The sequence below is a fragment of the Veillonella sp. 27098_8_77 genome (assembly GCF_041431535.1).
In the GTDB taxonomy this organism is placed as follows: Bacteria; Bacillota; Negativicutes; order Veillonellales; family Veillonellaceae; genus Veillonella.
In genome coordinates this window covers 1-57671 of sequence record NZ_JAPVXW010000011.1, presented here as the reverse complement: position 1 = coordinate 57671, position 57671 = coordinate 1, and the positions used below count along the sequence as shown (strand labels likewise).

The following is a 57671-nucleotide window of genomic DNA, read 5'->3' as shown; positions in this document are numbered from 1 at the left end:
GCACCAAAATCTTTACATGCACGTGTTGTTTCAGGCCCCATACCGCCTTTTCCTACAATCAGACGTACACCAGTTTGCTTTACGAATTCATATTCGAATTTTTCCATACGCATAGATGTAGTAGGACCTACGGAAATCATTTCGAATTTATCATCCCCATGGTCACGCACGATTGGACCAGCATGCAAGATGGCACCGTTACGAACATCTACTGGTAATTCACGACCATATTCAACAAGACGACGATGAGCTACATCACGGCATGTTGTGATGTGACCATTTAAGTAAATAATATCCCCTGCTTTAATACCTTCAAGATCAGATGCTTGGATTGGTGTTGTCAAAATATGTTTAGCCATTAGAATGTCACTCCTTTGTGAGATAGAATTTCGTACTTACCGTCTTTACCAAATACCATATGTCCGCGACGATGGTTCCAGCAACCAACGTTAACAGCTACGGAAATTACAGATGGATGACGAGAACCATGTTCGATGTTTACCCCCATAAGGGATTTATCACCGCCCATACCTTGAGGTCCAAGATGTAATGCATTAATACCATCTTCTAGTAATTGTTCCATATATGCTGCTTTTTCGTTTTCAGCCTTAGAGGATACAGGACGCATCAAAGCCTTTTTGGACATAACCGCTGCTGTATCGATAGATGTAGCAATACCAACACCAACCAATAATGGAGGACATGCATTCAAACCATAGCTTGTCATCAAATCTAACACGAATTTAGCAACGCCTTCATAACCTTCACCTGGCATCAATGTTTTACCAGATCCTGGCAAGGAGCAGCCGCCGCCAGCCATGTAAGGGAAGATTTCTACATCATCACGATCAGGAACGATATCCCACATGATATATGGTGCTGTACGGCCAATATTTTTACCTGTATTGAATTCATCGAATGTTTCAACACAGTTATGACGAAGTGGTGCATCTTGTGTAGCTTGGTATGTAGCATTACGCAAAATTTCTTCCAATTCACCAATTAATGGATAGTTAGAACCAACCTTCACCCAGAATTGTAATACCCCTGTATCTTGGCAAGAAGGCCGATTCAATTCGTAAGCAAGATCCATATTTTTATGCATTGTTTCATAAATTGTTTTAGCTAATGGATTTTTTTCATCGGCTGCTAATTCTTTAATCTTAGCTTCCACATCATCAGGTAATTTCTTTGCCATATAAGCAATGAACTTGGCAATGACATTTGTCATCTCTTGTACTTGTTGTTCTTTCGTACTCATCGTAAACCTCCAACAGGACTTCATTATTTAAATGCTAATTAATTCTGTTTAGGAACCTTAGCTCCTTTCGATGATTTCATTGTACTCTTTTTTCAGGATATAACTATCCAATTTACAAGTTCATTTTCGATTGTGAAAGTCTATTAAACTCATACAAAATCCCCCTAATAATCCTCTTTTAGACTATTAATAATATACAATTTTGCCTATATATAAGCAAAAAAAGCACTGCTATCGAAAAGCAGTGCTCTTTCACCATATCTTTTAATAGGATTAACAAATATACAAAATCACCTATACCTAATGATTGTATATCATAATTTTTCCACAACAGATTTAAGTTGTTTCTTCACAGTCTGTAACTTTTGATTGGCCTTATCTAATTCAACCTTATATTGCAAATCATCGTGATAAGGAACGAAGGATTCTAGTATTCTTATAATATCTTGTTCTTGAGTGGAAATAATTTCCTTCCAATCATGTAGCTTAGTCTTGCGCCCCATCTCTTTTGCTTGCTTACGATATTCTGAAGGGGTTGTATGAAAATGCTTTTTAAAGGACACATTAAAGGCTTTGATATCTGCAAATCCACAATCACTAGCTATATGTGCCACACTATCTGTGGAGTTAGCCAATCGAACAGTAGCCTCGCGTAGTCTCAAGCGTAACACATATTCTAAGAAGGAAACACCTAATTGGCGTTTAAAGAACTGAGATGTATAGTTCACATTATAACCACCGATTTGGGCAATATCTTCTAATTCAATCTTTTGCTGATAATTTTTATCTATATAGGTAATCATCTTATCAAAGGTAGCTACCGTCATATCAACAGGCTTACCATGAATCGACTTAACAACATCAATTTCACTATATAAATCACTCGCCAATGACAAATAGTGATGCTCCAGCCCTAAACGATTAGCTGAGCTTTCACCATCAGCCATTATAAGCATCATCATAGCCGCATGATGGCGTAAAGACGTAAAAAATCGATTGTGGCGATTCATTTCATCTGAACGTACTACAAATTGATACATCCCAAAGTTTGGATCAAATTGTTGAAAAAAATCCTTACCTACATGAATAACCAATGCCGTCGTATCCTGCTCTAATGCCAACGTGGCGTGCCCCACTTGAGGGGAAATAATGATAGAGTCGAGAGGTTCCATTGTAAAAACCTCACTATTACAACTCATCTCGATACGGCCCTTTAGCAAAATGAGGATCTCTGTTTCTCCATGCCAGTTGTAATGATAGGTACTAACCTTGTATATATGGCTACTAAAGTCTATGTGATTATGTTTATAGGTATAGTAAAAGTAATCCATAATTACCTCATCATCTAACATAAAAATGCATCCCTAATAAATCCAAGGGATGCATTTATTATGATATATATGTTTAACAACGGTCAACAGCATCTTAAGATTATTTATTGATTGAGTCACATCAATTCCCACGAAAGAGAATTCGATGTGAAGCTCTTATGTAGAAAATTACATAAGAGCTGTAATAGCTGCTGCTAAGCCGAAGAAGATGCCTGGTGCATTGGCCAATGCAACTGGAACATCTCTATGTTCTTTAAACAAGCCATACGCTACCCATAACGTGCAGTTGATAGCTGCTACTAATGGTTGGATCCAATCGCCTGTGCCTGGATGAGCTAGGTTGTTCATAATTTGTGGGAAATAAGATACATACATTGCTACGGCTGTAACTGTTGCAACTTTACCTACGTTTTCCATGAATTTAATACGAGTCATTATATCCTCCAAAATTAGTAACTCAATACGTGTTTGTTATCTGATGAATCATATTCTACTCGTTTTGGTCGATATAACTATCCATATTAAAAGGTAGTTTTTTAGGTAAACTCAGAAAAAATATATCGAATTATCACTATTTTTCTCATTTTGATCAATCTAAAATCTATAGATTCTCCTATAAAAAAGAGCACTACTTATCAACAGTAATGCTCTTCCAATAAATATATGATTTTTAAATATATAGAAAATCACCCAGGTCTAATTTTTCTATATAGTACAAAAATATTTTGCCACTCCCAATAATTACAACTCACTCACAACATCAGCGAGCTTTGCTTTCAATGATTCTAGCTTATGGCTCATGTACTCTAACTCCGCCTTTGCTCTAGCGTCATCTTCATAAGATAAGAAGGAATGCAATAGGTCTAGTACATCTTGATTTTCAGCCGAAATAATTTCCTTCGAATCTTGTACTATCGTTTTACGTCCAATTTCTTTCACTTGCTTCCGATATTCTGTTGGCGTCATATGGAAATGTTTTTTGAAAGCTATATTAAAGGCTTTAATATCTGCAAATCCACAACTACTTGCAATCCTCGCAACAGCTTCATCCGTACTAGTTAATTGTGTCGTAGCATCCCGTAGTCTCAACCGCAACACATACTCCACAAAGGAAATGCCCATTTGCCGTTTAAAGAACTGTGATGTATAAGCCACATTATAGCCACCTATTCTCGCAATATCTTCTAGTTCTAACTTTTGTTGGTAATGTTCGTCGATATACTCAATCATTTTATCAAATGTAGCAGGTTTAATATCACCAGGTCTTGCATTTTCATGAACTTTTTTGACTGAATCAAATTCCCTAAATACATCACCAGCCAAAGCCAAGTAATGATGCTCTATCCACATACGATGAATTGGGTTTTCACCTTTATTCATTAACAACATCGTCATCGCCGCATGATGGCGTAAAGTCGTAAAGAATTCATTACGACGTGTGCTCGCATCAGAACGAATAACAAACTCATACATGCCAAAATCCGGATCATACTGTTGATAAAATTCATTACCGACCTGAACAACAAAGGCAACCACATCCTCTTCAAGAGCGAGTGTTGAATGTCCTACCTGAGGCGAAATAATGACAACATCAAGAGGTTCCATCGTAAAAGTCTCATCATTACAACTCATCTCGACACGACCTTTCAAGAGAATAAAAATCTCGGTCCCTCCGTGCCAATTGTAAGTATAAGTACCAACCCTATATATACTGCTACTAAACTCTATATAATTGTGCTTATAGGTATAATCGAAATAATCCATAGCATCTAACCACTCCATATGCAAAAAAGCATCTCGTTCCAATCAAAGAGATGCTTTAATTATGATATATTCATTTAATTATGGTCAATAATATCTTTATCTTTTAATATCTATTCCGATACATACTGTTCCAAAAATTAGTACAGTCCTGTTCTATTTGCAATGAGCCTATACATATGGTCCAAAAAATTAGAACAGGCCTGTTCTAATTTAAAAAGGGACTCATATACGAGTCCCCATGTAATTTATTATATTGTTGGCAAGAGGCCTAGCAAATATACCTTAAATATATCCCCTTCGTGTACCTCATGTACACCTTGCGGAATGCAGGCTAAGGCATTAACAGTATATAATCCAAGCATACTGCTACTATTAAAGTGACGATTTGCCACGAAACGTGGTTGTCCATCGCCGAATATAACCTTGCCTTGTACGTAGCGATCAAAGGCATTACGTTTAGATAGATCGCAGTCCATTACACAATTAAGTACTGGGGTGGACCAATTTTTAATACCTTTATGTCGACGCAATGTAGGAACAACTAATAGATACCAACCATTAAAGGCTGCACCAGGATTGCCAGATAAGCCAAAGATAAGTTGACCTTTAGGCGTAACGGCTCCATAGGAGGCTGCACCTGGACGCATTTGGATGCGTTCATATAGGGTCTTAGCACCTAATTTTTCATATATAAGAGGCATTGTATCAAATATGCCTACAGATACGCCGCCTGAGCTAATAATAATATCGGCTTGTTCACTGAGTTCAAGAACGCGTGCAATTTCTGAGTCTAATTTATCCGGTGCATCGCTTACATGATAGTGCGTAACGTACCGGAAACCTAAATCATCTAGCAAGCTGCAAATCATCATACGATTAGAATTGTAGATTTTACCAGCCGCCAACGGTTCGCCCGGTTCAATAACTTCATGGCCCGATGTAAGAACGAGAACACGTGGCATTGCATACACAGATACATCCGTATACCCTAAACCAGTTAAAATAGTCTGTACTGTAGAGGTTATTTCTGTCCCCTTTGGTATGACAACGGTCCCTGCGGAACATTCTTCACCACGAGGGATAATATGGCTACCCTTTTGTTGCGTACCTTGTATAGTAATTGTAGTCCCTACTTCGCCAGTTCCTTGCACCTGTTCTTGCATGATAACAGTATCGCATGTACTTGGTACAGGAGCACCGGTCATAATACGTACGGCATGGCCTGTTGCTACAGGTTTATCCCATACGACACCGGCTCCGATAATTCCATCCACAATATATTCATCACGACTAGGTTCGTAGGCTAAGGCATAGCCATCCATAGCAGATTTATGAAAAGCGGGCACATCGGTAGGTGCCAAAACATCTTCGGCCAACACACATCCTTTTGCGTCGCCAACGGCAACGGATTCGATGCTATGATGTTGTTCTCGTAAAGCCTCATTCCACAAACGAAGCGCTTCATCAACAGTAACGGCTATCATCTAAATTCCTCATCATACTTTGTATTCGACATACCAAAGCCGGTATGCATTGATCTAATTCATTAACCTCTATGGTTCCTACACGTTCTATATCATTAGATATAAGCGATTCAGTATACCCTTCTCTGGTTACCTCTACAATAGGAAATATACCTTGAGATCTCGTTTCTAGTATAGCAATATCTACAGGTAATTGCTGTACCAAATCATACAGACTAGATTGTTTTTCAGTGCGAATGCGTATGGCCGTTTCCGTTGGGCCTGCAATGGCTACGGCTGTGGCGCCTACTTTCATAACGAGATCCGTATCAGTTCCTTCATAATCCATGTGAAAGCCATGTTTATCGCTTTTTACAACGCCTACAGAGAACCCAATTCGTTCTAATTCCTTAACGAGTCGCGTTACCACCGTAGTTTTACCAGTCTTACGTTTTTCAGCAACCACGCTGATAAGTGGAACATGACGATTCGCATTAACAGCCTCTGCGCGGGCCCACTTATAATCCTCTACATGATTCACATTGCGTAAATGATGACAGGAATCACCTACATCGATAGTTACCACAGGTCTTACAATATCTAATGCATGATGCAAGGACACATCGTCTCCAGCTAAAGCAGTTTGCAATAATGGAGCAATGGATGGCTTATATATCCCCGCCATCGGCTCATAGCGTCCGCTTTCACCAACAGGCACAATCACATGCCAGTCATCGCCCTCTACTTGATAGAGCCAATCGTAATATAAATTAAAGTCCATAAATGGCATATCTACGGCTAACACCGCATAGGCATGACTCTTGCCTACGGCTAATGTGCTATATAATCCGCCTAATGGACCACTCCGAGGAACTGAATCCCGAACGATAGAAACTTTTTCTTTCTCTTTATTCGACAATGTGTCGATAATATTAGCTTGAATGGCTTGACCTAGACTTTCATCGTCACCAATAGAAATGAGAATATCATTGGCATCATGTTCTAATGCATTGCGCAACGCGTGAGAAATGAGGCTTTCACCATTCGTCCAAGGCAATAAAGCCTTAGGATATCCCATGCGGGAACTTAGGCCACCGGCCAAAATAATTACGCCTAAATTAAGCACCGCGTTTCAACCCTCTTTTTATCCCTTGGTAAATAAACAACAACACAACAATATTAAGAATTCCATCTGGCACCATATAAGATGCATTATAAATCATAGAGTAGATCCATGGATTTTGACCTTGCGGTGCATAACTAGCAAATACAACAGCACCACTTGTTACGGACGCAAACCAGCGAAGCGCAATTGCAACAATAGATCCGCTAACAAGACCTGTCATATTGTCCTTGAAATACCCGCACACACCAATAACACCGTAAGCAACAAGATAGTCTAAGATGATGCTGAGATAATGGATAGATGATTTAAAACCGAGCAAGAAATGAAGTATGCCATATACAACGCCAGCCAAAATACCGCGTGCACCACCCCAGCGATATGCAAAAATCATGAGAGGTACCATGGATGCGGCCTTAATGGACCCGCCTTGTGGCATATGAAAAAGTGTAATAAAAGATAATACTTGTGCAATAGCAATAGCTACACCAGCTTCTGCTATCATGCGTGTCTTGGAATGCTCCATTAAAATAACCTCCTATTAATATAATGTTTATATAATGGGCTGAACATAGAGAAAATGTACAGACAAGCTACCTATAAAATTGTATAATAACTATATGAGTGTTTTTAATATTCGGAATGTATTGAAAATTGAAAACAAATTCAGTATAATGGTACAGGTTCAATTTATTATACCTCAAAGGAGATATAGAAACTATGATTAATACAACTAACATCTTCGATTATGAAGACGTACAACTGATTCCTAATAAATGTATCGTAAACAGCCGCAGCGAATGTGATACTCATGTTAAACTAGGTAATCGTACATTTAACTTGCCTGTAGTTCCTGCAAACATGCAAACTATCATTGATGAAGAGTTAGCTGAAAAACTAGCAGAAAAAGGCTATTTCTATATCATGCATCGTTTCCAACCTGAACGCCGTCTTGACTTTGTAAAACGCATGCAAGAAAAAAACTTATATTCTTCTATTTCCATCGGTGTAAAGGAAGAAGAATTCGCATTAGTTGATGAATTAGCAAAAGCTAATCTTATTCCTGATTATATCACAATCGATATCGCACATGGTCACTCTAATGCTGTTATCGACATGATTCAATACATTAAAAAGAATTTACCAACAACATTTGTTATTGCTGGTAACGTAGGTACTCCAGAAGCAGTTCGTGAACTTGAAAATGCTGGTGCTGATGCTACAAAAGTAGGTATCGGTCCTGGTAAGGTTTGTATCACAAAATTAAAAACGGGCTTTGGTACTGGCGGTTGGCAATTGGCGGCTGTACGTTGGTGTGCAAAAGCAGCTACAAAACCTATCATCGCTGACGGCGGCATTCGCGATCACGGCGACATTGCTAAATCTATTCGCTTTGGTGCTACTATGGTTATGATTGGTTCCTTATTCGCTGGTCACCAAGAATCTCCAGGGGAAGAAAAAATCGTTGACGGCAAAGCTGTAAAAGAATACTTTGGTTCCGCTTCCGAATTCCAAAAAGGGGAACGTAAAAACGTAGAAGGTAAAAAAATCTTCATTCCTTCCAAAGGCTCTATCTTCGATACATTAATCGAAATGGAACAAGATTTACAATCTGCTATCTCCTACGCTGGTGGTACTACTCTACAAGCTATCCGCAAGGTAGACTACGTACTTGTTAAAAACTCCATCTTCAACGGCGACCGCTAATCGGTTACTAACATACTAAGAGGGGCTACGATTCACACGAATCGCAGCCCCTCTTCTTTTTATTTGCAGCATCTAAACGAAGAAACTATTCTTCTACGCCACAATTTTTATTCATTAAATAATATGCATATTTGCCGATACCAGCACTGATAACTAGCAATGCAGTCAATACAATGAATGCAATGGTAAGGCTTGTACCATGAGCAATGAAACCAATTAATGCAGGCCCCATCAAAATGCCCATATAGCCAAGCATAGTAGATGTTGCCACAGCTTGTGTCATAGGAATAACATTTTGTTCCCCCATAGCGGAGAATAGATTTGGTACAACCATGGCTAAAGAGATACCTAGTAATAAGTACGTATACATAGAAGCATGGCCAGGTAAGAACACGATGAGTGCCATAGCAATAGCACCTAGTAAGTAACCACCTACAACAACTTGCTTAGAAGTTACATGTTTACCGATTGTATTGCCAAGAAGGCGACCAATACACATGGTACCATTAAAAAGCATGACGCCCATGACAGCTTCTTGAATAACAATACCTTTATCTTCAAATAAGTAAAGTGCACTCCAGTCCCCTACGGCCCCTTCTACTAAATAGGATACAAAGGACAATAGACCAAAAATGATAGCAATTGGATGAAATGACAATGGGCTTTTAGACTTCTTCATAACCTTTGCATTCGGATCACTACCAAAGGTTAGCATAAATTGGCTAACTACGACCATCGCAACAAAGAGAATGATAAGAAGGCCCCAAATACTTTCATTAACAGGTAAAGATAAGATTTTTAAGAGAACAAGCAATACACCGGCACCCGCAAAACCACCTAGGCTCCAACCACCGTGATAAGCGCCCATTAAATGCTTTTTACTTACCTTTTCCGTTAAAATAGCTTGTAGATTGGCAGAAGCACCACTAAGGCCTACGCCAATACCAAAGAAGAATAAGGCTATTGTGGTTGTCACAATTGTAGAACACATGGTAACAACAGCCAGAGACAACATGCCGATAAAACTAGCCAATAAAACGACTTTCTTACAGCCCAAGCTTTCTACAAGCTTACCGGCTATAGCCATTGATAAACAAGAACCTACACCGAGCAACAAAATCATGGAACCTAATACATCCTCACCGATGCTTAGTTTCGCTTTTAAATATGGCACAAATCCGGCCCATAAGGCGGTGTACATACCAGGGATAAAAAATGCACCAAAAGCACCACGAATATTAGATTTTGAAACGGAAACTTGTTCGCTCATCATGTCCTTTCTGGTTTCTAGAACCGTTCGGCGAAGAAAGGCCCTTTTGTATCCGCTAGACCGCGATAACATGCGTTTCTAGGGGAAACCATTTTAACTACAAGAAAATTATATTGAGAATATAGTAACCCTCTTTACACATAATGTAAAGAGGGTTCTTAAAATTTAAATTTAAATTAAAAATGTAAGTCCCATGACTATAAAAATATCACAAAAGAACCATATCTATGTTTCAGTAGATACGGTTCTATTTATATTAATCATCTATTGTCATATAAACCACAGGATTGGCCTCATTAATCTCATTAAAACACGGACAATCCTTACCGTGATCATTGATGAGTCCACTGGCTTGTAAATGGGAATAGATGGTCACAGGCCCTACAAATTTGAATCCTCTCTTTTTGAGATCTTTACTAATGCGTGTAGATAATTCATTTTTAGCAGGCACCCTTCCCTCTGGATGACCTTCGTAAATAATAGTTTTATAATTGGTGAAAGCCCATATATATTCACAAAAGGATCCAAACTCGTCTTGAATGCGTTGAAACGCCTGCGCATTATTGATAATAGCCTCTATCTTTTTACGGGATTTTAACATTCCCTCTGTACTCATAATACGCTCTATATCTGTTTCCGTATATTGAGCTACCGCATCAACATCAAAATGTTCAAAGCAATGACGTATAACGTCTCGTTTATTCAAAATGGTAAGCCAACTTAAGCCACATTGGAGACTCTCCAAACATAGATGTTCAAATTGACGTTGGTCATCATGAATCGGACGCCCCCACTCATAATCATGATACGCCTGATACAGCGGCGTTGTAGGCCAAGAACAAGTAACTTTCATGAAAGCTCCTTTCCAGAATACGACCAGCTTATGAATAGAAATCACTTTACACATAAAATAATACCTATACTCGCTAAACTTGTAAAGAATACCGTACGGCTGATTTAAAAACATTAATATGTAATCCATCTATTAATATTTTAAATATTTTTAAAACAAAATCATTTAAATTCATTTACAATTCACGAAAAATGTTATATTATTTTAAATATATTTTAAATGTGTTAGACACAAGTTCTTTGTAAAGTGAGTATATATCTATTTTTCATTATATAAGAGAGTATTAAATCAACCGATAGATATATATTCATTTATGAAGAGTCTTTCACAATATAAAAATAAATGACAAATTAAGTAATATAGTTGAGGTGTAAGAGAATGAGAGCGAGAAATAAGATATTATTGTCCGCTGTAATGATGACCATGTTATCATCTACAGTGGCCCTCCCTAGCACGTGGGCGGCAGCAGGCCTCGGTTCTAATGGCAATGTGTTTGCAGTAGGTTCTGAAAGTAAATTTGAAAGCACTGGCGATACGACGGCAACAGGTGTCATTGCATCAAACGGCGGTCAAGTGACTATTGCCTCCTTAGATACACCTGATCAAAACCAATTACCTAAGCGCCATCGCCAACCAGCTTTCATTACAGGCATGCTAGATAATAGTTCCATTCAAGTGGATGGCGGGGTTATGAATGTGAGTACGGCCCCATGGGATGCACCATATCCAGTAGCGTTTGCCTATAATAGTAAAATTAATCTTGGTGTCGATGATGCAGGCACTGTAAAGCACAAAGTGTTCAATATGCAAGGTAATGTGCTCGTTTCTGACAAAACAATGCCTCCATACCAACAACAGCAACCATCTGTGATCAACATCGGTCTAGGCCGGGCTCATAATAGCCCTAACCAATTTACCGGCAAGGCTGTGAATACCTTAGAAGATAAGGGCGGCGAAATCAATATGACCTTTGATGGTGGCATGTGGAGCCACGATAACATGGGTGGCTTGGAAGCATTCCAAATTGATGGAAAAACAGCGCGCAGCAGCATCAATAACCTCAAAGGCACGCGTACACGTGAAGGATTCAGCCGTATTTCTCAAGATTCCCGCAGCGACATTCACGTTAATAACTTGGACGGCCACATCAATGTCATTTACGACATGAGCGCTGGTACTGGTTTGAACTTCGCTAAACCGCCCGCTCAAAAAACAGGCCTTGATGCATCTGATATCGAAGGCGGCAACTTCATCGTAAAATCTGCTACAACAGGATCTGGCGTGCATGGCTATGTAACAGGCGATCAGCTCGATACGTCCTCTGAAAGCAATGTAAATAAGATTCTAGATAACCTAGCGCACAAATTCTATTACGAAAATTATATGAATGGTGAAAGAAATCTTTCTGGTACTGTATCCATCGTTTCTAATGGCATCGTGTCAAGCTTCCAAAAAGCATTAACAACAGATCAAAAAGAAGGTGCTATTACATGGCAAGGCACTAATGGACAAGGTTCCTATGCGACTCCGGCGCCTACCCCTGTAATTCCGGTTACGCCTGTTACCCCAGCGCCTACGCCGGTAACACCAAGTCCTGTAATAACTCCAGGTGCTTACGATACACCGCATATGCGTGGCATTCGCTCTGCTGTAGTTGGCAATATTAACGCATGGCGTACAATGACTAACGATATGAATCGTACAAACCAATTACAACAAGGTGCGCCAACAGGTATTTGGGCACGTATTGGTGGCGGTAGATATAATTATTCTAATGACGGTATCAATACAGCTACTGATTACACAAGCATCCAAGGCGGTTATGATACTAAAACGATCCGTGACTGGACCGTTGGTGGACAAGTTTCTTACCTACGCGGTTCTGAAGATTATGTATTCAATGGTTCTGGCAAGGTGAAATCCTACGCTGTTGGCGCCTATGGTTTGAAAGACCTTGGTAAGGATCAATACGTACAGGTAAATTCTCAAGTAGGTCGTATCTCTAATGAATTTACAGCTCGTAATGAAATCGGCCAAGCTAAATCTGGGGATGTAAAATCCAATGCTTATAGCATCGGCGTTCGCTACGGAAAAACGATAAAATCTGACAATGGTTTCTATGTAGAGCCACAAGCTCAATTAAACTACACACACTTCGGTGGTCGTAACTTTACAGCAGATAATGTTTCCGTTAACCAAGCCGGTGTAAATAGTACATCTGGCAAACTCGGCCTTGAAGTAGGTAAGCAATTCGGCAATGGTAACCTATATACACGCTTAGCGGCAGGTCATGCTTTCACAGGTAATGTGAAAACTACCTATGCTAGTGGTAATTCCGTAAAATTGACCGAACAAGACCTCAAAGGCACTTGGACTGAGCTCGCATTCGGCGGCCGTTATGGTTTCAATACGAATAACAGCGTATATGCGGACGTTACTACCGGTCTATCTGGTGATTACCAATCAGACTGGGGCGTAAACGCTGGATTTACTCATAAATTTTAATTTATATTACATACCGTTATATACGGCCATATAGTTGTACAACCATAGATATCTCCCCCTGTATATCCCTTGCATATCTATGAGAGACGCATCCTAATATATTTTCCCTTTTTATGCAATACTACTCCAATAGGATGCTATTTCCCCCCTCTTATCGTAAGCTGTATGGCCTTATATACATACATTTAGATTCCGTCTAAATGTTTACTAACTTTCTTACTACAATGCAAAACGCCCTCTTCATGAGCGACCTTAGATGGTTGCTGTGAAGGGGGCCTTTTGTTTTGCTAACAGTCATTTTATTAAGAAATATTCGATTACTATGTAAAATATATACCTATAGCTCTATTTTACATTATAATGTATGTAATTATAAAATTTGACAATAAAGGAGGTGATGCTATGTGTACGTATATCCTAATGCATAAAAATATTCCTGTGTTAACAGCAATATTAGATGATACTTTAACAGTAACCAAGATTACTGAAATCATAAATCCAGATCACAAACCATTGAATATGATGGTCATGGACAACCAAGAAATCGCACTTAATAATTTTTTAAGGTATCATGCTATACCAAGCTCTAGACCTAATTTAGAAGATCTACTAGAGGCCTACCACGCATCAGATGCATTAGAATTTTCATTAAAATCATACCAACTTAATCTATCTGACCACTATTGGATGAAACCGATACACTCTAGTTTAGATTGGAATACTATTAATTTTTATGACCATCCTATTGTTGATACACCTCTATTCTTATCTGATTCTGATGATATCGACATCGATTTAATTACACCGAATTCATCTGTAAACGGTTCTCTACGTCAGATGTGGGTGCAACAGAACGAAGGTATTCGCCTATTAAAAGCAGGAAACTTTCTCAATCAACAACCATTTAATGAAGTATTTGTGTCAAAATTATGCAAAGAACTAAACTTTCACCATGTAACATATGAATTAGAAACAATCACATCTGGTGAAATCGTGTCATCCTGCCCACTATTTACGAGCGAAGACATTGAATACATCCCTGCATGGCACATAGCAGCACCACTTAAACGGCGTGATAATAAATACCAAGCGTTCTTAGATCAGTGTACACATTTTTCAATTCCAAATGTAAAAGCCCATTTAGATGCAACGCTTGCTTTAGACTATCTAACACTAAATGACGACCGTCATTATGGTAACTTTGGATTTTTACGGAATTCTACAACACTTGAATTCCTTGGCATGGCACCTATCTTCGATAACGGTAATACCTTATGGTACAACGAAATGACGATTAATCCACATAGACCATTCCATACGTACCCGTCATTACCATTTAAATCGAAACATGATAAGCAAATAAAACATGTAACAACACCACTACCAATTCCGCAGTCATTGTCTAAAACAGCGATGGAATTGATGGATTCCATATATGCAAAAAATCCAAATATTACGGAAGATCGTCTTACTATGATGAAAACATTATTTGCTGAGCGGTTAGACATGCTAAATGCATATCTAATGAAATTAAAGTAATAAAAATTTTAACAGAATAACTCTAGTATCAGAATAAAAGTAGCATTACTAACGTATAGATACAGATGGCATATGCCAAGTGATCTATATTATGTATAGTAATGCTACCTTTTTATCATGTAACTCTTGCCATAAACAAATAACTAGTAAAGCTCCCAAAACATATAATAGGTTTTGAAAATTATATTTCAAAAGAGAGTTTAATTTAACAGAATTTACCTCTGGGCGATTACTGATGAACTCTTTTAGTATATGTTTCCGTTCCCATTAGGGAATTATTTAATTTAACAGGGTATTAACTTTTACACACACATCATATAAGGTGAATTATGATTTCCGTCCCCGTCAGGGGATTATTTAATTTAACATACTACGGAGCCATGAAGAAGCGACTACACTTTATGCGTATGTTTCCGTCCCCGTCAGGGGATTATTTAATTTAACTTCATATCCCTAATATCATTACATATATAACTCAAAAGTATGTTTTCGTCCCCATCTGGGGATTATTTAATTTAACGGTAGAAAAGAAAGCTGATATTCGTGACTTAGCTGACACGTTTATGTTTCCGTCCCCATCAGGGGATTATTTAATTTAACTCTATAGTAGTTATCTTAATGATAATACAATTCCATATATTGAGTTTCCGTCCCCATCAGGGGATTATTTAATTTAACATAACGAAAGGCGGTAGAACATTAAACCGCTTATGGTGTATGAAGTTTCCGTCCCCATCAGGGGATTATTTAATTTAACTACAGAATTATAACAGATGTATCTATTATTGAATGTGACTAGTTTCCGTCCCCATCAGGGGATTATTTAATTTAACTCTATTATATCTTAATGGAGAATCTCCATCAGTATAACTATAGGTTTCCGTCCCCATCAGGGGATTATTTAATTTAACAAGTAGAACAAAACAGCTTTTTCAACAGAAACACTCAAAACAGTTTCCGTCCCCATCAGGGGATTATTTAATTTAACAGACATATTCACATGAAAGGATATACAAAGATGAAAGAAAAAGTTTCCGTCCCCATCAGGGGATTATTTAATTTAACCTTATCCAACTATAGATAAGTATAAGAATAAAAATATCTATGTGTTTCCGTCCCCATCAGGGGATTATTTAATTTAACTATATAGAATGGTCTAAAATGAATGTTATTTTTTGTGATGATTGTTTCCGTCCCCATCAGGGGATTATTTAATTTAACCCTGTATCTGAAACAATAGATGTTATCTAGCCTAAAAATACCATTAACGGCGGAGATCATAAATCAGCCTCAAACAGCACTTTAGTACACTAAAATAACACCTACAAACCGCGCCATTATCACAACGGCGGAGATTTTATTTCACAAGGTTATAATCTAAATATATTATAGCATAAAAAAACAAATTAAATACAATAGTAGAATCATCAATGCCAATACATTAGATATATCTAATAAAGCAAAGATAATTCTACTATTGTTTATTAAATAACTATACTAATCAATGCATTACCACATTACAAAATGATACAATCCTGCTCTTTTCTCTCGCCTATCCCCCATGTATAAATATTAATAATATCATCAAGTATATATACTCGTAGAGAATCCTCTACTGGATTAATAATTCGACTCGCCCGACGCATCATTACATCGTATTGTTTTCTATTGAGCAATGCCTCAAATGCAGATTTCTGAACACGTACGCCATATCGTTCTAAACATTTTACAAGATGATTACGTGTTTTATTATCAACTACGTCATAGATAACTAATACTATAAATTTTTTCATATCAGTGAATCTCCAATGGCGTATACAAATCTACATCTTCGTGCATAATGGCACTGGCAAATTGCTTACATTGCTTGTAAATAGATTCTCGATAGCTTTTACAGTCATCAATATATTGATTTTCAGAGCGAATTTTCTTATTATAAGCAACCAAAAATCCTTTTCGCCCTTCTGTGGTTAGGTAACAGCCCTTATCTGAATTATCAAAATCAGATAATTCCACCATATTGCGGCTCACCATAGAGAGCACCATAGAGTCTATGATTGGTGCTCTCCATTCTTCAATCAAATCTGATGCAAGTGCAGGATGACCTTTTCCTAAACTATGCATAACGCCAACAAACGGATGTAAGCCCGCATTAATTAGCCCTGCAAGAATTTCATTAAACAGCATACTATATCCGAGTCCTAACATCGCATTAAATTCATCACGCGGAGGTTGTTTAGAACGTTTAGAAAAGAAAAATGAAGGCGGTACTATTTTACCTAATGCCTCGAAATAAAGACGGCTAATAATACCTTCATATCCCATAAGTTCAGAAATACGAACACATTCACCAATATGACTACGAACAGATTTTATATTATCAATCTGAGTATCTATATTTATATCTTCATCTAAATTTCGTGCATAACGACGCAATATGGTCAACTGGTTTCGAACCTTTGCACGAATAATTTTACGAGACATCGCTAATCTAAATTCATGATTGTCCAACAAATCAAATTGTTTCTTATGTTTATTAATATCAATGGTATTAGTATTAATTAAAGTACCAAAATATTTTCCATACCCAGATAGCCAAGTAATAGGTACACCGCGTTCAATAAAGTCTGTAACAAGAGAACTTGTTATAGATACTGTATCAAAAACTGTAATATCTTCAATACGTTCTAATGGGACCTCAAATAAAATTTCATTATTACGACCTACTACAACATGACCGCCTTGTCGTTTAATAAATGAACCTGCTTCTGTAACATATAAGGATGACATAACGTCGCCTCCTTTACGCTAGTATAACTGTTCAAATACATATTAATATAACTATAATTAACGTCCAATTAGTTCTATATTAACTAAATAATCACATAACGTACTTACTCAATTACTTCGCTTTGTACTCCGCCCATGCCTAGTGCCGTTTTAATTCCCAAACCAGTAAACTGACTATAATAGGTTAGTAAAGACAATATGCGTTGCATCACTAAATTCCGTTTAAATTGCATTACAATTTGTCCTCGGAATCCTCTGATTTTAATACCTTCTAGTCCATACATCCCCATCCGTAAACTATAATCACGAATAAAAACGGCTGACTCAAGTGCTGCTAATAAATCATCTGAATCCATCATTTCATAAGAGGTAAACTGATTCCATTGACGTAATAAATAGCGATAGATTCGAAATGCTTCAGGAAAAATCATGTACTGTTGATCTACCTTAAAACTAGTAGTAGACAAACATTGTAATTTAGCCTGTGTATATTCCACATCTCCGCTCCAGAACTTGGCCATTAATGCTTCATAAGAGGTTTCCTCTAACACAGTTCTCTTTTGAATATAGATATGACCACGTTTTTGCTTTAAATAGATTTTATCAGGCATCTCAAGTACAGGTCGTAATATTCGATTCACTGCTTCAGCTGTTACAGCAGAAAGTCGCCATATATACTGGCCTCGTTCTTTATCAAAATAAACATACTGGCTGTAAGGACGCAGGCCTGTTTCATGTAATTGACCTGCATATTCCGTCCCTACCAGTTCCATCAACACACCATGTAATACGCTACCGATGGACTGTACAATTCTTATAGATGGATCAGCGGTAATACTCAACTCTATGGACATAATTTCTACATTATCTACCAATACGAAGGCCCCCCATCTCATAATAATGTCCATTCCACTTCACTAGTTTAATAGCACGTGGGGCCATAAATTTATCTTTCCTATCATGACCAGCCTTTTTGAAATTCACGTCTAAAATAGCTCTGATGACCTCAATACCTTTATTAATATCGTCTGTGAAAGCCGCCATAATTACCGTTTTTTGAATAAAACCTGTATTTCCACCAATAAAAGCATTCGCTGGCACTAAAGCTTTAAATACAGAAGAATTAACCTTTGTAAATTTAGAGATTAATAACTCATGTGTAGCATCAAAATCTTGTTGTAAAATTTCTAACACTTGATCTATGCTAGTAATCCCTATTTCCTTTGTCATTGCTGTATCAAGGGTCAACGTAAATGATAATGTTTGATTTGGTAGAATACACTCTCGATTAACCGAAATAGCATGAGTCCCATCTTCATCAACACCGGCATCTTCTTTCTTCAACACTTCTGTTTGAATTATGTTATTAGACATAGCATCTGAAACAGAAATGCCTCTAAAAGCACTGGCTAATATGCCGTTAACTTTCTTTGTTGAATTCTTAAATAATACTTGTATATTACAATCAATTATCCTATTAACTTTACGTAATATGGAATCTATTTCACGTTCGCAATGACGCTTATCGTCTTTAAAATCTCTATATTTTTGTAAAATTTCCTGTAGCTTTTCTTGTACTTCAGCTCTAAACCTAGCATCTCTTCTAAGCATATATGAAACTATAGCGCTATCAATAACACCTTTAATAGAGCTACCAGGAATATATACTCGCCCATCTACTCCGCGAATTTGCGGGATGATATCGTTCAAAGAGTTTTTAAGTCCTTGCTTATAAGCAGTAGCTTTCATAACAGAACGAACAGCTGGCCCCAAAACATCTCGTGTCAATTGAGATTTACCAAGAGCCTGTGTTGCCCAATCATACATTGTACGACCATTGGAACGTACCATCTCATTTTGCATATACGATTCAAACTCCGCCAACTTATTGTGGCGTTCTAAAAAGCAAAACCACTCATAATTATTGAGAAGATACACTTCACCCGTATGGTAATTGTACATATAGTCCTTAGTTGTCAATTTTTCAGGGCCACCAATATTGGTAGGACTCACAATTGTGAGCGATAATTGTGCATGATCTATACGATTACTCATAATCCACCCCAATCCATAAGCCCATACCATTACGATAAACAGGATGCGGTAATGAATCCCCCGTAATAGTAAGCATTTGTCCTACTAATGGCGTCGGACAAACAGAGCCTTCCTTAACAACATAATACGAATTGCGTTTAACTTGTGTGGTACTACCAGCAGTTCCTACGAAGCCACCTCGTTTTTGTAGTTTATAAAAACCTTTTTTTAATATGGGTACCTCTTCACTAGTTGGTACGCAAGCACTAATGCACATCACCTTACCTTGTACATTATGAAGCAGTGTATACAAAGCGCTATCATCACTATAGATACCTTCTTCGGATAACGCAATAGGGTCATCGGCTAATTCAAATTTCCCATAGCCCCCACTGCGTTTACCACCAATACCAACAAGCCCCAAAACTTCAAGAATTCCTTCAAACAATGTACGATGAGCATCATCATGAAAGCCTGCAATAATATAAAGGCCTGCATGAGGCATAAACTGATAATTGCCTACATAATAAGGTAAACTCTTTTCACCACGCATATTAACCTGTGCAGATGTTTGTTTTGCTCCAAATGTGGGCATATGTTTTTGCGATGCATCAGATTCTACATATTCTTTAAACTGTTTCAACTCAGAGGCTCTAATATACTCAATGCGTTTAATTTTCTTGTGTGCCGCTATAGCTGTTTTCACATCATCAAAACTCGTAGCAGGTACATTCCTTGACTCCATTTGTATCATAGGTGCCGGCACATATAGCTTATATTCATCATTATCTATGCAATAAGGAAATAAACTAGATAGCACAATCTGTTGCTCTTCTACAGCTTTAATAAAAGAATGTAATAGTTCAGTATCATGACTAATTTCATGACAGCACGCACCAAACAGTGCATCCGATCCTAATGTAAGGGAGATAGTTTCTAAATTACCCCCTTCAGATGTATCCCCAAAATGCACAGGTGTAAGAAAACGCAGTGGATATAGATAGTAGTTCATAATAACAACCTACTTTCTTAATATCTTTAATAAATCCTGCGTATTAATCGTAGTATTACCTACCGGTTGTATATCATCAATAGAAATATTAACACGACCATACCCACGAGAACCATGTCCACCAAGATAGTCGATACCGAGCAATGCAAGGCCATCCCGCAATATTTCAATATCCTCAGTAACTTCATCTTCATTTTCAATGCTATAAGCTACTTTGAAAGTGAAAGCAGTACCTGCTGGAACACGTTCAATTTGGCGAGGATTTGCACTACCATCGAGACGATTAATAACATTTTCAAACTTAATTTCGCCCATATAGGTATCAGTATCAATATTAGCGAAAAGTCGACGTGTTTCGTCCGTAATAAACAAATCATAGAACTGTAAACGAGCTGGTTGTACAGGATTTACCGAGCCAAACAATCGTTTTATTTGTTCTTTATCTTCTTTAATGTCTTTCATAATATATGTATCACAATAGCTTTTAGCCAATAGTGTACGCAATTTGCCCTTAATAGAGCTACCTGGAATGATTGGCTCTTGAGATACTACATCACGAATAAATGGTGTATCTACGGAACCAATAGGAGCAAAATCATTACTAGCTCCAATATGCATCCCTGTTTCTAATTTAATAGTACCTGTAATTAGCAATTTACCACGTAAAGATTTTAGTTGAGTATTGTTTTCCATGCTCGGCCCCTCCTATTGACGAGTTCTATTTGATTGACGGTGATTTTGATTACGTTGTTCTGCCTGTTGCGTTAATTCTACAGAACGGTATTTATAGAATGCAACTAGAGCTTCTACATATTTGCAAAGCAACTCGAATCGCTTCACATTAGTACCAATACCTTCAATCATACTTAGCAATTGGCTGACATCTATCAATTGTTTTACAGGATATGCCTTTCGACCATAGCCAAGAGACTCTTCAATACGTCCCGCTTGATATAAAAATGAAGTTTTTAGAAAACGTATATCCATTGCTATATCTTTCGGCAATGCATCAAATTCTTTGCTTCTGCGTTGAGCAACACTTAATTTATTTTTTATCGCCAATACGCTAGATAAAATCTTACGTACCTGTGCATATTTCAAAATAAAAGCATTACCATATTTATTTTTGTCTAATTTATTAATCGTATCCTCCGCCTTCTTAACAAGGTCGATACTCCAATTAAATGTTTCTTGTGCCATATAATTATCCTCACTTCTTATCACGCATATAGTAAACGATGAGGTTGCAAGCTGTTAATAATGCTTTACAATCTTCTTCTGTTTGAATCCATTTATGAATCGTTGTCGTAAAATCCTTGTACGCATCATAGGCAGGGTCATTCTTCTTTGGTTCAAGGCGTGCCAATAGATATAGAATACGAGCTGTATTTATATGTTTGCCCTCAACTCTATCATGTAATATGCCTTGCAATAGATCCATTAATTTATAAATAAGACCTTTCCCTAGCTTTAACTTAGATGAGACAGAATTACCAATGCCTGGAATAATGAATAATTGATTCAATGTAAAGATTTTATCTTCAATAACATTTTCAATTAAATCATTCCATTTATATACGTGACGACATATACGTTCTTCACCATTTGTATTTGTTTCAAAGCCAAAAAGGGCAATGCTATCCTTACCTGTATTGTCTTTAGCAGCACTTTCAAGCAATCCTGTTATAGCAGCCATTTGACTAATTGGATATGATGGTGAAAATAACGCTAACCCTGCAGACATAGTAATCTTATCGTCTGTAACAGCTTTTAACTTTTTGCGAATATCAATTGCTAATTCTAACAATTCATCCCACGCACCAACCAAGAATACATCATCACCACCAGAATAGATAACATGAATGTTTCTAGTTGTCACTTGCTTGTTCGGCCAAATTGTAAATGGTGCTACAGCTGTACCAAAACCTTGTACATCACCTTGTACCATTTTATTAACAGCAACCTTAAAGAACATAGCTAAATCACGAGATAAATCGGCGTAACGCGACAATGTACCAAATTTAAATCGATCTGGTCCACTAGAAATAAATCCGCCACTAAAGGCAGCACCAAGATTATCTACATCGGCTCGTAGCACGCCTAAACGCTTGATACCTTTTTCATTATCTAATCCACTAGATGCTGCTAACTCTTCAAACTCATAAACTTGACCATTATCTTTACGTGCTACATAATCGGCTAGCCAAATACGATTGAATACATTATGACCTGTTTTAGCAGTATTTTTAGCGTAGAATCTTACTATGTTATGAGTACTTTCAAATGTTTCTAATGACACTTCAGGAACTACATAAAGATACAATTTTAAATCTTCAATCTCACTACAGGATTTATTAACATATACCTCAATATGAGGAATACTTTCACCAGCCGCACTATCTAAAGGATGCGCCAGTACGAACACGGTTTCTCGGTTATCGACAATTTGTTTACCTAAGCGATATAATCCATCACAAAGAGGACATGCCTCTGTATCTGTGCTTTCACCATAAGGAATCAATTGAGTTGTTGAAGTATGACAAATTGAACATTCCCGTTCGCCATGAAGTACTGTGTTATAGGAACTATTCGGATTAAACAAATCTCTTAAATGATGTTCAGAATATCGTTTTGACTTAGCCTCAGCTACACACTCGCTTACCTTGCGGAATAATGCACTTTGCCCCTCAGATTGAATGAGATCAGACGCAGTTGCCGTTGCCGTACCAAGAGCTAAATATAATTTGGTGCCGAACACAGTTAAGAACCATTCGTTGATGGATTGTTCCATAGATGCGACTGCATCATCAGTAGCCTTTGTATTAGGCGCTAACACATAGAAATGACCGCCCCCATTATAAATAAGATTTGCTCGCGTTAATTGCAATGCATCTAACAACTCATCTACAATTTGTTCCATCAAGATTTCTAAATAGAATGAGCGCCCACGCAATGATTTCAAAGCACCTTTTGAAGGAATCGTATAGATAAAGTTTTGAATGCCAGAAATATCCCCAGATATGAGTTTAAAACTTGGCATATTACGGAACTCTTGCGACTTTTGATAACAATATGTTTTATAGTCTTCAATACCTTGTTCCTCAAAATAATGGACCATACAATGCGCTACAGCAGCAGTTATTTTGGAGTGCATATAAAGAGAAATATCATTTGCCTGATTCGTTGCTGTACTTGATGGCATATAGGAAACAGTATCCTCATAAATTCGCAACAACTCATTGACAGTCATGGTATCAATAGGTTTCTTTTGAAAGTTCTGCTCTAATACATCATATAATTCCTTATATTTATCACTCGATGCACGTATAGATTCGTCATTTTCAGGATAGTTAAAAGGACCTGATGCATCAATGCCACGCAAATAATACTGTAATGGTTGAGTGCTAGTGTGGCCCCCAAACACACGGAAAATGGATTGAAGTGGTAATGCCTTATCAAATCGTTGTGTAGATGAATCATCACCTTCATCAATATCCCGACGATCCACAGCTGCAGCAATATTATCTGCCTCATACACAATGTATGCGTAATCATCATTTTTCAATATAGCAGAACTAAGATCTTTACCATGATGATACTTTAAGCAGTGAATAATATTCTGCTTCAGATCCATATCAGAGAAATAGGGTTCAATAAAGTCTGCCCCACTCTTAGAGTGTGATGTAGAGCCCTGATTAGCCCTATACACGACCTTACCGATATCATGAAGCAATGCACCCTTGATCAGTGCATCCCATTTACCCATCACATCGCCTCCAAACTTTAATTAAGGAATGTAAATTCGATTAACTTCATTATATATTCATTTCTGATTAAAACCAATAGAAAATCCTTAGTATTTATACAAAAAAGCCAGTATATTCACCAAAAAGAATATACTGGCTATATTTTTGCCTTTGTATGAGTTTTTTAGATAGATAACCGGCCCCAAAAGGGGATATTTAATGTACCAAGTTATTAAGCCGCAGGCAAGAAAGGAATCCATCATGAATTTCCGTCCCCATTTGGGGATTATTTTATTTTACTGGTCAAACAAACATCTCTTATATCATTCAAATAACACAGTTTCCGTCCCCATTAGGGGATTACTTAATTTAACACTAAAGCAAAAGCATTACCAATTAGCGTTTAATTGGGTAAATGCGTTTCCGTCCCCATTAGGGGATTATTTAATTTAACGTGTGGAGGTCCCTTTCATACTTTTCTCCTCTTTCCCGCAGTGAGATTTCCGTCCCCATCAGGGGATTATTTAATTTAACCTGAAGGTGAAACTAAAGTAAATGTATTATTCCCTAAGAATGAGTTTCCGTCCCCATCAGGGGATTATTTAATTTAACACCCTTACAGCGGTTAGAGAGGGCATCGCTAATAACCATTATAGTTTCCGTCCCCATCAGGGGATTATTTAATTTAACAGGTTGAAAACTTCTTCGATGATAAGCCACATGTGGTTGAAATCGTTTCCGTCCCCATCAGGGGATTATTTAATTTAACGTCACTGGTATGGTAGTTGGTACCACATCTGTATCGGTATATTAGTTTCCGTCCCCATCTGGGGATTATTTAATATAACTTACTCTCCCCGAAATAAATAGCTTCTCTCACAGAAAAATTGTTTCCGTCCCCTTCAGGGGATTATCTAATTTAACGTGAAGGTCCCTTTCATACTTTTCTCCTCTTCTCCCGCGACGAGTTTCCGTCCCCATCAGGGGATTATTTAATTTAACAACATTTTGGTATGGACGACATTGAGTGCATGGCTTCTGGTTTCCGTCCCCATCAGGGGATTATTTAATTTAACTTTGTTTTATCAAACGAACAAACGCAAAACAAAACAATTTACTGTTTCCGCCCCCATCAGAGGATTATTTAATTTAACATTTTAATCAAGGAGGATATTACCATGACAGTATTAAAAGCAATATTTCCGTCCCCACTAGGGGATTATTTAATTTAACCACATTGCCAATAAACAGTAAACAAAAAGGAGCAAGGGGAGAACGGTTTCCGTCCCCATCAGGGGATTATTTAATTTAACGAATATTTAGACGAAAGTGTAATTAACCAAGATTATGCTAAGTTTCCGTCCCCATCAAGGGATTATTTAATTTAACTCTGTATCTGAAACAACAGATGTTATCTAGCCTAAAAATGCCATTAACGGCGGCGGTTTAATTTTAGAGGATTAATATTTATGTATATTATAGCACAAATTATTTAAGTAAGTCCTATATCATATATAATTAAAACTTACATATAAAAACATATAATCCATAACATGGTAAAAAAACTAGTACTATAATCCCCCATTATTTATTTTGATAATAGGGGTTCTTACTTTTTACGTTATAGTATTCGTTATTATATTAGTATAATATCCATATCCCCACACAGCTTGTAATTAGTGCCACAAGCACAGGCACAGAGGTTCGTTTAAGCAAATCTACAGATTTAATATGCGCCACCCCTGCTACACCGACCATAACAGGGCTAATAGGGCTCAAGAACAGGCCTAGACTAGCCCCATTCTGCATCCCCAGTAAGGTCGTAATCGGATCTAGTCCAAGGTCTGATACGATATCGGGTACTAGAGGTACCAATGTAAATAAAGGTGCTACATTACTACCTGTTACCATACTAAGGCCTAGCATACCGCCACCCATAACGGAGGTAAGACCTATAGAATTAAGAGATAATGTTTGAAGGGCACTAACTAAAGAATCAATAAGACCTAAGCTCACTAAGCCTTGTGCGAAAACCTGCCCCCCTATAATAAGGGTGACTGCATAAGAAAACTGATTCCCCATTCCTTCAAAAAATACAGTAGTACTTTTAAGGACAGTCCTTAAATTACGATGACGAATAAGTTCTGCCAATAAGGCAATCCCAAAGGCAAGCATCATAGCAAGGGTTACATTCATCTTTACGCCTTGTATACCATATTGACTAAAGCCCAATATGAAACATAGTGGCAATAAAGGGAATACCATATATAGCTTAGGTCCAATAGGTGCCTCAGGAATACTTTCACAATCACCTACATCCATAGGCCCATCCAATCGATCTCGATAGCGTTGCCACAAGAAGTGCGCCACCGCCGTTACAACGGCAACTAAGAAATAGAGACGCAGTTGGTACCCTACAAAATAATTAGGCACCGGTATATTGACGGTCTTAGCTATGAGCAATGTCGAAACGGCACCCGGTCCAACATCCATTAAATGTCCTGTAGCAATAACCGCAGCAGCGCCAACCGGACTTACACCTAGTCGCAGCAGCACTGGATAGATGGTGACCATCATAAGTAAGGCAAGGCTCAACGGATTTGGTACACATATGGATAGTCCCATATTGAGTAGAAACATAAGGGCTAGCACTATGTATGGCCGATTAAGACGATACAAGGGCTTTATAAATGTGTGAGCCAGCCTCGTCCCGGCCCCAATATGCTCCATGTATTTTGCATAACCAGCACAGGTCATAATCATGAGTCCTAAATTCACTACATTCTCTGATGTTGTAATCCGCACAATATCCATTGCATCAAAGACCAGAACGCCTGTAGACTGAGATTCATCTAATATAGCATGAATCCAGTTACCTTCATAGGCGATATACATCATGAGGATGCCCATACCTATCAAAATCGGCTGCGGTTGATAGCGCCTCATCAGTAATATACCGGTAACGGCAATAATGACGAGACATATAAGTATATTCATAAATACCTCTCATACAACAATTCTTATATTATATATTTATAGTATACACAAAGCGCAAATGAAAATACACGGCAAAAGCACCATCATCAGATGCGATGATGGTGCTCTATAGTTTTTATATAATAATATTACTTATGCTCTTTCAACCACGCAATAGCATATTCCGCATATACCGCCGATGCAGCAGATAGTACGCTATCGTCCATGGTGAATCGATTATTATGATGATCAAAGGTAGCGCCTACCTCTGGGTTCTGAATACCAATAAAAGCAAAGCAGCCTGGTTTTTCTTGTAGGTACCAAGCAAAGTCTTCCCCTGGCATTACCTTGCGCATTTTGGAAAGTTTTTCTTTGCCTAGTGTATCAATAACAACGCGTTCAGCTAGTTCACTGGCTGCTGCGTCATTAATAGTTGGCGGTACTTTCTTTTCATAAAGCAATTCAGCAGTAGCACCATAAGCTAATGCTGTATGTTCCACCACGCGTCGTATGGATTCTACATAATGATTTTCTTGTACTGGATCAAAGAAACGGATGGTACCACCCATTTGTGCTTCGCCTGGAATAACGTTCCATTCTGAGCCGGAATGAATGTTACCAATAGTGAGAACAAGCGAATCTAGGGCACTCACATTACGAGATACTACGGTTTGTAGGTTCATAACGATGGCACTGGCTACGACAACCGCATCAATAGCTTGATGTGGTTGTGCCCCATGACCTTGTTTGCCTTTTACACGGATTGTAATTTTACTGCTCGCCGCCATACGTGGCCCTTCTTCAACGGAAATGAGACCAGCCGGTAAGTCAATCCATACATGACCACCAAAGATAGCATCGATTTTTTCAAACCAATCGTCAAACTTCATGAAATCAGGAGCGCCCGCACCGGTTTCTTCGGCCGGTTGGAAAGCAAGGTATACGTCACCTTCGATACGGTCTTTCATAGCAGTCAGCATCTTAGCCGCACCGAGTAATATCGCCATATGACCATCATGGCCGCACGCATGCATCTTGCCATCCACATCGGATTTAAAATCAAATGTATTATGCTCTTGTACAGGCAACGCATCGATATCTGCACGAAGGGCAATCGCTTTGCCAGGCTTAGCACCATGAATAATGCCGATGAGACCTGTTCCACGCTCCGTATCTACATGAACCTCTACGCCCATGGACTCTAATTCTTTAGCCAATGTTTTAGTTGTTGCGAACTCTTCATTACTAAGTTCAGGATGTTTATGAAAGTACCTACGCCAATCTTGGACATAGGTTTTATATTGTTCAATTAAATCGCGACTATGCATGGTATCGCCTCCTTAGCTTGCAGCACAGATTAACAAAATATACTGGAAATCCCCATATTTATGGGAATAACAGGGTAAATGTAAAAGAAAACGACAGGCAACGCCATGTCGTTTTCTTTATGCTTCTTATCGATTGCGCAATACTGCTTGTACCGCCAAGGATACAACAGCAGTTGCTACCGCTACAGCTGCTGTAATTTTTGCAGTTGTGCAGAGCTCATCTTTTGTTGGTTTTGCTTTTGCTGCAATGTCTAATGTTTTAGCAACAGCAGGAACCAATACATCATTACGTAAGGATTCTGTATTCATATTTACTCCTCCAATATAGACTATTTATTCTAGGTTATCACGAATAGAATATAAAGTCTACATATTCATCGGATTTTATCTATATATTTATCAATTGTTCATACAAAACGAATAGATGTATCAACCTAAAATTATTTGCTAGCCAATTCACCAATGACATCAGCCAAGATGGTAATTGCTTTTTCTAGTTGTTCTTGAGGGATGTTAAGAGCTGGCAACAAACGAACCTTATTTTTAGCAGATAAACATACTACGCCCTTTTCTAGACATTTAGCGATGACGTCTTTAGGATCTACAGTTGTTTCAATACCAATCATGAGGCCCATACCACTAACGCCAACGACGCCTGGTTTCCCTTCTAAAGCGTGTTTTACGTAATCACCTTTAGCTTTCACAGTAGCCAAAAATTCTGGTGTTAACCGTTCAATGATAGTGCAACCTGCAGCCGCACAGATTGGGTTACCACCAAATGTAGTGGCATGCGCACCTGCAGTTAATACGAATTGCGTTTTTTCATTAAATAAGGTTGCGCCCATAGGCAAGCCACCTGCTAAGCCCTTAGCCGTAGATACGATATCTGGTTCGATACCAAATTGTTCATACGCATATAATGTGCCAGTCCGACCATTACCTGTTTGCACTTCGTCGATAAGCACGAGTTGATCGTGTTCATGCGCGTATTTTGTAACCGCTTGAACGAATTCCTTATCGAGAGGCATAACGCCACCTTCACCTTGAATTGGTTCCATCATGATAGCGCAAACTGCTGGATTAGCAAGGACTTTCAAAGCCGCATCAATATCATTAGCAGGCGTATGAACGAACCCTTCTGTGAATGGGAAGAAGTGTTGATGGAACACATCTTGACCTGTAGCGGATAAGGTTGTTACTGTACGACCATGGAAGCTATTAACGAGCGTAACGATGACATTACGGCCATCGCCGTATTTATCATGGCTATACTTACGAGCGGCCTTGATGGCACATTCGTTAGATTCCGCACCAGAGTTACAGAAGAACACCTTTTTCATGCCCGTCCGTTTACATAATAATTCAGCCAATTTAATTTGTGGTACGGAATAATATAGATTAGAAATATGGTTTAATGCATGTGTTTGTGCAATTACAGCCTTAGACCATTCATCATCGTCTACGCCAAAAGCTGTAACGCCAATGCCAGAACCAAGGTCGATGTATTCTTTTCCTTCTACATCCCATAACAAGGAACCTTTGCCTTTTTCAAAGCAAACGTTAAACCGGCCATACGTATTGGCTATATACTCTTTATCTTGTTGTTCAAAATCTTGTGTCTTACTCATCATATCCTCCAAACGTACGGCCTTGCCGCCGTCTATCTATACGCAATGTAACGATGGCAAATGATGTTACCATCGTTATATCTACTATATTACTTTACAAACATTGTGCCAAGACCTTCATCGGTTAATAGTTCGATGAGGATGGCGTGTGGAATTTCACCATTGATGATGAAAACCTTTTGAGCCCCTGCATTGATGGCCTCTAAGCAACAGTCTACCTTTGGTATCATGCCACCAGCGATGACGCCCTCTTTTTTCAACGCTTCCGCTTCAGCAAGGGTAATCTTGGAAATAAGGGAATTAGGATCGTTTACATCCCGTAGTACCCCATCGATATTCGTCATGGCCACCATGGTTTCCGCGTTGAGCGCACCTGCAATTTTTGCGGCCGCTGTATCAGCATTAACATTATATACATTGCCTTCTGCGTCACATCCGACAGAGGAAATGACAGGAATGTATCCCTTACTAATGACATCGTCGATAACCTTAGGATCAATTTTATCGACTTCGCCCACATAGCCAAGTTCTTCATTTTTCTTGTGTACTTGGATGAGTTCACCGTCTACGCCACAGAGGCCGATAGCACGGCCACCAAAGCCGATGAGGTCTGCTACGAGGCCTTTATTGACCTTGCCGGCGAGCACCATTTGTACTACATTCATCGTTTCTTTGTCGGTAACGCGCAATCCATTGCTAAATTTTGATTCAATATTCATAGCTTCCAATGTGCTATTAATATCTGGACCACCACCGTGAACGAGGACTACTTTCACCCCCACTAATTGGAGTAGTAGCAAATCGTTCATAACGGATTTTTTAAGTTCCGGATCCGTCATGGCATTGCCGCCGTATTTAACAACTACGTATTTATCTGTATATTGTTTGATATATGGAACGGCCGCCGTTAAGATGTGCGCCCGCATTGCATTTGTTACAGTGTTCATAGTGAAAGCCCCGTTTCTTCTGGCAATCCAAGTGCGATGTTCATACATTGTACGGCTGCACCAGAAGCGCCCTTTCCTAAATTATCAAAGATAGCGTGAACGACCATGCGATCATTGTTGCCAGTAACAGAAATGACCATGCCATCCGTATTGCTTAGTTTGTTAGCATTTAACAATTGTTTATTGTCTTCTTCCAAGTTAAGTGGTGCCACCTTGACAATGGTACTATCCTTGTAGAAATCTACGAGTGCAGCATGTACATCTTCAACAGTAACAGGTTTTGCTAATAAACGTGTATGTAGGCCCACACTGACCTCCATGCCGCTATAATAATCGTCTACGATAGGCATGAATATTGGTGCTTCTGTAAGGCCGCATACATGGGTCACTTCTGGCAAATGTTTATGTTGTTGACTAAGGCCATATTGGCGTGGTGCATAGAGGAAATAATCCTTTGGCTCCGATTCGTATTGACCAATCATCTTCTTACCGCCACCGCTATAACCAGTGAGGGATGTAATGGTGAAAGGATAATCTGCTGGGGCAATACCTGCTTTCACAAGAGGCGCAATACACGCAATCATGCCGCTCGCATGACAGCCAGGGTTCGCAATATGTTGTTTCGTTTTAATATCGTTTTTGTAGCTTTCACCAAGTTCAGGAAAGCCATAGGCCCAATCATCAGCCGTTCTAAACGCCGTGGATGTGTCGATAATCTTGCAAGGGTAATCACCGATAGCAGCCACCACCTCTTTGGAGGCCGCATCAGGCAAGCACAAGAACACGATATCCGCGTCCTTAGCGATGCTCGCAATGACATCTATATTTTTACGGTCCTCATCGGAAATGGATAATAATGTAATATCCTTCCGACCGGACAGCCGTTCGTGAATTCTAAGGCCCGTCGTTCCTTCGTGGCCTACGATAAATACCTTATATGGATTCATTCTATAACCTTCTTTACTATACGTGCTAGATGACCTCTCCCGCCATCTGTATTCTAACTATTATTTCATTGGATAGTCGCCAAATGTAGCAACCATAACCGCCTTGATGGTGTGTAAACGGTTTTCTGCTTCTTGGAATGCCAAGGAGTTTGGACCTTCAAATACGTCCTCTGTGACTTCGATACCATTCATGCCGAATCGTTCAAAAATATCTTTACCAACTTGCGTTTCCGTATTGTGGAATGCTGGCAAGCAATGACAGAATTTTGTATTTGGATTACCAGTTAAGGCCATCATATCTGCATTGATTTGGAATGGTTTAAAGAGGTTAATCCGTTCTTCCCACATATCGTAAGTATCGCCCATCGTTACCCATACGCCAGTATAAATTACATCAAGACCTTTCACGCCTTCTGCCACATTATCTGTGCATGTAATCGTAGCGCCAGTTTCCTTCGCTACCTTTAAGCATTCTTCGTAGAATGAACCAGCTGGCCAGAATTGTTTAGGACCAATGAGACGGAAATCCATGCCCATTTTTACAGCACCGCTCATCAAAGCATTACACATATTGGATTGACCATGGCCTACATAGGCATAGGAAATTTCGTTCAATGGCTTGTCGATATTTTCTTGTAATGTTAGGAAATTAGCCAATGTTTGTGTAGGATGATCCATATCGGTTAGGCCATTCCATACAGGCACGCCAGAATATTGTTCCAATGTGTCTACATCCTCTTGGTCAAAGCCACGGAATTCGATGGCATCATACATGGAACCAAGAACACGGGCCGTATCCTTTAAGGATTCTTTTTTGTTCATTTGAGAACCTGTAGGTCCAAGATATGTCGTATGCGCCCCTTGGTCCGCCGCACCTACTTCAAAGGCACACCGTGTTCTCGTAGAATCCTTTTCAAAGATGAGTACGAAATTTTTGCCTTCCATCGTTTTGATTTCTGTGCCCGCTTTTTTATCGGCCTTTAATTTAGCTGCGAGATCTAGGTAATATTTAATCTCTTCTGGCGTATAATCTAGCATTGTTTTAAATGATTTATTATGTAAACTTTTCATGATAACTCCTTCAATCTATATGGTATATATTTATACAATTCTATTTTGTTATTTGTGAAAGCTATTCTTTCGGTCGTAAATATTCTGCAGCGAGTGCAGCCATCATGGTAATACCTGATTCTAAGATTTTTTCATCAATGGTAAATCCTGCATTGTGAAGTGCTGGATTGCCTTCAAAACCGGTTCCTAACCAAAGGAAAGCGCCTTTGATTTTATGCAAATATGCGGAAAAATCTTCTGCCGCCATAGATGGATGTTCTGGATGTACCACGGCATCTTTACCAAGGTATTTTTCTACAATCGATGTAGCATAGTCGATGGCATCTGGGTCATTCGTTGTCGCGCCATGGCCACGTTTATAATCTAAAGTACTCTTTGTTTTGAACATCAAATCCAAAGCTTGTAAGCTTTCACCTAAACGACGTTCAATATAGTCACGTTTCGCTGGTTCGTAAGTACGACAAGTACCTTCGAGATATACATCGCCACAGCCCACATTATAGCGGTCACCACCATTGATTACACCGATGGTGCACACGAGATTTTCCATTGGATTCGTCTCACGGGCCACCATGGATTCTATATTAACAATCCAGTTCGCTGCAGCCATGATAGCATCGATACCATTGTGAGGTTCCGCACCATGCGTGGATTTACCGTGAATATGAACGAGGAAATGATCGGATGCCGCCATGAGATGGCCTTTCTTGAGACCAACCTTACCCACCGGCAATTGAGGCCACACGTGAAGGCCAAAGATTTCGTCTACATCATCTAGGATTCCGCTATCCACAATGCCTTGTGCACCAGGGAATAAAGCCTCTTCTTCAGAAGGTTGGAATACGAGTTTAACGGTACCGTGCAATTGATCTTTTATAGATTGCAATACGGCCGCTGTGCCAAGCAAAATGGATATATGTCCATCATGTCCACAAGCATGCATAACACCTTCATTTTGCGATGCAAATGGCAATCCTGTTTCTTCATGGATTGGCAACGCATCAATATCGGCCCGTAACGCAATAACAGGGCCTGTGTGAGCGCCCTGTATTTCACCGATGACTGCATAATCTGAAACATCATTTACATAAGGAATATGTAATTCATCTAGAATCTTTTGAATGAATAAAGATGTTTCTTTTTCTTGACCAGATAATTCTGGATGACTATGAATATGTCGACGCCATGCTATAACTTGTTCTTTATATTGTGCTGCATATTTTTTTATTAAATCTTGTAATGTATTCATGACGTTAGCTCCTTTATACACAGTATGTATATTTTATACACTATACTTGTATTTTTATAACCTATGTACGTATTATAATACTATTGCTTATATTATTCAAGTTTTATACATATATTTTGTATTTTTATTTGTTATGCTATGCATTAATTTTAATCATAGAACTATAAGCTATAAATTATATGAATTTCTAATTTTTACGAAAAAAGAGCTGTAATAGCATACGCATACTACTACAGCTCCATTTATTTTTCAATGACGGACTCGTCTATCTTTCGTAATATTGTTTCATTTGTGTATAGCCGTTGACAAGGACCTCAATTTCACCAGTTCTAGGATGGAAAATTAGACCGTGAATCGGCACGTCTTTAGGAATCAACGGATTCATACGTAATTCATCTACTGTTTCCTCTACATTTTCAGCAGGATGTGTGAATCCATCTGCCCAATGTTCCATCTCCTTTTTCACCATATGAATGGCCTCAGGTGCAATACCACGAGCTAACATTTTTTCTGTTAAATCTTTAGCCGTAGTTTTAGCCATACCACACTCATGATGACCGATGATAAAGATTTCGTTAACACCTAACTCATAAATGCAAACCAACAAACTACGAACGACACCATCAAAAGGTCCTGTAATACAATTACCTGCAGTCTTAACAATCTTAGCCTCACCACGACCAATATCCATGGAATCCTCTAAGAAATTCACAAGACGCGTATCCATGCACGTTACAATCGCCATCTGACGACTAGGCATCTTACTACATTTTGTATCTACATCAACATATCCTGTATTTTGATCTTCTACATATTCCTTATTATGCTTCAAAATATCATCAAGTAGACTCATATTTCCTCCAGGTAAAAAAGACCTTGTCTAAATTAAAGCAAGGTCTCTATATTTAATACATTCGATATTTTATTATACCATAAAACAAACAGACATTATTGTCCAAGTGAAGCTCATACTAGCACAGTGACTTTACTAGGTCAAGGCCCTCGGCCGAAGACCGTTAAGGTAGCTGGAACGAGCAAGTATGAGCTGAACGCCAAACTTTGGCCCTGCGTAGCCCGAAGGGCGAAGTCAGACCCGGCCGGTGGAGCGAGCAAGTACGGGCTACTCAACATGAATACTCTAGGTCTATACCTCACTAGCGATCCGGAGTCGCCAATGCCTCAATTGCGACACTGCCACCACGAACAACTTCGATGCGATTAACGAACATATCCTTAAACAAGGCAATCATATCATTGTTCTTGGATACTGTTTTCACGCATTGTACAAGTACAGATTTTCGATTGTAGTCAATGACCTTAAGGTCAAAGGTTTCTGCAATGCGGAATATTTCTTGTTTGTCCGATTCTTTACAGTTATTAACCTTGATGAATAATAATTCTTTTTTTGTAATCGGCATATCTGTAAAGTCGATAACCTTAATAACCTCAACACTGCGGTTAAGTTGCTTGATAATTTGTTCGTATGTCAAATCATCGCAAGTGAGTTCAATGGTCATACGTGACATGGTAGGGTCTTCTGTTTCACCTACTGTCAACGTATCAAGGTTATAATTTTTACCCGCGAAGAGGCCAGAAATTTTGGCCAATACGCCGATTTGGTTTTCTACATATGCTGAAATGCAGCGTTTTTCTAAATGTAATTCCATAGCCCCTCCTATTTTTTATCCTTTAATAACATGTCGCTCAACGATTTGCCGGCTGGTACCATTGGCAATACATTTAACTCAGTTGGAATGATGCATTCAATGAGTGTTGGTCCTTTTTTGAAAGCATCTGCCTTTTTAAACGCTCCTTCTAATTCTTCAGCTTTTGTAACACGTATACCTTGTGCGCCATAGGCCTCTGCTAATTTCACAAAGTCTGGTACGTATTCAAATTCACCGTCATCGATCATATCACGAGTGACGATAGCACTTTCATCCATCAACAAATTAGTACATGCATAGCGTTTATCGTAGAATAATTGTTGCCACTGACGTACATTACCAAGATAGCCATTATTGATAACAACCAAGGTCACAGGCAAATGGTAATGCATAGCTGTTGCAAATTCTTGAATATTCATTTGCACACCCCCATCACCACAAATGGCGAATACACGTTTTGTAGGATTACCAAATTGAGCACCAATAGCCGCAGGGAATCCATAGCCCATCGTACCTAAGCCGCCGGATGTCAACAATTGATGATTGCCTTCGATTTCGAGGAATTGTGTAGTCCACAATTGGTTTTGACCTACATCAGTTGCCACCACTGGACGGTCATAATGATTATTAATGTAGTCGATAATATTTTGAGGCGTAAGACCTTCTTCACCAGCTTGCGTAACAGGACGCTCTTCTTTTAATTGTTGCAATTGAGCTGGCCAATCGCCTAGATCGTGAGGTTCAATATATTCTAATAGAGCTTCAATAGCTAATTTTGCATCCGCCACAATTGGAATGTCTACCTTAATATTTTTAGAGATAGATGCAGCATCTACGTCAATATGTACAATCTTGCAGTTTTGTGCAAATGTACTCAATTTGCCGGTAATACGGTCATTGAAACGAGTACCAATGGAGATCATAACATCACAATCGGTAATGGCCACATTCGGTGCATAGCCACCGTGAATGCCTACATTGCCTAAGTACAATGGATGACATGAACTAATAGCCCCTTTCCCCATCAAGGTAGTGACTACAGGAATTCCCGTTTTATCTACCAGCTGTGTCATCAATTCATTAGCACCACTGATGCTAATACCGCCACCTAATAAGAATAAAGGACGTTTAGCCTTAGCAATAACAGAGCAAGCTTTTTTTACCTGACCAATGTGAACTGTCGTGTTTGGCTTATAACCACGAATGTTAACTTCATCAGGATATACATCAGACCCCATCGCTTTTTGGATATTCTTAGGAATATCTACGACAACAGGACCCGGGCGGCCTGTACGAGCAATGTAAAAGGCTTCTTTCAAAATACGACCTAGATCTTTACGGTCACGAACCGTAACAGCATACTTACTTACATTACGAACAATGCCGACCGTATCTACTTCTTGGAATGCGTCATTGCCCATCAATGCTAAATCTACTTGGCCTGTAATACACACCATAGGTACACTATCTGAGTAGGCTGTAGCAATACCAGTAACAAGATTTGTCGCACCTGGACCAGACGTAACCATGCAAACGCCAACCTTGCCAGTGCTGCGTGCATAACCATCAGCAGCATGTGCTAATGCTTGCTCATGGCGAGGTAAGATTACTTTCACCTGATCTTGTTTATATAATTCATCCATTATATCGATGGTTGCTGCGCCAGGATAGTTGAATAAAATATCAACATTCTCCTCTTGCAATGCTTTCACCACGTATGCGGCACCTGAAATCATAGCCATCCTCCTATATATCAACCTACAAATGCTAGTAGATTATATCTGAAAAATTGAATATTGTTATTATTTATGATATACTTTTTAATATATCACATCTTAGTTGATGTGAGTATGAAATAACTCAATAAATCACTAAATTTAGTCGTATTTTCTGAAAGGACTGAATACTATGAAAGAAATTTTAGGTTTCCACTTAAACGGTTGCCCTTATTGCCATAACGCATTCCGTGCAATCGAAGAATTACAAGCAGAAAATCCTGCATATAAAAATATCAAAATCGACTGGGTTGAGGATCAAGATGCACACGAATTATTCAAAACGCATCCATATGAATACTACCCTAACCTTTGGTTCGGTACTGATAAACAATACGAAGCACAACCTGGTGAAAGCTATGACCAAACTAAGGCATACATCAAGGCTGTATTCGATAAAGCGCTTGCATAAAACTATATAACCAATAAAAATGCACCTCTAACATACCATCTAATGTTAGGGGTGCATTTTAGTATAATAAAAGGTTATAGGGTTATAGCTTTTTGGGTACTATAAATTTACTGATTGCCTTATACACAATTAAAATCAATGCAATCTCTAAGGGGAAACAAATAATATTTTTAATAAGACGTCCAACAAATATAGCGGATACAGCTTTATTATAAAATATTGTCAGCCACAGTGTATTCAATAGCAAATGTATGCATACTGTCACAATCGCTTCTGGTAAAAGTAATCGTTTAAATGTAACATTACGACCATGTAAAAAATGTCCATACACATAGCCTACAAGAAATTCAGATACGATAAAGCCGGGAAAGAATACGCCTTGTCCAAATAGAGCCATGCCTATAAAGCAGGCAATAGCAGCCATTATACCAGCTGCCATCGGCCCATAAAGAATGGCAAATATAGCGGTTGATAGAAATCCAAAAGTGATATGTATAAAGGTAGTGTGAATAGCAAATATATAAGATAGTAAAACCGTCAACGCTACAAATATTCCCGTTCTTACAATCATATCAGTTTTCATGAGATATATGGCTCCTTTTTCTATCCTTCCACTCTAAATACATATGACGAACAACCTGAATTGGAGAGTGTAGTAACATCCGCGGGCCACCGTAGCGCATGATTTCACGGATTTTTCCTCGGTACGTCGGCGCATAACAATGTGTTTTACATACGCTACAAAACGTCTTATGCTCCATGTGTGGGCATACATCGATGCGATGCTGTGCATACTGCCATACCTCTTCACAATCTTCGCATAGTTGGCCCTTTGGCGTATGATGTTTATCATGACAATAGATGCCAATGATTTGACGCATCGTTTTGAGTTCTAATTGACGCTTTTCTTCTACTGTCATAATGCCTCCTATTTAACCGACCAAGATACCCATGCAACCGTATCCACTGTCTTATTATGAATTTTACCATCAATAGCACGCGGTTCAATGAGTTGTCTAATTTCTCGCTTCATATCTTCCATGGTGCCCCACTCATTATTGTGGAGACGCATCGTGAAATAATCTACCGCTTTATCAAGGCTCATAACCTCTGTTTCGGGTACAGTTTTATACGTAACTTTCACATTATGACCTATCTCATGAATGGCATCTAAACATGCTTTCATCTTACCAGCCCACGGAAATGAATCTCGTCCGAAGAAATGTTCTGACAACATATCTACCGTTTCATCCATACGTTCACTAAACGCAATCCATAGACATGTATCATGGCTTGCATCATGCATGGCCCGTATATTCTCTACATCAAACATGATAGGACAAAAAATACTATACGCCAAATCAAAGGATTTATCCCAGCCTAATTTCTGCCTAGTTTCTTCAGACCATGGTGCAATATATAGGCTCACATCAAGGCCTTCTTTATCTGCCAGTTGTTTTGCACCATGAATCATGCCATCGGACAAATCAATTCCCGTAGTTTTGTAACCTTCTCTAGCTAATCCAAGTGCATAATCACCAACACCACAACCAATGTCGAGAGCGGTACCACCAGCTGAAGGTAATAGATGTTCGTCCTTTAAAAATGCAAGAAAATCTGTCACCTGTGCCTTACGATCTGCTCGACTATGTAATTCTACAAAAAATTTAGACCGGTTATTCCAAGCCTCTTGTTCATCGCGCCAATCATGGAAATCAACGGATACCTCTTGTATTGTATTATTCATGTTATATCCTCTACTCTGATACTGTATATGCTAATGTAAATATAGTTAGCTCAATATCCATATAGCCCTATTATTCCAAATGGGCGGATTCAGATTTTGTATATGGATACTATATTGTATTGTATATTATTCTCAATAATTTTTGTGTTACTATAGTCACATTTACTAATCTAATCTAATCTAATCTAATCTAATCACATTATGCTATCACAATGATTAGAAAACAATATATTTCATTATTTTCCAATAATCATCAAAAGGACTATACCCACATGCAATACATTGCATAAGGTATAGCCCCTTATAGTTAGATAAATTATTTTTTATCGTCTTGCTTAGTTTCTTCTGTATCTACAGGTTTGCCAAGCTCATTTTGTTTTAAAACTTGTTGTTCTAATTCTTCTACACTAGTTGGTTGTTCAGATTGTTCAGGTTTATCTTGAGGTTTAAATTCAGCAGGTTTTCTGTCGAATGTATCTCTAAGTTTATCTGTACCTTCTTTAGCTAGGTTTTTGATAGCTTCAGGATCTGCACCACTGAATGCTGCAAGAGCATCTTCATTCTTAGGATCAAAGAACGGCGCTTGTTTAAAGCCTAACATAGCAGCTACGAACACCATCGGAATTTGCGCAATAGCACTGTTGTATTCTTTTACTTGGAAATTATAAATTTCACGTTTATTAGAAATGAAAGTTTCATTCGCACTAATCGCTTCCAAGAATTTACCATATTGAGAATCTGCTTTTAATTCTGGAAATTGATTTGCTAGCGCCGTAATATTTTGAACAGCCTTCGCTGTTGCACGTGCCATTTCTAAGAAATTATCAGACACCTTTAATTGAATAGATTTTTCGTAATCACCATATTCATCAACCAAACCAGAATATTGATTGATAATAGCTACCTTCTTCTCATAGGCTACGATAATATTAGCGCGAGCTTCTTTAATTTCTACAGTTAATTTTTGCAATGTATTATATTGCTTAATAAAGAAAATCACCAATGCTAATATCAGCAGAAATATTAATGAACTCATATAATCCTCTCTCCATATCTGTAATACTATAATGAAAACCAAACTAACATGAACAACATGAATAATTTGGTAACATTATACCATATCAAATATATAACTGATATGAAGTTTCATTCATCTCTCTCCTATTAATACATACAAATATCGCTTCAATGTTAACGATAAAAATTATTTCACACATTACTTATATTTATTATAATAGAGAAAAGAAGGAGTTGAAAATATGGAAAAATATATAATAATACTAATCTTTGTATTAGTCGGTATTGCTGTAGTCTTTGCTACATATAACTTATCTATCATTAGATCCATGCCTCCTGAAGAACGTTATAAACTTCTTTATTTTACAGATGATCAAGTCTCTATAGGCATTGGATTAGTAAGAAGAACCTATAAATTAAAAGATATTCGCGAAGTGCGTTTCTCCAAAGGAAAAAAATTCCGCAGCATGGGAAGCTGGGCGGGCAGAATGAAGATTTGCAAAATAAATGGTAAAACAAGCCGTTGGATAGAATTTGATGGTACTGTCTATTACAAAAAGATGGTATATATAACAAGTGAAGAAATCATTGATAAATCAATAGAATTACTCATGAAGGAATTTAGATCCAGAGGAATTCAGTGTAATAAATATAGATAGTAAATTATGTCTCTCTAAACTATGGATTTACCTTTAACGATATATACAAAAAGGCTTCTCGACATTTCGAGAAGCCTTTTATTTGGTGCACCTAGCAGGATTCGAACCTGCGCACCCGGTTCCGGAGACCGGCGCTCTATCCCCTGAGCTATAGGCGCATGTGTACTAAAGAATTATACCATATTACAGCATGCTTCGATAGTATAAAGTATATTAGCACATGGACATATAATATACGCCACTATCATTAGCTAATCGAAGAACTAATAATAGAGGCGTATATTTTACATATTATTTTTAATGACCTGCAAGAGTGCATCGCAGCTACGACTTACATCGTCATAGGTTTCGTCAAAATTTCCCGTATACCAAGGATCCTTTACATCTCGGCTTTCACCAACAAAGGTCATAGCCTTATGCACCTTATGCGCTACATCATCACCGATAATACGATACAAGTTCCGTGCATTATTTTCATCCATGATGATGAGGTAATCAAATCTATGGTAATCATCCATGGTCACTTGGCGGGCCTTACGAGGAGCATAAGGAATCCCCATTTCATCTAATTTTTGTTTAGTTCCATAATGGGTATCATTTCCTATCTCCTCACGAGATGTGGCCGCAGATTCTATATAAATAGAATTAGCCAGACCTGCCTTGTTAACGATATGCTTCATATAAAACTCTGCCATGGTAGAACGACAAATATTGCCGTGACAGATAAATAAAACATTAACCATTATATCTCCTTTAACACCACACCAAGCGCCGAGTTATTAACGTACAAAGTTCGTAGATACATTTTTCTCTGTATCTGGATATGGCACACCTTGCTCCTTAGCTACCGCAAAACTACGCATCATCCAGATCATATTACGAGCCAAGTTACGCATGGTTTGCATACCTTCTACATCTTGCTTAGCATCTTCAGCCACTAGGCCGTGGCTAATATTCCAATATGTAGAACCCGCAATCGGCATTTGAGAAATACCAAAATATTTATTAAGTACATCAAAAGATGCCGTTGTACCGCCGCGGCGAGCTACCGCAATGGATGCACCCGGTTTAAAGGCAAATGGATTTGGTGTTATATTTTCTGCACTGAAAAATACACGATCTAAAAAGGATAAAATTCGTCCACTTGGATGCGCATAGTATACAGGAGTTGCAAAAATAAATCCATCCGCATCCTTCGCTTTTTCTACAAATGCATTTACATCATCATCCTTGAATACACATTCGCCATGTTCAAAACAATAGCCACATTGGATACAATCACGAATAGGTTTATTTCCAAGTTGAATGACCTCAGTATCTACATTAGCATCATGGAATACCTTTTGCACTTCTTGAACTGCTTGCATAGTTGTGCCATTCACATGACTACTACCATTTACAATTAAAACTTTCATATTGTAGTCTCCTAATTCTTACTTAAAAAGTTGTATAAACACTAGTTATTTTATCTTAGCATAGGAAAATGAATTTGTTAAATCAATAAATCCACTTGTTATATAGCATTAATTATGACACAATATAGTCATAATTATTATATTCTATTAGGAGATAACATTATGCCAAGAATAATACCGATGAAAGACTTACGTAATACGAATGAAATCATGGATATGTGCAAGGAATCTAACGACCCTGTTTTCGTTACAAAAAATGGTTACGGTGAACTTGTTGTTATGAGTATGGAAGCATACGAATCACTAACACGCTCTAACGAAATCGACAAAGCCATAACACAATATGAATCAGATATAGCTAATCATGTGCAAGGAAAAGATGCACGAACCCTCTTTTCAGAATTAAAGGAGGAGTATCTTGAACACCTATAAAGTCACAATTTTCCCTTCTGCAGAATCTGACCTCCATAATATATTCATGTACATTCTAGATAAGCTTGTATCACCAAATACTGCATTGGAAATATATAATGATTTACTTCAAATGATTTTGAGTCTTGAAACCTATCCAACACGTGGTAGTTTACGAAAAGTCGGTCAATATCGGAACTAAGGATACCGACAACTCTTTTATAAAAATTACACTATTGTTTATTCAGTCAAGGACAAGGAAAAAGAAGTACACATTATCGCCGTAAAATATAGCCCTAGTAATTTCTAATATATAATTACTGATATCCTTTGTAGATAAGAAAAACATCGACTAGTTACATCTAGTCGATGTTTCTCTCTCCACAGCAAAATAATAACTAATTAATAAAATCTTACTCATCTTTTGAAATAGGGTATTCCCATATTTCTATCAATTTGTTCACCAATTGATTAGTCCTTGCTAATATTTCTTTTTCACCCCATTGATTATATTTAATTAGACTATGACTAATTTTGATTGGAGTATGCCTATAACCTATATTATTGCCTTGCTTATCCTTGCAATCTAATTTATCAACAAAACATTTATTCTGATATTCTGAATTGTAACCAGTAAGTGTTAGATTACCAATCGTATGCAAGTATTTTTCATGTACTTGTTTATATTCACTACCTAAATTTTGTTTCCAAGCTTTAGATAAATTTTGAGGCATAATATGTTCAATTGTATATTCATTAGTATTTACATGTTCCTTCCCTATACTATTTTCAATTTTATCTAATAGCATCTTAGTTCTAGTCGAATTCAATGAATATATTTTTAAGGTTTTAAGTGTCTCCTTAATTTCTCTATTATCAGGCACTCTTTGTGGCCAAGTTAACTCTTCTAAATTCTTTTTAAACGATTCCACCTTATTAGTTTCATATAAACTCTTCAACATTGAAATACAAACTGGTCCAGCCGTATTTGTTGGTAATGCACAAATTGTCCTACGCATCCAATAAGATTCAATGATTCTTAAAATTACCAATAAATCTTCATCTGTTATCAGATTATTATCTCTGTCTGCAAGAAGTTTTAAAATCACAGAAGTAATTTTCAACTGACCTGTACGTCTTACATCATATAATGCCCTTTGAATTTTATCGCCTGTTTCAGATGCATCCAGCCATACTTTATAATATTTCGAATATTTATATATTTCTTTTACCAATTCTTCTGTAACTATTACAGAACTAGAACTATTTAATGTCGTGATTTTTTCACTTTTATATTTGTAATAATAATTTTTGAAAATATCATAATAATCCCCTGTTAAAGTTTTTTGTAATACAGAAGTCATATAGTAGTTAATAAACTTTTCAAATTGAGTTGTATCCCCAAATTGCATATCAAGTTCTATTTCCATAGGATGCCAATAATTATTATAAAGTGATTCCTGTTTATCTGAGTTTACTGTCATCAATAGAAAATTTCTAATTTTATCTGCCACAGAAAGAGGAAGACCTGTACTATTTACTGTCTCAAAAACCAATTGAGCATTATCTTCTGGTAAAATACATATATCTACTAACCGCAATTTCTTTATCCCATTATATATAACTTGTGGATCTACATTCTGCTTACAAAACTCTTCCAATATAACTTTATAATTATCAAAAATTTTACTCTTATCAATATCATCCGGTTTTTCTCTATTATTAATTAACTTTTTCCAGGCATAAGAATCTTCCTTATTTAACTTAACTTTATAATAAAGATCGCCAGATTCATCTTCATTCAACAAATATTTTCGAGAGATTTTATCAAGATTAGTTGCTGCTTTTTTATACTCCTCTAAATTATTCTTAAATTTTAAAGCTGTATAATCACCCAACGCTAACAATAAAATCGAAATAGTTGTAAGTCGCTGTTGACCATCAATCACTAAATATTCTTTAACGGCTGATGCATGCATTGAACTATCTTTTGCAAGATATAATACAGAACCAATAAAATGACAAGGTCGTCCATCATCATTTGCAACTTTTATTATGTCATCCAATAACTTTAAACAATTTTCTTTTTTCCAACTATATTTACGTTGATAAATAGGAACAGAGAATTGTGCCTCCGTACTTAAAAATTTTGTTAGTTCATAATCCAAAGCCTTCATAATATTTCCCCTTTATTATATATATTTTCCCTTTATTACATATACTTCCCTCAATATGCAATATAACATTTCATTTATTGTACTCCAAAACACGAAAAAATTCATCTTATTTACATTATATATATTAGCTACGACCAAACTTCTTATCTATAAAATCAACAAAAAAAGGAATGAGTTCAATAATATACCAAACTCATTCCATCAAATGTAGCTTATAACTTAATTCTATCTATACAAGAAAATTAAGATAGAACTTATAGTGCAATTCTATTTATTCAATTAGAAATTATGTCGTACCCCCGCATCAATACGCCATGTATTGTCTATAGTAGCACCAAAGTTTTTCGTAAATGTGCCATATAGGTATGTACTAGGACGAACGCTCCAGGAGCCACCGATTTCAGCATCAAGCCAAGTATCTTTCAAATCAAGTTCTGTTTTTACTGTTGGATTGCCTGGTGCGGAATAGGTTGTATTCATCTTACCGGAGAATTCATGAGCCAATGCGAGTTTTGCAAAGATGTTGGATTTTTCTGTTTCTTTACCAATACCAAAACCTAATCTGCCCACAGCAGAGTTAACACCGTCAGCTTTCACATGCATGGATCCACCGCCGGCAATATTGGCATCATAGGATACGCCATTCAAACGTCCTACGATAAATTCTACGCTTGGGTCAATATAGAAGCCATTTTGTTTCTTAATGCGCTTACCGTATTCAGCACTCAAGGATGTGCCAAATGTGTGGTAATCACCGTTCACACGTTGTCCACCTACGGAGTAGAGTTTGTAATTATTGGATAAGCGGTTACCACGAGCGATGATATCTAGATAACGACCATCATCATGTTGTTTTGTGCCATATAGCGCAATGCCACCGATTTTACCATCCCCACTGCCAACGGCGTAGGAATTGCTAGATGTACTGTAATCTAGGGCACCACCAAAGATCCAGCCATTCGATGCCTTATGGTCATAACCAACTTGAACGCCATTATAGGTCATACGAGCATCAGCACCATCTGTAATCTTTGATTTACCACCAATATATTTAGCCCACACGCCTTGATCCGTATTAGCTAAACGAAGGTCACCTAAACGACGTTGTAAATCATTTGTATTATTACGCCATGCCATAGCCGTAGATGCAAGAGCAGATTTTGTACCACTTACTAAGGAGGATTCTCCAGCGTGTTTAACAGTCGCTGTATTCCCCACAACGAGATTACCTTGCGAATCAAATGCATCTGTACCAAGTTCTGCAACAGCTGCAGGGCGTGTTACACCTTCATTGATTTGGACTGCAGTAGCTAATTTTTTATCATTTCCAGTGTATTGTAATTTATTCGCCAACGATTGCATTTCAGCGCGGTAACTTGCATCATCAGTTAGATTTTTTGCACTATCCCCTTGCACCGTTACATGGCTATTATCAGCGGCGTGTTGGATAATAATTTGCCCCTTACCTTCTTCACTAGCCGGTACACCAGCCTTATAATCAGCATTCACAAAGCCGCTATAGTTTTGAATGGTAATTGGACGTGCATCGATAGGATGAATGATACCCGCTGCCGTTGGATTTGCACCGCCTACGAGATTGCGTACCTTACTTCCCTTATATAGGTACGCCGCATTATCCCCTGATGGACGTTCTTTTCTTGGTGTAGGACGGTCCTTACCAATCCATTCATTATTCCAAGTACCGCCATTTTGTAAATAAATATCGGCACCAGAATTATGAGGGTTTTTCTTACTTTCAGCATATTCATTCAAAACAGCACCGGTAAGGCTAGAGTTAGGTGTTGTGAAAGCTAGCGCTATATTAGTTGGTTCAACATTATGATTTGGATCGCGGCCATAGTCCTTGTTGATAAGGCCCACATTGCCAACAGCAACTAGGTCCTTAGTACCTGGATGTTTGCCATCAGCGCCTGCATTAACATATACATCCCCTTCTTCTGCTACTACAGAATAGGTATCAGATGTTTCTACTGGATGAGTGATAATCTTACCACCTCCATCAACAAGGATATGACCTCGTTGATTGACTTGTAAACCAGAGCCGATAGCATCAATATCTACATTACCTTTGACGTGAATATTGGTATCCCCAAAATCTCGATCAGGATTGTCCTTGCTAAGACGTGGCACCTTACCGCCGTAACCAGCGTAAACAGCACTCATATAATAGTGACCCAATTCATTTTTAGATGCTGGTGCATCATTCTTTAAACGTACTACAAGATCTTTATCCACCGTTAACTGGGACCCAAAACCATTGTAAATACCTGTTACGTTTTTAGATTTACCTTCATCGGTCAAGCTTTTACCATGTACATTAACTGTTAATGTATCTTCAATATGCTTAACTTCAGGTTGCGTTTGTGTCGGGGATCCCATCGATAAGCCTAGCAATTCTTCTGCTTTATCACTAGATACATTAATATCAGTAGCCCCAGCAGAATAAGATAAACCTGTTAATACCAAAGCAGCCATTACTGCCGATACATGACGATGTAATTTCATATAAATCTCTCTTCTTTCTTAGCCAGTCACACTCTACACTCTTAACAGACTGGATTAAATGCTCTCAAAACATAGAAAGACCCCCTGAGTCCAACTTAGGAGGTCTTGTATTCATTCACACACTCAGTGAATAGTAGAAATAGGCTTCAGATTATTCTTCAGGAGAAATGAGGAAGGACAATGCACTAAAGTATTTATTTTGTTCCCCTTTATTTTGTGTAGGGAATGCTACTTCTACGCCCACTACATTTAAGCCATCAGCAGTAACTGCTACTGTTGCTTTACCATTTTCATCAGCTTTAGCTTCACCAGTCAAATCATTTACCAAGTCTTTGATAAGAGGTGCATTTGCATAAGGTTTACCATCTTTCAATACTTGAATTTCATAAGTGTCGCCTTTTCTAAGTGTCAATGGGTTAACAGATGGAATGATTTGAATGAAAGCATTTTTATCTACGAAAGGTTTAGCTTGTGCATTCCAATAGTGAATATCGTATTTGATAGCATGTGTACTCTTAACAGCATCTGGTACTTCTGTAATTGGTTTATGAATCATTTTGCCATCTTTAGTTTTAGTCCAGTAGCCATAGTCAAAATTAGTTACTGTAACACCAAGATCTGCTGGTGGAACAATAGCTACATTTTTTTCATGTTTAACAACTTGTACTGGAATTTGTTTACCTTGAACATCATAGCCAGTAATATTTTTTACCATATCTGCAGTATAGGCATTATCTACAGGGCCTTCACCAAGAACAAGGACTTTTTCATCGGTACGGTTAGCGAAGAATACGCCATGAGCGTCAACGGAAGAGCATACACAGCCTGCAGCCAAACCTACAGCAAATAAGGATGCTAATAATTTCTTATTCATAAAAACCTCCATAATCAATAACTTGTATCAACAAACTTGCTATTATTATACAAATTTATAGAGGTTTCGTATATACCTATACCCGTATAATCAAGCTATTATGCATACTCTGTATATACAGGCATTACTATGCTTATCTATCATAATTGATAAGATTATCATCTAATTTTCATATGTGTATAATAAACAGGAATATCCAAACCTTATAAAAATATAAAAACGACACTCACCAGAAGTGTCGTTTTCATATATCTTGTATAGATATTATTTTTTATTTTTTGCAGCTTTCGCACGTGCAGCACGATCAAGGATTGTTTTACGCATACGAATGCTTTCAGGTGTTACTTCAACAAGTTCGTCATCGTTGATCCACTCAAGAGCTTGTTCCAAGGAGAAGATACGAGGTGGAGTCAAGCGAACTGCTTCATCAGAGGAGCTAGAACGCATGTTAGTAACGTGTTTTTTCTTACATGGGTTAACGTCCATATCAAGTTCACGAGTGTTTTCACCGATAACTTGGCCTGCGTACACGTCTTGGTTAGGACCAACGAACAATGTACCACGATCTTGAACGGAGTTCAAACCATATGGTGTAGTTTCGCCATTTTCGAATGCTACCAAGGCACCGCGTGTACGGGAAGGAATTTCGCCTTTGTATGGTGCATAACCATGGAATACATGGTTCATGATACCATTACCTTTTGTAGCTGTTAAGAATTGTGCACGGAAACCGATCAAACCACGAGCAGGAATTACGAATTCCATGCGAAGGTAACCAGCCAATTCAACCATGTTAGTCAATTCAGCTTTACGTTGACCAAGGTTTTCCATTACAGTACCCATGAATTCTTGAGGTACATCGATAGTCAATGCTTCTAATGGTTCGCACAATTTGTCGTTAATAGTTCTAAAGATTACGCGTGGTTTACCTACTTGTAATTCGTAGCCTTCACGACGCATAGTTTCGATCAATACAGCCAAGTGCAATTCGCCACGGCCAGATACTTTGAAAGCATCGGCAGAATCAGTTTCTTCTACCTTCATAGAAACGTTAGTTTCTACTTCGCGGAATAAACGATCACGTAAGTGACGGGATGTAACGAATTCACCTTCGCGACCTGCGAACGGAGAGTTGTTTACGGAGAATACCATGGACAATGTTGGTTCGTCGATGGAGATGGATGGCAATGCTTCAGGATTTTCAGCATCTGCTACAGTTTCGCCGATATTGATATCGTCGATACCAGCGAATGCAATGATATCACCCATTTGTGCTTCGTCAGTTTCAACACGGTTCAAGCCATTGTATGTATATACGCGGCCAATTTTCGCTTTACGAGTGCTTTCACCAGTCATGATAGCCACTTGTTGATTAGGTTTCATTTTACCGCGAACGATACGGCCTACTGCGATTTTACCGATGAAGTTATCGTAATCAAGTGTAGTAACCATGAATTGAAGAGGACCTTCCAAATCACCTTGTGGTGCAGGAATTTCTTTAATCAAGGTTTCAAATAATGGTTCCATATTTACTGCTTCGTCATCCCAGTTAGTTTTAGCCACACCAGCACGAGCAGATGCGTATACTACAGGGAAATCGAGTTGGTCATCATCAGCTTCAAGTTCCATGAACAATTCAAGAACTTCATCTTCAACCTCTTTAACACGTTGGTCAGGACGGTCGATTTTGTTGATAACTACGATTGGTTTCAATTTTTGTTCTAATGCTTTACGCAAAACGTATTTAGTTTGAGGCATTGGACCTTCGTAAGCATCTACGAGAAGCAATACGCCATCAACCATGTTAAGTACACGTTCTACTTCGCCGCCGAAGTCAGCATGGCCTGGAGTATCAACGATGTTGATTTTGATGCCATCATGCATAACTGCAGTGTTTTTAGACAAGATAGTAATACCACGTTCACGTTCCAAATCATTGGAGTCCATTACGCGTTCTGCTACCTTTTCATTTTCACGGAACACATGGCTTTGTTTTAATAATGCGTCCACCAAAGTAGTTTTACCATGGTCAACGTGGGCGATAATCGCTACATTACGAAGATTTTCGCGAATCATAAGATCCTCCCTTTAATTCCTTCAGTATATTCTATATCATATAACGCTTGTGAAAGTCGCTATATAGGTATATTCCCAAAATTGGCAACACTTAATTATAACGTAACTAATTCAATCATGTCAAAGGAAACACTATAAAAAAAGATTTCTTATGCATCCCGTCTCCTTAAAAAGAATAACAGTTCATAAGAAATCTTGTATGAGTATTTAGTTTGTATTAATCTTCACCAATCATACGTACTTCTGGTTCAAGATGTACACCATGTTGGTCATATACGCGACGTTGTACTTCGGCAATTAAATCGAGTACATCCTTCGCACTAGCACTGCCTGTATTGATAACAAAGCCCGCATGCTTATGGGATACTTGCGCATCACCTACGGATAAGCCCTTAAGGCCTGTTTGTTCAATCAAGGTTCCTGCAAAATACCCTGGTGGGCGTTTAAAGGTGGAGCCTGCACTAGCAAATTCTAAAGGTTGTTTGGACTCCCGTTTTTCTGTAAGTTCATCCATGCGTGCCTTGATAGCAGCTTTGTCTCCAGGTTTAAGGGTCATAATCACTTCACCAATAACCTCATGATTATCGTGGAATATACTATGACGATAGGCAAAATCTAAATGCGATGCATCGTATTCTTTAATATTGCCTTGAAAATCTACAGCTCGAACAGCTGTAACGACATGGCTCATTTCCCCATCATAAGCCCCGGCATTCATAAATACGGCACCCCCTAATGTGCCAGGAATACCGATGGCAAATTCTAAGCCAGTCAAGCCATTTTCCCATGCGAACTCAGAAGCGTCTTTCAACATATACCCAGATCCGATACACAATACATTATCATTGCAGTCCATGATTTGTGTCATATGTCGAACGGATACAACAGCACCGCGAATGCCACCGTCCTTCACGAGAATATTGGAACCGCAACCGATAATGGTAACAGGCACATCAAACTCGTGAATAGTACGAAGAGCAAAGCTCAATTCAGCCATCGTTGTAGGTTCAACGAACAAATCAGCAGGACCACCGATTTTAAATGTCGTATGATGACGTAAATATTCCTCTTCTCGTACACGTGTACTTGGTAATTTTTCTAATAAAGCCGTTTGTAGGGCCTTAATGTTGTGGTTGTTGTTTTTCCCCATGATCTAAAACTTTCATCCCCTCAGTGATTGGTTCGCTAATGATTTTGTAAATATCATTAGATACTTGGCTCCAACGCATTTGCGCTTGCAAATAATTAGCCGCTGCAGTATTTGCTTGAATTTGAGGCATCAATTCCTCTTGTTTCTTTTGCAAATCATCTGCTTCAGGCGCGCCGGACAACTTAGCATATTCCCATTGCATTTGTTGCGCCATAAATGTGCGCACCAATGCAGTTGCTTCTGCGTCAGCTTTTACAGCCTCTTGCGCTTGCATCAACTCTTTATACTCTTCAGATTCACGCATGGCGTGTGCTAAATCATGGGCTTTATCGTAATTCATATTCATTCCCCCTATTGCATACACTATTCTTTGTGAAAGTTAACTTTCACGGACATCATACATTTATTGCATATACTATTCTTTGTAAAAGCCAAGTCTCACAAACATCGTACATTCTTTTACTTATGGCTAATCCAATTGCCTACTTCTTTCAAATCTGGATAATCCAATTGACGCATAGCTTCATAGGCAATAATAGCCACAGAATTTGAAAGGTTTAAAGACCGCGCCTTTTCCACCATAGGAATACGAATGCACGTTTCTTCATTACCTTCTAATAAACTTTCAGGTAAGCCTCTAGTTTCAGGACCAAATACGAGCATATCACCGATCTCAAACTTCACATCAGAATGCACATGTTTTGCCTTCGTAGTAGCATAAAAATAACGACGATCAGGATATTTCGCATATAGTTCTTCTATATTTTCATGTACCTGTACATCTACCAAATGCCAATAATCAAGGCCGGCCCGTTTAACGTGCTTATCGTCAATGGAAAAGCCCAATGGTTTGATGAGATGCAAGGTCATATGGTTTGCCGCACAAAGGCGTGCAATATTACCGGTATTACCAGGAATCTCCGGTTCATATAATACAATTTCCATACCATTCCCTCTATTCTTATATCTATATTATTCTACCTAATCTACAGTACGTATTCAAGTAGTGAATTCTATTTTTCCTAGGTGGGACACAAACAGCCCTACACCACTAAGATTATTTATTACTTCGAATAAAGTGTCCGCTCTTGCCACCGTCTTTTTCAACGAGATACGTAGGCCCCATAATCATGCCCTTATCGATGGCCTTGCACATATCATATACAGTGAGGAGCCCCACTTGTACGGCCGTAAGTGCCTCCATTTCAACACCGGTTTGCCCCGTCGTCTTAACTGTCGCCGTAATCTTTACCGCTTTACTATGCGTATCTGTTGTGAAAGCTAGACTTTCACCATCAACAAGATGGCAATGGACCTCCACCTTCGTAAGCATCAAAGGATGACACAACGGGATGAGGTTACTCGTTTGCTTAGCCCCCATAATGGCAGCCAATTGAGCAACGGACAAAACATCACCCTTTTTCATCGTCCCACCTTGAATGCGGTCATATATAGCATCATTGATGGCTATAAAACCTTCTGCTACCGCAATGCGATGCGTATAATCCTTATCGGACACATCCACCATCCACGCATTGCCTTGTTCATCAAAATGTGTTAATTCCATAATATTTCCTTATTTTATGTATAAATGTACATCAATAGTTTTACTTTTCTCATTTCTATTATACAATATAATTAAATTAGTATATATGAGGAAGGAAGTGTTCCTATGAAAACAAAATTAACTTATTTCGGCCACGCGTGCTTTATGCTAACAAACGGTGACGTATCCATGATTTTCGACCCATTCTTAACGGGCAATACATGGGACATGGCAAAAAAAGAAGATATTAAATGCCAATACATCTTCGTCAGCCACGGTCACGATGATCACTACGGCGATACTGATTTCATTGCCAAAGCTAACGACGCGCTCGTAATCTCTACAGCTGAAGTTGCTGGCAAAGCAGCTGCTGCAGGTTGCCGTACACATGCTATGCACCTTGGCGGTAAATACGACTTTGAATTCGGTTCCGTTCGTATCGTTCCAGCATTCCATGGCGCTGGCGTACCAGGTGGTCACGCAGCAGGTTGCATCGTCAACTTCTTCGGCGACATCGTATACTTTGCAGGCGACACCGCCCTCTTTAGCGACATGAAATTATTGAACCGCTTTGGCGATATCGACTACGCACTTCTCCCTATCGGCGATAACTACACAATGGGCGTCGAAGATGCAGCCCTTGCAGCAAGCTATGTAAAAGCGCGCATCTCCATCCCAATCCACTACAAAACATGGCCTGTTATCGACCGCGAACCAGGCGTATTCGCAAGCCTAGTAGAAGGCAAATACAACCAAACCGCGGTTATTATCGATCCAGGTTCTTCTATTGAATTAAACAGCTAATCAAGTATAGACCATTGAGGAGACACCTACTTCCGAAATCTTCCACCGGCTTTTTCTTCGCCCCTTCGGGGCTCAGGCCAAAGTCAGATTTCGAAAGCAGGTGTCTCTTTTTTTTGTTAGATTAATACTAGCATATACACATGATTTGCCATAAGCTCCCCCTCTATAATATTCACCCCATTTTTTCTTAGAAACATAAAAAATAAGCTATTAGTTGATTATGTAGTGACCCCTTAACCTTAAGATTTTTAGTCTAACATTAAGGGGTCGGTTCAATCAACTAATAGCTTTTTTGTTTAAGGGGCTGTTTTGTAATTCTTAACCTGTATAAGTAACAGATTAACTACCAGTAACTGAAATTGTATACGTTTTACCTTCCTAATCCGCATACCATGTATTATAGAATATACCTTAGATTATAAACCTAATTTTTCCATAACCATTGCTAATTTAGCTTTAGTATCTTCATTTTCTTGTTTAATTCTTGCATTTTCTTCTTTCAATGCAGTAATTTCATCATTCATTACGTATATAGAGCTAATTGGACCACCTTTATAACGTTCAGGAATTGCTTTTTTTGCTGCTGAGGAACCAATTTTTTTAGTTACCCCCACATTGAACATATTATTTTGGTCATCAAGGGTTACACCTGCGTGGAGCATAGTACTTTCATTAGTGAAGTGAGCCACACCAACTGCTACAGCAGATTTATCATGGTAATGACCATACGCAGCCATAATTTGAGTTGGTTCCAATGGATCGTATTGAATTGGTTTCAAACCAGCCAATGCTGCCGCATTAGCACCAGTTGTATTTATTTTACTATCAAAACCATTAAATGCACTGTTTAAACCACTCATAGCTTCTTGTACTTGACCTACAGTTGCTGCATCATTAGCAGATGTACCACGCGCTACATTATGAATTTGGTTACCTCCATTATTCAAGCCATCACTTGTCAAGGATACTGTCGTACCAGGGTTTGTAGGACTAGAAGCACCAGTGATAGTTACACCACTACCATTAGTTATAGTTGTGTTACCCGCTGCATCTGTAGTTGTTACATTTGTAACAGAGATAGAATCTTTAAGTGCTACATTAAATACTTTACCATTTGTTGCATCGTCTAGTGTTTCCTTAACTTTAATATTATTACCTTCGGTAACTTTACTATGTGCGCCGCCACCGATACCAGAAATCATATTTCGTACTTGAGTCAAGTTAACTGCATCAGTACCATTAACGGCTGTTGCTACATGGGTAATTGTTTTATTACCCGCATTGATACCGTCTTTTGTAAGGCTAGGACCTGTAGCCGCACCAGTACTATCGGTAAAAGATAGACCAGAACCATTCACTACAGTTGTATTACCAGCAGCATCTTTAGATGTCAAACCACTATTGCTAATTTTAGTATTACCAGTTGTAACAGAACCATTAGTACCAAGATCAATATTTTCAGCTAATTTAACAGTTAATGTATCTGTACCATTTGAACTTACTACAACATTATTAGTTGTACCATTACCCGTTGTGCCACCAACTACATTAACAGTCGTACCTAATGCACTATTGAATTGATTGCCAGTATCTCCTTTAAAGTTCAATCCACCATTAACAGTATTAGTCAAATTAGTAATATTTTGTTTTACATCAAATAATTGACCACCATTGACTGCCTCTTTACTACCAGAAGCAACAGTACCATTAGCAATATTAGTTAATTTAGTTGTAGCACCAGTTGTTGTACCATCTGGATTTACAAGGCTAGCTACTGGGTTAGTTACAGCCGTTGCTCCTGCTACAGTTGTACCATCTGCATTTACATCAGCCGCCTTGTAGTAGTTCCCATCATTAGCTTTTACTAACCGCTCACCAGCATCATTTGTGTACACGATGACACCAGCTTCACCATTACGAATAGCATTCGTTTTATCCGTTAAATTTTTACCATTTAATCCATCTTTACCTGTTGGTCCAGTGATAGAGGCTCCTGCTGTACCGTTAGAACCATCTCGACCATCTTTACCATTGCCAGCTACAGTAGCAGCTGTATTAATTTTATCTTTGATAGATTGTGCTAAATCAACGGTAATGGCATTACCATTTGCAGCCGTTGTTACATAGTCAGCAGTACCTTTGACTGTAAGAGATTGGGTCGCTAATGCTACAGTACCTGTCGTACTGTTATCTGCTGCTGTCTTAAGTGTAGTCGCCCCTCCAGTTGTAGGGATTGCTGCAATCGCCGCATCTAATTGCCCTTTATTAACGGCATCTGTACTATTAACGGCTGTTGCTACATTGCTAATTGTTTTATTACCCGCACTGATACCGTCTTTTGTAATACTAGGACCAGTAGCATTACCAGCATTATCAGTAAAAGATAGACCAGAACCGTTTACTACAGTTGTATTACCAGCAGCATCTTTAGATGTCAAACCACTATTTCTAATTTTAGTATTACCAGTTGTAACAGAACCATTAGTGCCAAGATCAATATTTCGAGCTAATTTCACTAACAGTGTATCTGTACCATCAGAAACTACACCAATATTACCATCTGTTAATACAGCACCAGCTGCTGTATTCCCTTTAATATTTAGTGTTTCGTCTAGTTTACGAGTGATAGTTGTACCTGTATCACCATCAAATTTGATTCCTTTGGTAGTAACTGCAGTATTGGCAGCATCTGCCGCCGTTTTTACATCAAATAATTGACCACCATTGACTGCCTCTTTACTACCAGAAGCAACTGTACCATTAGCAATATTAGTTAATTTAGTTGTAGCACCAGTTGTTGTACCATCTGGATTTACAAGGCTAGCTACTGGGTTAGTTACAGCCGTTGCTCCTGCTACAGTGGTACCATCT

At 38.3% G+C, this 57671-nt stretch carries 52 protein-coding genes, 1 tRNA gene and 1 CRISPR repeat array (1 of these 54 running past the window's edge); of the genes, 8 read left to right on the top strand and 45 right to left on the bottom strand.

Features of this window, described 5'->3' with window-relative positions:
• From ttdB to thiT, 8 genes are all read right to left on the bottom strand, one after another.
• Positions 1 to 359, bottom strand: partial view of a L(+)-tartrate dehydratase subunit beta gene (gene ttdB / locus O3617_RS07445; protein ID WP_105084375.1) — the 5' portion only. The gene continues 253 nt to the left of window position 1, outside the view; only the first 359 of its 612 coding nucleotides appear in the window; its start codon is at positions 357 to 359; its stop codon lies beyond the left edge, outside the window.
• A complete protein-coding gene (gene ttdA / locus O3617_RS07440; RefSeq protein WP_371449374.1) occupies positions 359 to 1261 on the bottom strand; it encodes a L(+)-tartrate dehydratase subunit alpha in 903 nt (300 codons plus the stop codon). Before ttdA ends, ttdB begins: the two co-directional genes overlap by 1 nt.
• Before the next feature lie 314 nt (positions 1262 to 1575).
• Positions 1576 to 2592 carry a helix-turn-helix domain-containing protein gene (locus O3617_RS07435; protein ID WP_371449401.1) on the bottom strand — a complete coding sequence of 339 codons (1017 nt, stop codon included), beginning with the start codon at positions 2590 to 2592 and terminating at the stop codon, positions 1576 to 1578.
• A 168-nt stretch (positions 2593 to 2760) separates the two neighbouring features.
• Positions 2761 to 3027: an ABC transporter permease gene (locus tag O3617_RS07430; protein ID WP_371449373.1), complete on the bottom strand. Its 267-nt coding sequence runs from the start codon at positions 3025 to 3027 to the stop codon at positions 2761 to 2763.
• Between the two features lie 306 nt (positions 3028 to 3333).
• On the bottom strand, positions 3334 to 4356 hold the full coding sequence (locus O3617_RS07425; RefSeq protein WP_371449399.1) for a helix-turn-helix domain-containing protein: 1023 nt from the start codon (positions 4354 to 4356) through the stop codon (positions 3334 to 3336).
• A gap of 248 nt (positions 4357 to 4604) precedes the next feature.
• Positions 4605 to 5840: a molybdopterin molybdotransferase MoeA gene (locus tag O3617_RS07420; protein WP_371449371.1), complete on the bottom strand. Its 1236-nt coding sequence runs from the start codon at positions 5838 to 5840 to the stop codon at positions 4605 to 4607.
• Positions 5821 to 6945, bottom strand: coding sequence for a molybdopterin-guanine dinucleotide biosynthesis protein MobB (locus O3617_RS07415; protein ID WP_371449370.1), 1125 nt, complete (start codon positions 6943 to 6945; stop codon positions 5821 to 5823). Before O3617_RS07415 ends, O3617_RS07420 begins: the two co-directional genes overlap by 20 nt.
• Positions 6938 to 7468, bottom strand: coding sequence for an energy-coupled thiamine transporter ThiT (thiT, locus tag O3617_RS07410; RefSeq protein ID WP_371449368.1), 531 nt, complete (start codon positions 7466 to 7468; stop codon positions 6938 to 6940). Before thiT ends, O3617_RS07415 begins: the two co-directional genes overlap by 8 nt.
• Positions 7469 to 7662: 194 nt before the next feature.
• Here thiT and O3617_RS07405 point away from each other — a divergent pair, with 194 nt between their 5' ends.
• Positions 7663 to 8649 carry a GMP reductase gene (locus tag O3617_RS07405; protein ID WP_371449367.1) on the top strand — a complete coding sequence of 329 codons (987 nt, stop codon included), beginning with the start codon at positions 7663 to 7665 and terminating at the stop codon, positions 8647 to 8649.
• An 85-nt stretch (positions 8650 to 8734) separates the two neighbouring features.
• Here O3617_RS07405 and O3617_RS07400 read toward each other — a convergent pair whose 3' ends face one another.
• Both O3617_RS07400 and O3617_RS07395 read right to left on the bottom strand, forming a co-directional pair.
• Entirely contained in the window at positions 8735 to 9919 is a 1185-nt protein-coding gene (locus O3617_RS07400) for an MFS transporter (protein ID WP_371449398.1), read from the bottom strand.
• Between the two features lie 256 nt (positions 9920 to 10175).
• A complete protein-coding gene (locus O3617_RS07395; RefSeq protein WP_371449365.1) occupies positions 10176 to 10772 on the bottom strand; it encodes a DNA-3-methyladenine glycosylase I in 597 nt (198 codons plus the stop codon).
• 378 nt (positions 10773 to 11150) lie between these two features.
• Here O3617_RS07395 and O3617_RS07390 point away from each other — a divergent pair, with 378 nt between their 5' ends.
• Together O3617_RS07390 and O3617_RS07385 are read left to right on the top strand one after the other, a co-directional pair.
• Positions 11151 to 13277, top strand: coding sequence for an autotransporter outer membrane beta-barrel domain-containing protein (locus O3617_RS07390; protein ID WP_371449364.1), 2127 nt, complete (start codon positions 11151 to 11153; stop codon positions 13275 to 13277).
• 402 nt (positions 13278 to 13679) lie between these two features.
• The gene (locus O3617_RS07385) at positions 13680 to 14816 is read left to right on the top strand and encodes a hypothetical protein (RefSeq protein WP_371449362.1); all 1137 of its coding nucleotides are present in this window, start codon (positions 13680 to 13682) and stop codon (positions 14814 to 14816) included.
• Positions 14817 to 14991: 175 nt separating this feature from the next.
• Positions 14992 to 16037: direct repeats of the CRISPR family, unit length 35 nt; unit sequence GTTTCCGTCCCCATCAGGGGATTATTTAATTTAAC.
• A 296-nt stretch (positions 16038 to 16333) separates the two neighbouring features.
• Here O3617_RS07385 and cas2 read toward each other — a convergent pair.
• The 19 genes from cas2 to ilvB form a co-directional block, all read right to left on the bottom strand.
• A complete protein-coding gene (gene cas2 / locus O3617_RS07380) occupies positions 16334 to 16609 on the bottom strand; it encodes a CRISPR-associated endonuclease Cas2 (protein ID WP_005378595.1) in 276 nt (91 codons plus the stop codon).
• 1 nt (position 16610) lies between these two features.
• On the bottom strand, positions 16611 to 17606 hold the full coding sequence (gene cas1 / locus O3617_RS07375) for a CRISPR-associated endonuclease Cas1 (protein ID WP_371449361.1): 996 nt from the start codon (positions 17604 to 17606) through the stop codon (positions 16611 to 16613).
• A gap of 104 nt (positions 17607 to 17710) precedes the next feature.
• Positions 17711 to 18481, bottom strand: coding sequence for a CRISPR system precrRNA processing endoribonuclease RAMP protein Cas6 (gene cas6 / locus O3617_RS07370; protein WP_371449360.1), 771 nt, complete (start codon positions 18479 to 18481; stop codon positions 17711 to 17713).
• Positions 18471 to 19661 (bottom strand): type III-A CRISPR-associated RAMP protein Csm5, encoded by a 1191-nt coding sequence (gene csm5, locus O3617_RS07365; RefSeq protein ID WP_371449359.1) that lies wholly within the window; start codon positions 19659 to 19661, stop codon positions 18471 to 18473. The genes cas6 and csm5 overlap by 11 nt, the downstream gene beginning before the upstream one ends.
• Positions 19654 to 20652: a type III-A CRISPR-associated RAMP protein Csm4 gene (locus tag O3617_RS07360; RefSeq protein ID WP_371449357.1), complete on the bottom strand. Its 999-nt coding sequence runs from the start codon at positions 20650 to 20652 to the stop codon at positions 19654 to 19656. Before O3617_RS07360 ends, csm5 begins: the two co-directional genes overlap by 8 nt.
• 9 nt (positions 20653 to 20661) lie before the next feature.
• Positions 20662 to 21345: a type III-A CRISPR-associated RAMP protein Csm3 gene (csm3, locus tag O3617_RS07355; RefSeq protein WP_371449356.1), complete on the bottom strand. Its 684-nt coding sequence runs from the start codon at positions 21343 to 21345 to the stop codon at positions 20662 to 20664.
• Positions 21346 to 21357: 12 nt separating this feature from the next.
• Positions 21358 to 21852, bottom strand: a complete 495-nt coding sequence (gene csm2 / locus O3617_RS07350) for a type III-A CRISPR-associated protein Csm2 (protein ID WP_371449354.1) — start codon at positions 21850 to 21852, stop codon at positions 21358 to 21360.
• A gap of 10 nt (positions 21853 to 21862) precedes the next feature.
• A complete protein-coding gene (gene cas10 / locus O3617_RS07345) occupies positions 21863 to 24418 on the bottom strand; it encodes a type III-A CRISPR-associated protein Cas10/Csm1 (RefSeq protein WP_371449396.1) in 2556 nt (851 codons plus the stop codon).
• Positions 24419 to 26039: 1621 nt separating this feature from the next.
• Positions 26040 to 27395, bottom strand: a complete 1356-nt coding sequence (gene dcuC / locus O3617_RS07340) for a C4-dicarboxylate transporter DcuC (protein WP_371449353.1) — start codon at positions 27393 to 27395, stop codon at positions 26040 to 26042.
• Between the two features lie 128 nt (positions 27396 to 27523).
• Positions 27524 to 28702 carry a M20 family metallopeptidase gene (locus O3617_RS07335; RefSeq protein ID WP_371449352.1) on the bottom strand — a complete coding sequence of 393 codons (1179 nt, stop codon included), beginning with the start codon at positions 28700 to 28702 and terminating at the stop codon, positions 27524 to 27526.
• 126 nt (positions 28703 to 28828) lie between these two features.
• The gene (locus O3617_RS07330) at positions 28829 to 29011 is read right to left on the bottom strand and encodes a hypothetical protein (RefSeq protein WP_005378597.1); all 183 of its coding nucleotides are present in this window, start codon (positions 29009 to 29011) and stop codon (positions 28829 to 28831) included.
• A gap of 131 nt (positions 29012 to 29142) precedes the next feature.
• Positions 29143 to 30330, bottom strand: coding sequence for an aspartate aminotransferase family protein (locus tag O3617_RS07325; protein WP_371449395.1), 1188 nt, complete (start codon positions 30328 to 30330; stop codon positions 29143 to 29145).
• A gap of 89 nt (positions 30331 to 30419) precedes the next feature.
• Complete coding sequence (gene argB, locus O3617_RS07320) at positions 30420 to 31277, bottom strand: acetylglutamate kinase (protein WP_371449350.1); 858 nt, start codon at positions 31275 to 31277, stop codon at positions 30420 to 30422.
• A complete protein-coding gene (gene argC, locus O3617_RS07315) occupies positions 31274 to 32224 on the bottom strand; it encodes an N-acetyl-gamma-glutamyl-phosphate reductase (RefSeq protein WP_287528374.1) in 951 nt (316 codons plus the stop codon). The genes argB and argC overlap by 4 nt, the downstream gene beginning before the upstream one ends.
• A 60-nt stretch (positions 32225 to 32284) precedes the next feature.
• Complete coding sequence (gene argF, locus O3617_RS07310) at positions 32285 to 33295, bottom strand: ornithine carbamoyltransferase (RefSeq protein ID WP_005382904.1); 1011 nt, start codon at positions 33293 to 33295, stop codon at positions 32285 to 32287.
• A gap of 61 nt (positions 33296 to 33356) precedes the next feature.
• A complete protein-coding gene (locus O3617_RS07305; protein ID WP_371449348.1) occupies positions 33357 to 34544 on the bottom strand; it encodes a M20 family metallopeptidase in 1188 nt (395 codons plus the stop codon).
• 265 nt (positions 34545 to 34809) lie between these two features.
• Positions 34810 to 35397 (bottom strand): carbonic anhydrase, encoded by a 588-nt coding sequence (locus tag O3617_RS07300; RefSeq protein WP_005382901.1) that lies wholly within the window; start codon positions 35395 to 35397, stop codon positions 34810 to 34812.
• A gap of 301 nt (positions 35398 to 35698) precedes the next feature.
• Positions 35699 to 36211: an acetolactate synthase small subunit gene (ilvN, locus tag O3617_RS07295; protein WP_005382900.1), complete on the bottom strand. Its 513-nt coding sequence runs from the start codon at positions 36209 to 36211 to the stop codon at positions 35699 to 35701.
• A gap of 8 nt (positions 36212 to 36219) precedes the next feature.
• Positions 36220 to 37947, bottom strand: a complete 1728-nt coding sequence (ilvB, locus tag O3617_RS07290; protein ID WP_038123822.1) for a biosynthetic-type acetolactate synthase large subunit — start codon at positions 37945 to 37947, stop codon at positions 36220 to 36222.
• A 172-nt stretch (positions 37948 to 38119) separates the two neighbouring features.
• Between ilvB and O3617_RS07285 the strand changes: the two genes are divergently transcribed.
• On the top strand, positions 38120 to 38398 hold the full coding sequence (locus O3617_RS07285) for a glutaredoxin (RefSeq protein ID WP_005378607.1): 279 nt from the start codon (positions 38120 to 38122) through the stop codon (positions 38396 to 38398).
• Positions 38399 to 38480: 82 nt separating this feature from the next.
• Here the strand turns inward: O3617_RS07285 and O3617_RS07280 are convergent, their stop codons facing one another.
• The 4 genes from O3617_RS07280 to O3617_RS07265 form a co-directional block, all read right to left on the bottom strand.
• Complete coding sequence (locus O3617_RS07280; protein ID WP_005378600.1) at positions 38481 to 38981, bottom strand: folate family ECF transporter S component; 501 nt, start codon at positions 38979 to 38981, stop codon at positions 38481 to 38483.
• Positions 38971 to 39318, bottom strand: coding sequence for a nitrous oxide-stimulated promoter family protein (locus O3617_RS07275; protein WP_005378649.1), 348 nt, complete (start codon positions 39316 to 39318; stop codon positions 38971 to 38973). The genes O3617_RS07280 and O3617_RS07275 overlap by 11 nt, the downstream gene beginning before the upstream one ends.
• 8 nt (positions 39319 to 39326) lie before the next feature.
• The gene (locus O3617_RS07270; protein WP_156718588.1) at positions 39327 to 40145 is read right to left on the bottom strand and encodes a class I SAM-dependent methyltransferase; all 819 of its coding nucleotides are present in this window, start codon (positions 40143 to 40145) and stop codon (positions 39327 to 39329) included.
• Positions 40146 to 40461: 316 nt separating this feature from the next.
• A complete protein-coding gene (locus tag O3617_RS07265) occupies positions 40462 to 41181 on the bottom strand; it encodes a LemA family protein (RefSeq protein ID WP_038123827.1) in 720 nt (239 codons plus the stop codon).
• A 223-nt stretch (positions 41182 to 41404) separates the two neighbouring features.
• On the opposite strand from O3617_RS07265, the gene O3617_RS07260 reads away from it, so the two are divergent.
• On the top strand, positions 41405 to 41821 hold the full coding sequence (locus tag O3617_RS07260) for a hypothetical protein (protein ID WP_005378618.1): 417 nt from the start codon (positions 41405 to 41407) through the stop codon (positions 41819 to 41821).
• A gap of 83 nt (positions 41822 to 41904) precedes the next feature.
• Here O3617_RS07260 and O3617_RS07255 read toward each other — a convergent pair.
• The 3 genes from O3617_RS07255 to O3617_RS07245 form a co-directional block, all read right to left on the bottom strand.
• Positions 41905 to 41979 (bottom strand) — tRNA-Arg (locus O3617_RS07255).
• A gap of 126 nt (positions 41980 to 42105) precedes the next feature.
• Entirely contained in the window at positions 42106 to 42564 is a 459-nt protein-coding gene (locus O3617_RS07250; protein ID WP_005378613.1) for a low molecular weight protein-tyrosine-phosphatase, read from the bottom strand.
• A gap of 36 nt (positions 42565 to 42600) precedes the next feature.
• Positions 42601 to 43236 (bottom strand): flavodoxin family protein, encoded by a 636-nt coding sequence (locus O3617_RS07245; protein ID WP_371449346.1) that lies wholly within the window; start codon positions 43234 to 43236, stop codon positions 42601 to 42603.
• Between the two features lie 162 nt (positions 43237 to 43398).
• Here O3617_RS07245 and O3617_RS07240 point away from each other — a divergent pair, with 162 nt between their 5' ends.
• Positions 43399 to 43668 carry a type II toxin-antitoxin system Phd/YefM family antitoxin gene (locus tag O3617_RS07240; protein ID WP_005378629.1) on the top strand — a complete coding sequence of 90 codons (270 nt, stop codon included), beginning with the start codon at positions 43399 to 43401 and terminating at the stop codon, positions 43666 to 43668.
• Positions 43655 to 43849, top strand: a complete 195-nt coding sequence (locus O3617_RS07235) for a type II toxin-antitoxin system RelE/ParE family toxin (RefSeq protein WP_371449345.1) — start codon at positions 43655 to 43657, stop codon at positions 43847 to 43849. Before O3617_RS07240 ends, O3617_RS07235 begins: the two co-directional genes overlap by 14 nt.
• A 211-nt stretch (positions 43850 to 44060) precedes the next feature.
• On the opposite strand, the gene O3617_RS07230 is transcribed toward O3617_RS07235, so the two are convergent.
• From O3617_RS07230 to moaC, 8 genes are all read right to left on the bottom strand, one after another.
• Positions 44061 to 45824 (bottom strand): DUF262 domain-containing protein, encoded by a 1764-nt coding sequence (locus O3617_RS07230; protein ID WP_005378653.1) that lies wholly within the window; start codon positions 45822 to 45824, stop codon positions 44061 to 44063.
• Positions 45825 to 46103: 279 nt separating this feature from the next.
• Positions 46104 to 48350, bottom strand: a complete 2247-nt coding sequence (locus O3617_RS07225) for an autotransporter outer membrane beta-barrel domain-containing protein (RefSeq protein WP_038123841.1) — start codon at positions 48348 to 48350, stop codon at positions 46104 to 46106.
• A gap of 151 nt (positions 48351 to 48501) precedes the next feature.
• Positions 48502 to 49224, bottom strand: a complete 723-nt coding sequence (locus O3617_RS07220) for a DUF4198 domain-containing protein (RefSeq protein ID WP_038123843.1) — start codon at positions 49222 to 49224, stop codon at positions 48502 to 48504.
• 264 nt (positions 49225 to 49488) lie between these two features.
• Positions 49489 to 51300, bottom strand: coding sequence for a translational GTPase TypA (gene typA, locus O3617_RS07215; protein WP_038123845.1), 1812 nt, complete (start codon positions 51298 to 51300; stop codon positions 49489 to 49491).
• A 217-nt stretch (positions 51301 to 51517) separates the two neighbouring features.
• Entirely contained in the window at positions 51518 to 52450 is a 933-nt protein-coding gene (gene murB / locus O3617_RS07210; protein ID WP_371449343.1) for a UDP-N-acetylmuramate dehydrogenase, read from the bottom strand.
• Positions 52422 to 52790, bottom strand: a complete 369-nt coding sequence (locus O3617_RS07205; protein ID WP_005378601.1) for a YlbF family regulator — start codon at positions 52788 to 52790, stop codon at positions 52422 to 52424. Before O3617_RS07205 ends, murB begins: the two co-directional genes overlap by 29 nt.
• A gap of 119 nt (positions 52791 to 52909) precedes the next feature.
• On the bottom strand, positions 52910 to 53395 hold the full coding sequence (trmL, locus tag O3617_RS07200) for a tRNA (uridine(34)/cytosine(34)/5-carboxymethylaminomethyluridine(34)-2'-O)-methyltransferase TrmL (protein WP_371449342.1): 486 nt from the start codon (positions 53393 to 53395) through the stop codon (positions 52910 to 52912).
• A gap of 112 nt (positions 53396 to 53507) precedes the next feature.
• Positions 53508 to 54017: a cyclic pyranopterin monophosphate synthase MoaC gene (moaC, locus tag O3617_RS07195; protein ID WP_038123851.1), complete on the bottom strand. Its 510-nt coding sequence runs from the start codon at positions 54015 to 54017 to the stop codon at positions 53508 to 53510.
• 105 nt (positions 54018 to 54122) lie between these two features.
• Here moaC and O3617_RS07190 point away from each other — a divergent pair, with 105 nt between their 5' ends.
• Positions 54123 to 54800, top strand: coding sequence for a metal-dependent hydrolase (locus O3617_RS07190; protein ID WP_371449341.1), 678 nt, complete (start codon positions 54123 to 54125; stop codon positions 54798 to 54800).
• A 416-nt stretch (positions 54801 to 55216) separates the two neighbouring features.
• On the opposite strand, the gene O3617_RS07185 is transcribed toward O3617_RS07190, so the two are convergent.
• Positions 55217 to 57671: YadA-like family protein (locus O3617_RS07185; RefSeq protein WP_371449339.1), on the bottom strand; the 2455-nt coding region annotated here is incomplete at its 5' end.

Coding starts and splice junctions, on each gene's coding strand:
- ttdA (WP_371449374.1), bottom strand. CDS start 1,261: ATGAGTACGAAAGAACAACAAGTACAAGAGATGACAAATGTCATTGCC.
- O3617_RS07435 (WP_371449401.1), bottom strand. CDS start 2,592: ATGGATTACTTTTACTATACCTATAAACATAATCACATAGACTTTAGT.
- O3617_RS07430 (WP_371449373.1), bottom strand. CDS start 3,027: ATGACTCGTATTAAATTCATGGAAAACGTAGGTAAAGTTGCAACAGTT.
- O3617_RS07425 (WP_371449399.1), bottom strand. CDS start 4,356: ATGGATTATTTCGATTATACCTATAAGCACAATTATATAGAGTTTAGT.
- O3617_RS07420 (WP_371449371.1), bottom strand. CDS start 5,840: ATGATAGCCGTTACTGTTGATGAAGCGCTTCGTTTGTGGAATGAGGCT.
- thiT (WP_371449368.1), bottom strand. CDS start 7,468: ATGGAGCATTCCAAGACACGCATGATAGCAGAAGCTGGTGTAGCTATT.
- O3617_RS07405 (WP_371449367.1), top strand. CDS start 7,663: ATGATTAATACAACTAACATCTTCGATTATGAAGACGTACAACTGATT.
- O3617_RS07400 (WP_371449398.1), bottom strand. CDS start 9,919: ATGAGCGAACAAGTTTCCGTTTCAAAATCTAATATTCGTGGTGCTTTT.
- O3617_RS07395 (WP_371449365.1), bottom strand. CDS start 10,772: ATGAAAGTTACTTGTTCTTGGCCTACAACGCCGCTGTATCAGGCGTAT.
- O3617_RS07390 (WP_371449364.1), top strand. CDS start 11,151: ATGAGAGCGAGAAATAAGATATTATTGTCCGCTGTAATGATGACCATG.
- O3617_RS07385 (WP_371449362.1), top strand. CDS start 13,680: ATGTGTACGTATATCCTAATGCATAAAAATATTCCTGTGTTAACAGCA.
- cas2 (WP_005378595.1), bottom strand. CDS start 16,609: ATGAAAAAATTTATAGTATTAGTTATCTATGACGTAGTTGATAATAAA.
- cas1 (WP_371449361.1), bottom strand. CDS start 17,606: ATGTCATCCTTATATGTTACAGAAGCAGGTTCATTTATTAAACGACAA.
- csm5 (WP_371449359.1), bottom strand. CDS start 19,661: ATGAGTAATCGTATAGATCATGCACAATTATCGCTCACAATTGTGAGT.
- O3617_RS07360 (WP_371449357.1), bottom strand. CDS start 20,652: ATGAACTACTATCTATATCCACTGCGTTTTCTTACACCTGTGCATTTT.
- csm3 (WP_371449356.1), bottom strand. CDS start 21,345: ATGGAAAACAATACTCAACTAAAATCTTTACGTGGTAAATTGCTAATT.
- csm2 (WP_371449354.1), bottom strand. CDS start 21,852: ATGGCACAAGAAACATTTAATTGGAGTATCGACCTTGTTAAGAAGGCG.
- cas10 (WP_371449396.1), bottom strand. CDS start 24,418: ATGGGTAAATGGGATGCACTGATCAAGGGTGCATTGCTTCATGATATC.
- dcuC (WP_371449353.1), bottom strand. CDS start 27,395: ATGAATATACTTATATGTCTCGTCATTATTGCCGTTACCGGTATATTA.
- O3617_RS07335 (WP_371449352.1), bottom strand. CDS start 28,702: ATGCATAGTCGCGATTTAATTGAACAATATAAAACCTATGTCCAAGAT.
- O3617_RS07330 (WP_005378597.1), bottom strand. CDS start 29,011: ATGAATACAGAATCCTTACGTAATGATGTATTGGTTCCTGCTGTTGCT.
- O3617_RS07325 (WP_371449395.1), bottom strand. CDS start 30,330: ATGAGTAAGACACAAGATTTTGAACAACAAGATAAAGAGTATATAGCC.
- argB (WP_371449350.1), bottom strand. CDS start 31,277: ATGAACACTGTAACAAATGCAATGCGGGCGCACATCTTAACGGCGGCC.
- argC (WP_287528374.1), bottom strand. CDS start 32,224: ATGAATCCATATAAGGTATTTATCGTAGGCCACGAAGGAACGACGGGC.
- argF (WP_005382904.1), bottom strand. CDS start 33,295: ATGAAAAGTTTACATAATAAATCATTTAAAACAATGCTAGATTATACG.
- O3617_RS07305 (WP_371449348.1), bottom strand. CDS start 34,544: ATGAATACATTACAAGATTTAATAAAAAAATATGCAGCACAATATAAA.
- O3617_RS07300 (WP_005382901.1), bottom strand. CDS start 35,397: ATGAGTCTACTTGATGATATTTTGAAGCATAATAAGGAATATGTAGAA.
- ilvN (WP_005382900.1), bottom strand. CDS start 36,211: ATGGAATTACATTTAGAAAAACGCTGCATTTCAGCATATGTAGAAAAC.
- ilvB (WP_038123822.1), bottom strand. CDS start 37,947: ATGATTTCAGGTGCCGCATACGTGGTGAAAGCATTGCAAGAGGAGAAT.
- O3617_RS07285 (WP_005378607.1), top strand. CDS start 38,120: ATGAAAGAAATTTTAGGTTTCCACTTAAACGGTTGCCCTTATTGCCAT.
- O3617_RS07280 (WP_005378600.1), bottom strand. CDS start 38,981: ATGAAAACTGATATGATTGTAAGAACGGGAATATTTGTAGCGTTGACG.
- O3617_RS07275 (WP_005378649.1), bottom strand. CDS start 39,318: ATGACAGTAGAAGAAAAGCGTCAATTAGAACTCAAAACGATGCGTCAA.
- O3617_RS07270 (WP_156718588.1), bottom strand. CDS start 40,145: ATGAATAATACAATACAAGAGGTATCCGTTGATTTCCATGATTGGCGC.
- O3617_RS07265 (WP_038123827.1), bottom strand. CDS start 41,181: ATGAGTTCATTAATATTTCTGCTGATATTAGCATTGGTGATTTTCTTT.
- O3617_RS07260 (WP_005378618.1), top strand. CDS start 41,405: ATGGAAAAATATATAATAATACTAATCTTTGTATTAGTCGGTATTGCT.
- O3617_RS07250 (WP_005378613.1), bottom strand. CDS start 42,564: ATGGTTAATGTTTTATTTATCTGTCACGGCAATATTTGTCGTTCTACC.
- O3617_RS07245 (WP_371449346.1), bottom strand. CDS start 43,236: ATGAAAGTTTTAATTGTAAATGGTAGTAGTCATGTGAATGGCACAACT.
- O3617_RS07240 (WP_005378629.1), top strand. CDS start 43,399: ATGCCAAGAATAATACCGATGAAAGACTTACGTAATACGAATGAAATC.
- O3617_RS07230 (WP_005378653.1), bottom strand. CDS start 45,824: ATGAAGGCTTTGGATTATGAACTAACAAAATTTTTAAGTACGGAGGCA.
- O3617_RS07225 (WP_038123841.1), bottom strand. CDS start 48,350: ATGAAATTACATCGTCATGTATCGGCAGTAATGGCTGCTTTGGTATTA.
- O3617_RS07220 (WP_038123843.1), bottom strand. CDS start 49,224: ATGAATAAGAAATTATTAGCATCCTTATTTGCTGTAGGTTTGGCTGCA.
- typA (WP_038123845.1), bottom strand. CDS start 51,300: ATGATTCGCGAAAATCTTCGTAATGTAGCGATTATCGCCCACGTTGAC.
- murB (WP_371449343.1), bottom strand. CDS start 52,450: ATGGGGAAAAACAACAACCACAACATTAAGGCCCTACAAACGGCTTTA.
- O3617_RS07205 (WP_005378601.1), bottom strand. CDS start 52,790: ATGAATTACGATAAAGCCCATGATTTAGCACACGCCATGCGTGAATCT.
- trmL (WP_371449342.1), bottom strand. CDS start 53,395: ATGGAAATTGTATTATATGAACCGGAGATTCCTGGTAATACCGGTAAT.
- moaC (WP_038123851.1), bottom strand. CDS start 54,017: ATGGAATTAACACATTTTGATGAACAAGGCAATGCGTGGATGGTGGAT.
- O3617_RS07190 (WP_371449341.1), top strand. CDS start 54,123: ATGAAAACAAAATTAACTTATTTCGGCCACGCGTGCTTTATGCTAACA.